This window comes from Qipengyuania sp. SS22 (genome assembly GCF_025736935.1).
Taxonomy (GTDB): Bacteria; Pseudomonadota; Alphaproteobacteria; order Sphingomonadales; family Sphingomonadaceae; genus Qipengyuania.
On record NZ_CP107048.1, the window covers coordinates 1,800,025 to 1,855,534 of the forward strand.

At 64.7% G+C, this 55,510-nt stretch carries 56 protein-coding genes and 2 tRNA genes (2 of these 58 running past the window's edge); 27 read left to right on the plus strand and 31 right to left on the minus strand.

Annotation, left to right across the window (positions count from 1 at the left end; all coding sequences use genetic code 11):
* A protein-coding gene (locus N6L26_RS08880; RefSeq protein ID WP_263605236.1) for a fatty acid desaturase family protein crosses the window boundary here: on the minus strand, positions 1-358 show its beginning. It extends 740 nt beyond the left edge of the window; only the first 358 of its 1,098 coding nucleotides appear in the window; it begins with the start codon at positions 356-358; its stop codon lies off the left edge, out of view.
* A 147-nt stretch (positions 359-505) separates the two neighbouring features.
* Between N6L26_RS08880 and N6L26_RS08885 the strand changes: the two genes are divergently transcribed.
* Together N6L26_RS08885 and N6L26_RS08890 are read left to right on the plus strand one after the other, a co-directional pair.
* Entirely contained in the window at positions 506-1,669 is a 1,164-nt protein-coding gene (locus N6L26_RS08885; RefSeq protein ID WP_263605237.1) for an N-acetyltransferase, read from the plus strand.
* Positions 1,670-1,795: 126 nt separating this feature from the next.
* Entirely contained in the window at positions 1,796-2,227 is a 432-nt protein-coding gene (locus N6L26_RS08890) for a response regulator (protein ID WP_263605238.1), read from the plus strand.
* A gap of 231 nt (positions 2,228-2,458) precedes the next feature.
* On the opposite strand, the gene N6L26_RS08895 is transcribed toward N6L26_RS08890, so the two are convergent.
* Positions 2,459-3,205, minus strand: coding sequence for a Crp/Fnr family transcriptional regulator (locus N6L26_RS08895; protein ID WP_263605239.1), 747 nt, complete (start codon positions 3,203-3,205; stop codon positions 2,459-2,461).
* Positions 3,206-3,349: 144 nt separating this feature from the next.
* On the opposite strand from N6L26_RS08895, the gene N6L26_RS08900 reads away from it, so the two are divergent.
* A complete protein-coding gene (locus tag N6L26_RS08900; RefSeq protein WP_253522164.1) occupies positions 3,350-4,141 on the plus strand; it encodes a response regulator in 792 nt (263 codons plus the stop codon).
* 87 nt (positions 4,142-4,228) lie between these two features.
* Here the strand turns inward: N6L26_RS08900 and N6L26_RS08905 are convergent, their stop codons facing one another.
* Positions 4,229-5,833: a CHASE domain-containing protein gene (locus tag N6L26_RS08905; protein ID WP_263605240.1), complete on the minus strand. Its 1,605-nt coding sequence runs from the start codon at positions 5,831-5,833 to the stop codon at positions 4,229-4,231.
* Positions 5,834-6,088: 255 nt separating this feature from the next.
* Between N6L26_RS08905 and N6L26_RS08910 the strand changes: the two genes are divergently transcribed.
* From N6L26_RS08910 to N6L26_RS08920, 3 genes are read left to right on the plus strand one after another with little or no spacing between them, the layout of a single operon-like run.
* Entirely contained in the window at positions 6,089-6,280 is a 192-nt protein-coding gene (locus tag N6L26_RS08910; RefSeq protein WP_263605241.1) for a NepR family anti-sigma factor, read from the plus strand.
* Positions 6,280-6,885, plus strand: a complete 606-nt coding sequence (locus tag N6L26_RS08915) for a sigma-70 family RNA polymerase sigma factor (protein ID WP_263605242.1) — start codon at positions 6,280-6,282, stop codon at positions 6,883-6,885. The genes N6L26_RS08910 and N6L26_RS08915 overlap by 1 nt, the downstream gene beginning before the upstream one ends.
* 58 nt (positions 6,886-6,943) lie before the next feature.
* Positions 6,944-8,122, plus strand: a complete 1,179-nt coding sequence (locus N6L26_RS08920; RefSeq protein ID WP_263605243.1) for an AI-2E family transporter — start codon at positions 6,944-6,946, stop codon at positions 8,120-8,122.
* Positions 8,123-8,179: 57 nt separating this feature from the next.
* Here the strand turns inward: N6L26_RS08920 and N6L26_RS08925 are convergent, their stop codons facing one another.
* The gene (locus N6L26_RS08925; protein ID WP_263605244.1) at positions 8,180-8,791 is read right to left on the minus strand and encodes a superoxide dismutase; all 612 of its coding nucleotides are present in this window, start codon (positions 8,789-8,791) and stop codon (positions 8,180-8,182) included.
* 175 nt (positions 8,792-8,966) lie between these two features.
* On the opposite strand from N6L26_RS08925, the gene glmM reads away from it, so the two are divergent.
* The 3 genes from glmM to thiD are packed head-to-tail and all read left to right on the plus strand — an operon-like array spanning position 8,967 to position 11,355.
* On the plus strand, positions 8,967-10,304 hold the full coding sequence (gene glmM / locus N6L26_RS08930; RefSeq protein ID WP_263605245.1) for a phosphoglucosamine mutase: 1,338 nt from the start codon (positions 8,967-8,969) through the stop codon (positions 10,302-10,304).
* Complete coding sequence (locus N6L26_RS08935) at positions 10,304-10,528, plus strand: DUF1272 domain-containing protein (RefSeq protein ID WP_263605246.1); 225 nt, start codon at positions 10,304-10,306, stop codon at positions 10,526-10,528. The genes glmM and N6L26_RS08935 overlap by 1 nt, the downstream gene beginning before the upstream one ends.
* A gap of 8 nt (positions 10,529-10,536) precedes the next feature.
* Complete coding sequence (gene thiD / locus N6L26_RS08940; RefSeq protein WP_263607281.1) at positions 10,537-11,355, plus strand: bifunctional hydroxymethylpyrimidine kinase/phosphomethylpyrimidine kinase; 819 nt, start codon at positions 10,537-10,539, stop codon at positions 11,353-11,355.
* Here the strand turns inward: thiD and N6L26_RS08945 are convergent.
* Both N6L26_RS08945 and N6L26_RS08950 read right to left on the minus strand, forming a co-directional pair.
* Positions 11,337-12,227: an LOG family protein gene (locus N6L26_RS08945; RefSeq protein ID WP_263605247.1), complete on the minus strand. Its 891-nt coding sequence runs from the start codon at positions 12,225-12,227 to the stop codon at positions 11,337-11,339. The genes thiD and N6L26_RS08945 overlap by 19 nt on opposite strands.
* A gap of 52 nt (positions 12,228-12,279) precedes the next feature.
* Positions 12,280-12,355: transfer RNA gene (locus N6L26_RS08950), tRNA-Trp, on the minus strand.
* A gap of 85 nt (positions 12,356-12,440) precedes the next feature.
* Between N6L26_RS08950 and aat the strand changes: the two genes are divergently transcribed.
* Positions 12,441-13,124 carry a leucyl/phenylalanyl-tRNA--protein transferase gene (gene aat / locus N6L26_RS08955; protein WP_263605248.1) on the plus strand — a complete coding sequence of 228 codons (684 nt, stop codon included), beginning with the start codon at positions 12,441-12,443 and terminating at the stop codon, positions 13,122-13,124.
* On the opposite strand, the gene N6L26_RS08960 is transcribed toward aat, so the two are convergent.
* From N6L26_RS08960 to N6L26_RS08975, 4 genes are all read right to left on the minus strand, one after another.
* Positions 13,028-13,561, minus strand: a complete 534-nt coding sequence (locus N6L26_RS08960) for a DUF2155 domain-containing protein (protein WP_263605249.1) — start codon at positions 13,559-13,561, stop codon at positions 13,028-13,030. The two genes, aat and N6L26_RS08960, sit on opposite strands and share 97 nt — an antisense overlap.
* A gap of 2 nt (positions 13,562-13,563) precedes the next feature.
* The gene (locus tag N6L26_RS08965) at positions 13,564-13,962 is read right to left on the minus strand and encodes an NADH:ubiquinone oxidoreductase subunit NDUFA12 (protein ID WP_263605250.1); all 399 of its coding nucleotides are present in this window, start codon (positions 13,960-13,962) and stop codon (positions 13,564-13,566) included.
* 85 nt (positions 13,963-14,047) lie between these two features.
* Entirely contained in the window at positions 14,048-14,545 is a 498-nt protein-coding gene (locus N6L26_RS08970) for a DUF192 domain-containing protein (RefSeq protein WP_263605251.1), read from the minus strand.
* Positions 14,542-15,126, minus strand: coding sequence for a regulatory protein RecX (locus N6L26_RS08975; RefSeq protein WP_263605252.1), 585 nt, complete (start codon positions 15,124-15,126; stop codon positions 14,542-14,544). Before N6L26_RS08975 ends, N6L26_RS08970 begins: the two co-directional genes overlap by 4 nt.
* A 132-nt stretch (positions 15,127-15,258) precedes the next feature.
* Between N6L26_RS08975 and N6L26_RS08980 the strand changes: the two genes are divergently transcribed.
* The 6 genes from N6L26_RS08980 (at position 15,259) to N6L26_RS09005 (ending at position 22,696) form a co-directional block, all read left to right on the plus strand.
* Positions 15,259-17,007, plus strand: a complete 1,749-nt coding sequence (locus tag N6L26_RS08980) for a fatty acyl-AMP ligase (RefSeq protein WP_263605253.1) — start codon at positions 15,259-15,261, stop codon at positions 17,005-17,007.
* Between the two features lie 164 nt (positions 17,008-17,171).
* The gene (locus N6L26_RS08985; RefSeq protein ID WP_263605254.1) at positions 17,172-18,380 is read left to right on the plus strand and encodes a toxic anion resistance protein; all 1,209 of its coding nucleotides are present in this window, start codon (positions 17,172-17,174) and stop codon (positions 18,378-18,380) included.
* A 10-nt stretch (positions 18,381-18,390) separates the two neighbouring features.
* Entirely contained in the window at positions 18,391-19,149 is a 759-nt protein-coding gene (locus N6L26_RS08990) for a hypothetical protein (protein WP_263605255.1), read from the plus strand.
* Positions 19,149-19,451 (plus strand): polyhydroxyalkanoic acid system family protein, encoded by a 303-nt coding sequence (locus N6L26_RS08995; RefSeq protein WP_263605256.1) that lies wholly within the window; start codon positions 19,149-19,151, stop codon positions 19,449-19,451. The genes N6L26_RS08990 and N6L26_RS08995 overlap by 1 nt, the downstream gene beginning before the upstream one ends.
* A gap of 143 nt (positions 19,452-19,594) precedes the next feature.
* Complete coding sequence (locus N6L26_RS09000; RefSeq protein WP_263605257.1) at positions 19,595-20,149, plus strand: biliverdin-producing heme oxygenase; 555 nt, start codon at positions 19,595-19,597, stop codon at positions 20,147-20,149.
* Positions 20,150-22,696, plus strand: a complete 2,547-nt coding sequence (locus N6L26_RS09005) for an HWE histidine kinase domain-containing protein (RefSeq protein WP_263605258.1) — start codon at positions 20,150-20,152, stop codon at positions 22,694-22,696.
* A gap of 17 nt (positions 22,697-22,713) precedes the next feature.
* Here N6L26_RS09005 and N6L26_RS09010 read toward each other — a convergent pair whose 3' ends face one another.
* The 4 genes from N6L26_RS09010 to N6L26_RS09025 all read right to left on the minus strand — a co-directional run bounded on the left by N6L26_RS09010 (position 22,714) and on the right by N6L26_RS09025 (position 28,655).
* Positions 22,714-23,436: an energy transducer TonB gene (locus N6L26_RS09010; protein ID WP_263605259.1), complete on the minus strand. Its 723-nt coding sequence runs from the start codon at positions 23,434-23,436 to the stop codon at positions 22,714-22,716.
* Positions 23,437-23,552: 116 nt separating this feature from the next.
* Complete coding sequence (locus tag N6L26_RS09015; protein WP_263605260.1) at positions 23,553-26,099, minus strand: TonB-dependent receptor; 2,547 nt, start codon at positions 26,097-26,099, stop codon at positions 23,553-23,555.
* A 253-nt stretch (positions 26,100-26,352) separates the two neighbouring features.
* On the minus strand, positions 26,353-27,294 hold the full coding sequence (locus N6L26_RS09020) for an isopenicillin N synthase family dioxygenase (protein WP_263605261.1): 942 nt from the start codon (positions 27,292-27,294) through the stop codon (positions 26,353-26,355).
* A 14-nt stretch (positions 27,295-27,308) separates the two neighbouring features.
* Positions 27,309-28,655, minus strand: a complete 1,347-nt coding sequence (locus N6L26_RS09025) for a NupC/NupG family nucleoside CNT transporter (protein WP_263605262.1) — start codon at positions 28,653-28,655, stop codon at positions 27,309-27,311.
* Between the two features lie 127 nt (positions 28,656-28,782).
* Between N6L26_RS09025 and N6L26_RS09030 the strand changes: the two genes are divergently transcribed.
* Positions 28,783-29,466, plus strand: coding sequence for a queuosine precursor transporter (locus N6L26_RS09030; protein ID WP_263605263.1), 684 nt, complete (start codon positions 28,783-28,785; stop codon positions 29,464-29,466).
* Here the strand turns inward: N6L26_RS09030 and N6L26_RS09035 are convergent.
* The 7 genes from N6L26_RS09035 to folK all read right to left on the minus strand — a co-directional run bounded on the left by N6L26_RS09035 (position 29,463) and on the right by folK (position 34,056).
* The gene (locus N6L26_RS09035; protein WP_263605264.1) at positions 29,463-29,978 is read right to left on the minus strand and encodes a DUF421 domain-containing protein; all 516 of its coding nucleotides are present in this window, start codon (positions 29,976-29,978) and stop codon (positions 29,463-29,465) included. The two genes, N6L26_RS09030 and N6L26_RS09035, sit on opposite strands and share 4 nt — an antisense overlap.
* 44 nt (positions 29,979-30,022) lie before the next feature.
* Positions 30,023-30,868 carry an S-formylglutathione hydrolase gene (gene fghA, locus N6L26_RS09040; RefSeq protein WP_263605265.1) on the minus strand — a complete coding sequence of 282 codons (846 nt, stop codon included), beginning with the start codon at positions 30,866-30,868 and terminating at the stop codon, positions 30,023-30,025.
* Positions 30,869-30,870: 2 nt separating this feature from the next.
* On the minus strand, positions 30,871-31,527 hold the full coding sequence (locus tag N6L26_RS09045) for a CoA transferase subunit B (protein WP_263605266.1): 657 nt from the start codon (positions 31,525-31,527) through the stop codon (positions 30,871-30,873).
* Positions 31,527-32,252: a CoA transferase subunit A gene (locus N6L26_RS09050; RefSeq protein ID WP_263605267.1), complete on the minus strand. Its 726-nt coding sequence runs from the start codon at positions 32,250-32,252 to the stop codon at positions 31,527-31,529. The genes N6L26_RS09045 and N6L26_RS09050 overlap by 1 nt, the downstream gene beginning before the upstream one ends.
* Complete coding sequence (locus N6L26_RS09055; RefSeq protein WP_263605268.1) at positions 32,252-33,364, minus strand: S-(hydroxymethyl)glutathione dehydrogenase/class III alcohol dehydrogenase; 1,113 nt, start codon at positions 33,362-33,364, stop codon at positions 32,252-32,254. Before N6L26_RS09055 ends, N6L26_RS09050 begins: the two co-directional genes overlap by 1 nt.
* Before the next feature lie 57 nt (positions 33,365-33,421).
* Positions 33,422-33,497: transfer RNA gene (locus tag N6L26_RS09060), tRNA-Lys, on the minus strand.
* 73 nt (positions 33,498-33,570) lie between these two features.
* A complete protein-coding gene (folK, locus tag N6L26_RS09065) occupies positions 33,571-34,056 on the minus strand; it encodes a 2-amino-4-hydroxy-6-hydroxymethyldihydropteridine diphosphokinase (RefSeq protein ID WP_263605269.1) in 486 nt (161 codons plus the stop codon).
* Positions 34,057-34,108: 52 nt separating this feature from the next.
* On the opposite strand from folK, the gene N6L26_RS09070 reads away from it, so the two are divergent.
* Positions 34,109-35,530 carry a M20/M25/M40 family metallo-hydrolase gene (locus N6L26_RS09070; RefSeq protein ID WP_263605270.1) on the plus strand — a complete coding sequence of 474 codons (1,422 nt, stop codon included), beginning with the start codon at positions 34,109-34,111 and terminating at the stop codon, positions 35,528-35,530.
* Here N6L26_RS09070 and N6L26_RS09075 read toward each other — a convergent pair.
* The 3 genes from N6L26_RS09075 to N6L26_RS09085 are packed head-to-tail and all read right to left on the minus strand — an operon-like array spanning position 35,527 to position 37,675.
* On the minus strand, positions 35,527-35,946 hold the full coding sequence (locus N6L26_RS09075) for a hypothetical protein (protein ID WP_263605271.1): 420 nt from the start codon (positions 35,944-35,946) through the stop codon (positions 35,527-35,529). The genes N6L26_RS09070 and N6L26_RS09075 overlap by 4 nt on opposite strands.
* Positions 35,947-35,948: 2 nt before the next feature.
* On the minus strand, positions 35,949-36,812 hold the full coding sequence (gene aguB / locus N6L26_RS09080; RefSeq protein ID WP_263605272.1) for an N-carbamoylputrescine amidase: 864 nt from the start codon (positions 36,810-36,812) through the stop codon (positions 35,949-35,951).
* Positions 36,813-36,850: 38 nt separating this feature from the next.
* Positions 36,851-37,675: a class I SAM-dependent methyltransferase gene (locus tag N6L26_RS09085; RefSeq protein ID WP_263605273.1), complete on the minus strand. Its 825-nt coding sequence runs from the start codon at positions 37,673-37,675 to the stop codon at positions 36,851-36,853.
* Between the two features lie 106 nt (positions 37,676-37,781).
* Between N6L26_RS09085 and msrA the strand changes: the two genes are divergently transcribed.
* The 3 genes from msrA to N6L26_RS09100 all read left to right on the plus strand — a co-directional run bounded on the left by msrA (position 37,782) and on the right by N6L26_RS09100 (position 40,758).
* Entirely contained in the window at positions 37,782-38,318 is a 537-nt protein-coding gene (gene msrA / locus N6L26_RS09090) for a peptide-methionine (S)-S-oxide reductase MsrA (RefSeq protein WP_263605274.1), read from the plus strand.
* Positions 38,319-38,454: 136 nt separating this feature from the next.
* Entirely contained in the window at positions 38,455-39,273 is an 819-nt protein-coding gene (locus tag N6L26_RS09095) for a hypothetical protein (RefSeq protein WP_263605275.1), read from the plus strand.
* A gap of 99 nt (positions 39,274-39,372) precedes the next feature.
* Entirely contained in the window at positions 39,373-40,758 is a 1,386-nt protein-coding gene (locus tag N6L26_RS09100) for an alpha/beta hydrolase (RefSeq protein ID WP_263605276.1), read from the plus strand.
* Here N6L26_RS09100 and N6L26_RS09105 read toward each other — a convergent pair whose 3' ends face one another.
* The gene (locus N6L26_RS09105; protein ID WP_263605277.1) at positions 40,759-42,009 is read right to left on the minus strand and encodes an RsmB/NOP family class I SAM-dependent RNA methyltransferase; all 1,251 of its coding nucleotides are present in this window, start codon (positions 42,007-42,009) and stop codon (positions 40,759-40,761) included.
* Between N6L26_RS09105 and N6L26_RS09110 the strand changes: the two genes are divergently transcribed.
* On the plus strand, positions 42,008-42,223 hold the full coding sequence (locus N6L26_RS09110; protein ID WP_412071323.1) for a DUF1674 domain-containing protein: 216 nt from the start codon (positions 42,008-42,010) through the stop codon (positions 42,221-42,223). The two genes, N6L26_RS09105 and N6L26_RS09110, sit on opposite strands and share 2 nt — an antisense overlap.
* 238 nt (positions 42,224-42,461) lie before the next feature.
* Here the strand turns inward: N6L26_RS09110 and N6L26_RS09115 are convergent, their stop codons facing one another.
* From N6L26_RS09115 to N6L26_RS09130, 4 genes are read right to left on the minus strand one after another with little or no spacing between them, the layout of a single operon-like run.
* A complete protein-coding gene (locus N6L26_RS09115) occupies positions 42,462-43,874 on the minus strand; it encodes a cytochrome P450 (protein WP_263605278.1) in 1,413 nt (470 codons plus the stop codon).
* Positions 43,875-43,913: 39 nt separating this feature from the next.
* Positions 43,914-44,942 (minus strand): ferrochelatase, encoded by a 1,029-nt coding sequence (gene hemH, locus N6L26_RS09120; protein ID WP_263605279.1) that lies wholly within the window; start codon positions 44,940-44,942, stop codon positions 43,914-43,916.
* The gene (locus N6L26_RS09125) at positions 44,939-47,236 is read right to left on the minus strand and encodes a xanthine dehydrogenase family protein molybdopterin-binding subunit (protein WP_263605280.1); all 2,298 of its coding nucleotides are present in this window, start codon (positions 47,234-47,236) and stop codon (positions 44,939-44,941) included. The genes hemH and N6L26_RS09125 overlap by 4 nt, the downstream gene beginning before the upstream one ends.
* Entirely contained in the window at positions 47,215-48,177 is a 963-nt protein-coding gene (locus N6L26_RS09130) for an Mrp/NBP35 family ATP-binding protein (protein ID WP_412071324.1), read from the minus strand. Before N6L26_RS09130 ends, N6L26_RS09125 begins: the two co-directional genes overlap by 22 nt.
* 118 nt (positions 48,178-48,295) lie before the next feature.
* Here N6L26_RS09130 and hflK point away from each other — a divergent pair, with 118 nt between their 5' ends.
* The 4 genes from hflK to N6L26_RS09150 all read left to right on the plus strand — a co-directional run bounded on the left by hflK (position 48,296) and on the right by N6L26_RS09150 (position 52,411).
* Positions 48,296-49,402 (plus strand): protease modulator HflK, encoded by a 1,107-nt coding sequence (hflK, locus tag N6L26_RS09135; protein WP_263605281.1) that lies wholly within the window; start codon positions 48,296-48,298, stop codon positions 49,400-49,402.
* Position 49,403: 1 nt separating this feature from the next.
* Positions 49,404-50,237: a protease modulator HflC gene (gene hflC, locus N6L26_RS09140; protein WP_263605282.1), complete on the plus strand. Its 834-nt coding sequence runs from the start codon at positions 49,404-49,406 to the stop codon at positions 50,235-50,237.
* 170 nt (positions 50,238-50,407) lie between these two features.
* Positions 50,408-51,958, plus strand: coding sequence for a Do family serine endopeptidase (locus N6L26_RS09145; RefSeq protein WP_263605283.1), 1,551 nt, complete (start codon positions 50,408-50,410; stop codon positions 51,956-51,958).
* A gap of 180 nt (positions 51,959-52,138) precedes the next feature.
* Positions 52,139-52,411 (plus strand): hypothetical protein, encoded by a 273-nt coding sequence (locus N6L26_RS09150; RefSeq protein WP_263605284.1) that lies wholly within the window; start codon positions 52,139-52,141, stop codon positions 52,409-52,411.
* A gap of 149 nt (positions 52,412-52,560) precedes the next feature.
* Here N6L26_RS09150 and N6L26_RS09155 read toward each other — a convergent pair whose 3' ends face one another.
* A complete protein-coding gene (locus N6L26_RS09155) occupies positions 52,561-54,732 on the minus strand; it encodes a transglycosylase domain-containing protein (RefSeq protein ID WP_263605285.1) in 2,172 nt (723 codons plus the stop codon).
* A gap of 102 nt (positions 54,733-54,834) precedes the next feature.
* Positions 54,835-55,236 (minus strand): peptide-methionine (R)-S-oxide reductase MsrB, encoded by a 402-nt coding sequence (gene msrB / locus N6L26_RS09160; RefSeq protein ID WP_263605286.1) that lies wholly within the window; start codon positions 55,234-55,236, stop codon positions 54,835-54,837.
* Positions 55,237-55,435: 199 nt separating this feature from the next.
* On the opposite strand from msrB, the gene rpsT reads away from it, so the two are divergent.
* Positions 55,436-55,510, plus strand: the start of a protein-coding gene (gene rpsT, locus N6L26_RS09165) for a 30S ribosomal protein S20 (RefSeq protein ID WP_263605287.1). The gene runs 186 nt beyond the window's last position; 75 of the gene's 261 nt are visible here — the first part of the coding sequence; it begins with the start codon at positions 55,436-55,438; the stop codon falls past the right edge of the window.

The following is a 55,510-nucleotide window of genomic DNA, read 5'->3' on the forward strand; positions in this document are numbered from 1 at the left end:
CGACCAGCGCGTTCCACGCGGTCCGGAAGCCCGGCAGCGCTCCGTTACGGAAATGCGAGATTTCGTGGATGAACAGCAAGGCGCGATACAGCGCGAGCACCGACACCACGCCCAGCACGATTGCCAGCGGCAGGCTGCCGGTCAGGATCGCGCCCGCCAGCGCACCATATCCGACCAGCGCCGAGCCGACCATGTCGGTCCAATAGATGTCGGCGCGATGCGCGGCGATATCCTTGGTCAGGTCGCGCGCGGCGCGCAGCATCGTCTTGTCGTCGGGAATCTGGGCATGCCAGCCCGATCCCGCGTCGCGACGCGAAAGCAGGTCGGCACCCGGAATGCTGGTTTGTTGCACGGTCATAATCGAATTTCCTGGGAGGCCCCTAGCCGAAAACACGCGCGCAATACAGCGCGCGCTGTCGATCATAGTGATCGCTACCTTGGCTTCCTTGACAAAGAACAGCTAGCGCACACAGGGCTAATCCAAGCTGAACGAGAGTGTGCGTGAATGTCTGACGGGAATGTGGTGGTCGAACCGGTCGAGGGCAAGACGGGACGAGCCGAATTCGTCGATATCGGCCGCGCCTTTGCCGCGCGCGAGCCGCATTCCGTCCCGCAATTGCGGTCCGAACAGCTCGAACTGGTCGACCCTGCCAAGAACCCGTTCTTCGGCCACGCCTCGCATCAGCTGTTCGTCGCGCGCCGCGGTGGCACGGCGGTGGGGCGGATCTCGGCGCATATCGACCATCTTGCGCTCGAACTGCCGCGCGAACAGGGATTCGGGCCCGGTGCGGGCATGTTCGGCTATTTCGATGCCGCGGACGAGGCGGTTGCGCATGCGCTGCTGCGCACGGCCGAGGAATGGCTGCGCGGACAGGGTATGGACCGCGCGATCGGCCCGATCTCGATGTCGATCTGGGAAGAACCGGGCCTGCTGGTGAAGGGGCAGGATCACGATCCGATGATCATGATGGGCCATCATCCGGCGGTCTATCAGCATTGGATCGAAAGCGCCGGCTATGTCCGCGAGAAGACGCTGCTGACCTACCACCTCGACGTGACGCATGGTTTCCCGCCGCTGATCCAGCGGATCGTGCAGTCGGGCCAGCGCAACGACCGCATCACCGTGCGCCCGGTCGACATTTCGCGCTGGGACGAGGAAGTCGAAACAATCCTGACTATCCTCAACGACGCATGGTCGAACAATTGGGGGTTCGTGCCCTTCACTAATGCCGAGATCGCCTATGCCGGCAAGAAGCTGAAACCGATCATCCATCCCGAACTCAACATGATCGCCGAACTCGATGGCAAGCCGGTGGCTTTCATGCTGACCTTCCCCGATGTGAACGGCGTGCTGCGCCGAGTGAAGGGTCGGCTGCTGCCGTTCGGCTGGTTCCATCTGCTGCGCTGGATGCGCAAGCCGATGAACGCGGGCATGCGCGTGCCGTTGATGGGAGTGCGCCGGGAACTGCACAATTCGCGGTTGGCGAGCCAGCTGGCTTTCATGATGATCAGCCAGATCCGCGAAACCGCGACCGCGAAATACGCCACCACGCGCGCGGAGATCGGCTGGATCCTCGACGACAACCAGGGAATGAAGGCGATCGCCGATGCGATCCAGAGCAGCGTCAACCGCGAATATGCGATCTACCGCAAGGCGCTGGCGACCTGAATCCGGGCGGCTGTCGCAATTGCGCCACGGTCCACGCCTGAACGCCATACGCCGGGAACTGTGCAAGGCCTTGTCCCGTTGGCAGAATAGACGCGGCATCCTTGTCGCGAAGCCTTGCGAGAACCGATGACGCAGCATTCCCAGACAGTCTCAGCCGAGACACTGCCGGACCACGTGCTCGTGGTGGAGGATGACGCTGTCCTCGGCATGGTTCTGGAACAGGCGCTGCTCGATGCGGGCGTGGCGCAGGTCGCGTTATCATCCTCGACCGAACAGGCGATGCAGCACTTGCGGCAGGAGCGCCCCGGGGCGATCGTGCTCGACGTCCATCTCGCGGATCGCGACGATGGCTGGGCGATTGCCGAGCTGGTCCGCACGCTTGGACCCAACAGCCCGCGGATCATTTTCTCGACCGGCGCGCCGCAGGACATCCCCGAGGATATCGCGGCGCTCGGCTGCACGCTGGAAAAGCCCTATGATGCCGCAGTGCTCATCGACGTGCTGCGGGAGCCGAAGCGGCGCGGGATCATCTCCCGCCTGCGCGGCGCACTGCGCTAAACCCTACCCGTTTCCCGATACTTTTCCGCACGCGGATTGCCGTGTTGGCGCCGAATAATGTCGCCAGACAGAAAAAAGGCCTCCGTTGCCGTGCAACGGAGGCCTTTCGGGATCGTATCACCAGCCGCTTGGACGGGAGGGGGGGTCTCGGCGGTGACATAGAGAATACGCGCCGCCAAAAAGAGGGTTCCCACACCGGTCCATTTTTTTTGGGACCCGCGAAAAAACGCTTTAAATGAAGGGCCTGCACGTCTCGCTATCGCGGTCGAACTGGGCGAAGTCGGCGGCCCTGGCGAGGTCGGGCACACGGATTGCGCGCGATTTCCAGTCGACCAGCCCCTCGCGGTGGAGTTGGCGGACCGTGCGATTGGTATGCACCAGCGACAGCCCGAGCATGTCGGCGATCTGGGCCTGCGTGATCGGGAGCGCGACGATATTCTCGTCGCCGGCGAGGCAGGTCGCCTGCGCGCGGTCGAGCAACCATACTGCCAGATAGGTTACCCGCTCGCGGGCGCTGCGCTGGCCGAGGGAGACGATATGGCCCTCGAGCGCCGCCTCCTCTTGCGCGGCGAGCCAGGTGATATCGTAGCCCAGCCGCGGGTGCGCCGAGATCAGGTCCACGAAATCGCCGCGCTTGAACCGGCACAGCCGCGCATCGATTAGCGCTTCGATCGCATGGCTCGACGGCGCATCGAACGCGCCCTGCAAGCCGACGAGGTCGCCGGGGAACATGAAGTTGAGGATCTGCCGCCGCCCATCGGCAAGCGTGCGCGAGCGGATCAGCACACCGTCGAGCACGGTATAGAGCCGGTCGTGCGCAATACCTTCCTCGATCAGCGTATCGCCCCGCAGGAGGCCAACTTCGCCATCCTTGAACCGCTGCATATAGGCAAGCTGGTGTTCTTCGAGCGTTCTGAGGCCCGGACAGGACTGGAGCGGGCAATCGCGACAGGCGATCGGATCGGCAATCTCGTGCAACGCACTGATCTCCTTGGGACAGCGAATTGCGCGCGGGATGCGCTCGGAAAGCCGGGTTTGTCAAACCGCAGCTTGCGGGCCGCCGACTTGGAACCTACTGCCATACGGGACGTTAGAAGCGCGCACCTTAAGGAAGGGGTCTAAATGTCACTTGGTGATCAGATTGCTCGTAACTTGCCGTACCTCCGCCGCTATGCGCGCGCGCTGACGGGTTCGCAGGCTACGGGAGACGCATTTGTCCGTGCCACGCTCGAAGCCGCTCTGGCCGATAGCGAACTCAAACAATCGCTCGAAGGCGGCCGTGTGCCGCTTTACCGGGCCTTCAACAAAGTCTGGTCGAGCGCCTATCTGGATGTTCCGGAAAACGTCGGCGACGACCGCCATGAAGGCGCTGCGCAGGACCGGCTCAAATCGGTTACGCCGCTCAACCGCCAGGCGCTGCTGCTGACCACGCTGGAGGACTTCTCGTCCGACCAGGCGGGTGAAATCATGGATATGGCAGCCGACGACATCGAACGTCTGGCGCAGGAAGCCATTTCCGAGATCGACCGTGAATCGTCGACCAGCGTGCTCATCATCGAAGACGAGCCGCTGATCTCGATGCAGCTCGAAGACCTCGTGTCCTCGCTTGGCCACGAAGTCTGCGGGACGGCTGCCACGCGTACGCAGGCGCAGGAAGTGGTCGCGGAGAAAACTCCCGGTCTCGTGCTTGCCGATATCCAGCTGGCCGATGGTTCGTCGGGCCTCGATGCGGTGGACGATATTCTCGCCATCAGCAGCGTCCCGGTGATCTTCATTACCGCCTACCCCGAACGCCTGCTGACCGGTGACCGGCCCGAGCCGACCTACCTCGTAACCAAGCCGTTCCAGGAGCAGACGGTCCGCGCCGCGATCAGCCAGGCGCTGTTCTTCGGATCGAGCCGTCCGCTGGGCTGAGCGCCAGCCGACAATCGAACAGGGGAAAGCCCGGGCCGCAAGGTCCGGGTTTTTCGTTTGGGGGTCTGTCGTTGGAGACGGCGGCAGTCAGTTCCTGCGGCCACCGGGGCCTTTGCGGCGCAGTTCGAACTCGCTCGGTTCGCGAACGGGCACCATCAGCGTGCAACGCACACCCTCGGGATGGAATTTGAGCTCGACCGGGTGGCGCAATTCATGCGCGACGATCTTCTCGATCAAATCGGTGCCGAACCCGCGTCGCTGCGGCTTCGTTACCGGCGGCCCGCCGCTTTCGATCCATTCGATCTTCGCCAGCGTATCGTTGAGCTGGCTCCAGCAGACCGACACGCTGCCCCCGGCAATGCTGAGCGAACCGTATTTGGCGGCATTGGTCGCCAGTTCGTGGATCGCCAGCCCCAGCGACAGCGCATCATTGGGCGCGAGTTCGGTGTGCGGGCCGATCAGCTCGAGCTTGTGATCCTCGTCGCGCGCATAGGGCGCCAGTTCGACCTCGATCACCGAGCGGATTGGCGTGGTCCCCCATTCCGACTGCGTCAGCAAATCATGCGTGGCCGATAGCGCGCGGATGCGCCCGTCGAGCCCTTCGGCAAATTCGTCGAGATCGTCCGACCGGCGCCGGGTCAGCGAGACGATCGACAGCACATTGGCGAGCGTGTTCTTGACCCGGTGGTTGAGCTCGCGGGTCAGCGAATTGCGGATCGAGTTCTGCTCCTCGAACCAGCTGATCGCGCGCCGGTCTTCTAGCGTCTGCTGGGTGAGCAGGCGCGACACGAGCATCAGCAGGCTGGCAACGGCCAGACCGAACAGCAAGGTGATCATCGACATCGAGGAAAGACCCTCGGCGCGTGCCGACTGCACTTCGAGCACCATCGCGCGGTTGGCCAGACTGACCTCGCGGGTTTCGGTCGAGCGGCCCTCGACCCACCCTTCACTCTGCGCCATCGACATGCGCGCGGGCGTCTCGCCATCGAGCAACCGTGCACCGACCGCGTCGTAACTCACCAGTTCGCCTGCCGAATCGAGAAACTGGGTGGCGTTGAACGGGCTGTAGATGAAGCCCTTGAGCCCGCGCGTACTGCTGAGCCCGTCGTAGACCGGCATGTATATGAGGAAGCCTGCCTCCCTGCCGCCGCCTTCCTGCACCAGCACGATCGGCCCGCTTGCGGTCGGCCGGTCGTTGGCCGCCGCCAGATCCATCGCCGCGCGGCGGATCGGATCGGCATACATGTCGAAGCCCAGCGCCCGGCGATTGCGGACGGTGTCGGGCTGGAGATAGAGGATCGGCGTGAGCATATCGCGCGGCTGGTCCTCGATCGTCGGCGAAACGCGCTTTTCCTCGACCCGGCTGACGCCGAGCCGGTTCTCGAACGCCTCGACCTCGCCCGCTTCGATCACCGGGGCCCAGCCGATGCCCTCGGCACCGCGATAATTCGCATCGAGCCGCAATTCGGAAACGAACCGCCGGAACAGTTCGGGGGTCACCTCGTCCTGCGTCGACAGCAACGCTGCACCCGCGCGCAGATAGGCGGAGCTGGTATAAGCACGGCGTTCGATCGCCGAGGTCATGGCCTGCGCCTTGCGCGCCACATCGGCGGCATCGCGCTGCTTTTCGCCGCGCTCGATCGCGAACACGCTGAGCACGGTGATGCCGGTCACAAGGACGAAAATCAGCACGGGAATTCCGCGCGGATAATCGATCAGCCAACGCCGGCGGCGTCCCTTGCGTTGGAGTTCTTCGCTGACCAGCTTCTTGTCCCTGTCGATTTACCCGGCCTTCTAGTATGCCGCGTGGCGGGTTTGGTTCCACTTTGCAACTTGCGGGAACCCGCGTTTGATCCGCGCGTTGTGCGAAGCACATCCGGGATCGTCGCTCTCGCCAACGGGAACACCCCCTAGCGAGAACCAGAAGAGGGTACTACCTTTCACGTCATGAACTCCGACACACCAAAAAAACCGCAGCGGTCGCCCGCCGGCGGACCGCCCCCGAGTTCCCGCGCAGGCGGCCGCGGCAAGGACCCCGATTGGGCCAACGGCCTCAGGCAGCTGTATGATTCGGTAGTCGAGGAACCGCTGCCCGACAGCTTCCAGAACCTGCTCGACCAGCTGGACGCCAAGAACTGATGGCCGCCGAGGAACGGACGGCCGCCGATGCAGCCGATTTCAAGCGCGAGCTGACCGAGGTGGTGCCCCACTTGCGCGCGTTTGCGCGCGGGTTGTGCGGACGCGCCGACATGGCCGACGACCTGGTGCAGGAAACGCTGCTCAAGGCGTGGGCGGCGCAGGAGCGGTTCCAGCCGGGCACCAGCATGCGCGCCTGGACCTTCGTGATCCTGCGCAACGCTTATCTTACCGACATGCGTCGCAACCGCTTTCGCGGCGAATATGACGAGACGGTCGCCGAACGCGTACTGACCGCGCCGGCGGGCCAGGAAGAACCGATCCACCTGTCCGACATGCACCGCGCGCTGCTGACGCTACCGCCCGAGCGGCGCGAAGCGCTGTTGCTGGTCGGCGCGGGCGGTTTTTCCTACGAGGAAGCCGCGACGATCTGCGATTGTGCCGTGGGTACGATCAAGAGCCGCGTCGGACGCGCCCGTGCGGCGCTCAATTCGATGCTCGCCGAAGGCAACATCCCCAAGCGCTCGATCGATGACCACGCCGCGCACCGCGCGATCCTCGAGGAGCTCGACGATGTCGCCGCAGGCCAGGGTGGCAGCCGCAGATAGAATAACTTCGTCGCTGCGCCGCTTGTCACGATTTGCCGCGCAAGGCAGATAGATAGCGATGAGCGACACCCAGCCTCCCGAGCAGAGCGCCCCGCCCGCCCCCGCCCGCCGGTCGCGCAGGCTCGCCTTTGCCGAACAGGAACTGCGGCTGATTTCGTCGCTGGTCCTGCTGATCGGCCTGGGCCTGTTTCTGGCGCTGCCCTTCGTGCTGTCGATCGGTTCGGTGGTGTTCCTGCCGGTGGTCACCGCACTGGTGCTGACGGTGATCCTGTCGCCGCTGGCCGACAAGCTTAACGGCTGGGGCCTGCCCAATGCCCTTGCCTCGCTCACCGCGCTGCTGTTCTTCTTCGCGATCCTGTTGCTCGCGCTGGCGCTGATCCTGCAGCCAGCGGTCGCCCTGTTCGACGATGTTCCCGCGATGGCGCAGGGCGTGATGGCGCGCTTCGGCGAATTGCGCGAGCGCTTCGCCTGGGTCGCCGCGCTCAACGAACAGCTCGGTGCGCTGATGAATACCGACGGCACGCGCGAAGTGGTGCTGGCAGCGCCGAGCCTGCTCGAACAGGTCGCTTTCGCCACGCCTAGCCTGATTATCGAAACCATCCTGACGCTGCTGATGGCCTATTTCATGATCGAGGCGCGCGTCCGCCTGCGCCAGCGGCTGCTGTTCGGCCGCGCCAGCTTCGGCACCAGCATCAAGGCCGCGCGCGTGATCCGCGAAGTGCAGGACCGGGTTGCCGCCTATATTCTCACGGTGGGCTGGATCAATGCGATGGTCGGCCTGGTGGTCGCACTGGGCGCCTGGGCGCTGGGGGTCGATGCGCCGATCATGTGGGGCGGGCTGGCCGCGCTGCTCAATTTCCTGCCCTATGTCGGCCCGATCGTGATGGTCGGACTGCTCAGCCTGTTCGGGATCGGAACAACCGAAACGATCGTGCTCGGCCTGGTTCCGGCGGCCGCCTATCTTGCGCTGCATACGGTCGAGGCGAATTTCATCACCCCGTCGATCCTCGGCGCGCGGTTCACGATGAACCCGGTGCTGATCCTGATCGCGCTGTCCTATTTCACCTGGATCTGGGGCGTGTTCGGTGCGTTGCTGTCGGTCCCGATCCTGCTGATGCTGACCGCGCTGTTCGACCATATAGGCCGCCCCAACCTCGTCGGTTTCATCTTCGGCGAACCCCTGTTCGCGACCAGCCTGCTCGACGAAGCGGACAAGGCCGACGCGCCCGCCCCATAGCAAAAGCCCGCCGCCATTGCTGGCGACGGGCTCGGTATTCGTCAGATGCCGTGCGGCTTAGCCGGGATACTTCCAGGTCGTACCGCGCGCGAGGTTTTCGCTCGCGAAGCTCCAGTTGAGCTTGCCGTTGACCGCATCGAGATAGGCGGGGCGGGCATTCTGGTGATCGAGGTAGTAGGCGTGTTCCCACACATCGATCACGAGCAGCGGGTTCACCCCGTCGAGGTCGGCCAGCGTGTCGCCGTCATGCGTTTCCTCGATGGTCAGCTTGCCGTCCTTGACCGCAAGCCAGACCCAACCGCTGGCGAAGTGGCCGGCGCCGCGTTCGGCGAGCTTTTCCTTCACGCCGTCGACCGAGCCGAAGACTTCGTCGATCATGCTCTTGAGCTCGTCCGACGGGCTGGTTTCGTCAGGCGCCATCGAGTGCCAGTAGAAGCCGTGGTTCCAGCTCTGCGCCGAATTGTTGAACAGGCCCTGGTCGCTGTCGCGCGCCGAGGCAATCACCGCTTCGAGGTCCTTGCCTTCGAGGTCGGTGCCCTCGATCGCCTTGTTGGTCTTGTCGAGATAGGCCTTGTGGTGCTTGCCGTGGTGAAACGACAGCGTCTTGGCCGAAACCGCCGGTTCCAGCGCGGTGTCGTCGTAAGGCAGGTCGATCAGCTCAAAAGCCATGGATTGTCCCCTCTTGGGTTGGTGTGAACAAATTTCGTACTTGCGTCCCTAACGCCCCTACAAGCGCGTGGTTGCACATAACCGCGATATTGCGCGCGAAAAGGGGGGCGAACGGTCTTTTATTGTGCGCACATTCGCGCCATTGGGGCCGCGACACAAGGGAGTTCATCGATCTATGGCGCGCAAGTTCTTCGGGACGGACGGAATTCGCGGACGCACCAACAGTGGTGTGATGACCGCGGCCACCGCGATGCGGGTCGGCCAGGCGGCGGGGACGCATTTCCTGCGCGGCGAGCACCGCCACCGCGTGGTGATCGGCAAGGACACGCGCCTGTCGGGTTATATGATGGAAAGCGCCCTGGTGGCGGGCTTCACCAGTGTCGGCATGGACGTGATCATGACCGGGCCGCTGCCCACCCCGGCCATCGCGCTGCTGACACGCGAGATGCGCGCCGACTTGGGCGTGATGATTTCCGCCAGCCACAACCCGTTCGAGGATAATGGCATCAAGCTGTTTGGCCCCGACGGGTTCAAGCTGTCGGACGAGACCGAAGCCTCGATCGAACGCCTGCTCGAACAGGAACCGCTGCTGGTCGAGCCCGACCGGATCGGGCGCGCGCGCCGGATCGAGGATGCGCGTGGCCGCTATATCCACGCGGTGAAACAGTCGGTCGCAAGCGACATCCGCTTCGACGGGCTGAAGGTGGTGGTCGATTGCGCGCATGGCGCGGCCTATCAGGTCGCCCCAAGCGCAATCTGGGAATTGGGTGCGGAGGTCATCGCCATGGGCGTCGCGCCCGATGGCATCAATATCAACGACGGCGTCGGGTCGACCGCGCTCGATGCGATCAAGGCCCGCGTGGTCGAAGAAGGCGCCGACATCGGCATCGCGCTCGATGGCGATGCCGACCGGCTGATCGTGATCGACGAGCAGGGCGAGGCGGTCGATGGCGACCAGCTGATGGGCCTGATCGCCAGCCGCCTGCACGCACGCGGCGACCTGACCGGCGGCGGCGTGGTTGCCACGGTGATGTCGAACCTGGGGCTCGAACGCTACCTGGCTAGCCTCGGCCTGACGCTCGAGCGAACGAAAGTCGGCGATCGTTACGTTCTCGAGCGGATGCGCGAAGGCGGCTTCAATGTCGGCGGCGAGCAATCGGGTCATATGATCCTGACCGATCACGGCACCACCGGCGATGGCACGGTTGCCGCGCTGCGCGTGCTCGCGAGCCTGGTCCGGTCGGGCAAGCCCGCCAGCGAATTGCTGCATGTCTTCGACCCGGTCCCGCAAGTGCTCAAGAATGTGCGCTATGCCGGCGGCACCCCGCTCGAGAGCGACACGGTCAAGCAGGTCATTGCCGAGGCCGAGCAGGAGCTTGCGGGCAAGGGCCGCCTCGTTATTCGCCCCTCGGGGACCGAGCCGGTCATCCGGGTCATGGCCGAGGGTGACGATGCAGGCCAGGTCGAGGCCGTGGTTGACCGGATTTGTGCCGCTGTGAAAGACGCCGCCTGATGCTCGAAATGCGCCCCGATTGCGAACGCTGCGGGACCGACCTTCCGGCCGAAAACGCCGGTGCGTTCATCTGCAGCTTCGAATGCACCTTCTGCACCGAATGCGCCGAAGCGCTCGACGATGTCTGCCCCAATTGCGGCGGCGAGTTGATGGACCGCCCGACCCGCGCGAAGCAATTGCACGAGAAATTCCCGCCGGGCACGAAACGGAAGTTCGCCGGGTGAGCGACGCCATGACCCCGCGTATCCTCTCGATCGCCGGCTCCGACAGTTCGGGCGGCGCGGGCATCCAGGCGGATATCAAGACGATCACCATGCTGGGCGGGTATGCGATGACCGCGATCACCGCGGTGACGGCGCAGAACACCCTCGGCGTACAAGGGGTGGAGGCGCTGTCGCCGCAATTCGTGCTTGAGCAGGTCGAAAGCTGCCTGTCCGATATCGGTGCCGACGCGATCAAGATCGGCATGCTGGGATCGCCCGAGACCGCGCGGCTGCTGGCCCAGCGGCTCGACACATTTGCCGGCCCCATCGTCTTCGATCCGGTCATGGTCGCAACCAGCGGCTCGGTGCTGGCGGACGAGGCGACGATCGCCGGTTTCGCCGCGCTGATGGAAATCGCGACCATCGTCACTCCCAACCTGCCCGAGCTCGAGGTCCTGACCGGCCGCACGGCCATCGCGGACGAGGACATGTTCGAGGCGGCGAAGGAGCTTGCCGACCGGCACGGGATCCAGGTGCTGGCCAAGGGCGGGCATGCAGGCGACGAAACGCAGGTGGTCGACCGGATCGCCTCACCCAGCGGCAAATACGCCAGCTTCGCGCATTCGCGGATCGAAACGCGGCACACGCATGGCACGGGGTGTACGTTGTCCGCCGCGCTGGCGACCATGCTCGGCTATCGCCAGCCGCTCACCCATGCAATCCGTATCGCGCGCGCCTTTACCCATGCCGCGATCGAGCAGGCGCCGGGCTTTGGCGAGGGCTCAGGCCCGCTGGGCCATCACGCGGTGCGCAACCGCAGCGAGCGCGATCAGCAGCCCAAATCGTAGAAGTCGCACAGATATTCCCATGCGTCTTCGGCGGTTTCGCACCAGCGGAACAGATCGAGGTCCTTCTTCGAGATCGTGCCTTCTTCGGCGATCGCTTCGAAATTGACCACGCGCGACCAGAATTCCTTGCCGAACAGCAGGATCGGGATGGGTTTCATCTTGCCGGTCTGAATCAGGGTCAACAGTTCGAAGAATTCGTCGAACGTGCCGAAGCCGCCGGGGAACACTGCGACCGCACGGGCGCGCAGCAGGAAGTGCATTTTGCGCAGCGCGAAATAATGGAAGTTGAGCGACAGGTACGGCGTCACATACTGGTTGGGCGCCTGTTCGTGCGGCAGGATGATGTTGAGGCCGATCGACTCGCCCCCCGCCTCGCTGGCCCCGCGATTGGCGGCTTCCATGATCGACGGGCCCCCACCCGAGCAGACGACGAACTGGCGCTTGCCGTTTTCGATGATCGATTTCTCGGTCGCCATCTTGGCCAGCTTGCGCGCTTCGCCGTAATATTTCGACTTGGCCACCAGCCGCTCGACGATTGCGCGTTCTTCATCGGGCAGGTCCTTCGCGCCTTCGAGCGCCGTATCGGCAGCTTCGGGAGGCGGGATCCGCGCACTGCCATACATCACCAGCGTCGAGCCGACGCCGGCCTCGTCGAGGACCATTTCGGGCTTGAGCAGTTCGAGCTGGAAGCGCACCGGGCGCAATTCCTCGCGCAGCAGGAAATCCTTGTCCTGGAACGCGAGCTTGTAGCTGGGGTGCTCGGTCTGCGGGGTCTGCGATTCGAGGCCCTGCTTTTCGAACCGGGCTTCCTGTTTGGCGGCATAGAACTTGCGATCTTCGATACCGCGCCGGCGCTTTTCGTCTTCTGTCATCTGCCGCGCGATAGGCCGCGCTTGCGGCAACGACAAGTCATCGAAGAAGAAATGGCAGGGGTGACAGGATTCGAACCCGTGGCCCTCGGTTTTGGAGACCGATGCTCTACCAGCTGAGCTACACCCCTGCAGGAAGGGGGCGCATTAGTAGGGCCGACCGCACTTGGCAAGGTGCATATCGCCCGACGCGCGGAAGTGATAACAGGGACCGCAATGCATGCCCCCGCCACATCCCGGATCCCGGTCGAATTGCTGCTGCGTGCCTATCGCGGCGGAATCTTCCCGATGGCCGACCATCGCAGCGATCCCGAAGTCTATTGGGTCGAGCCGCGCGAACGCGCGATTATCCCGCTCGATGGCTTCCGCGTGTCGAAGAGCCTGAAGAAGACGCTGCGGCAGGATCGCTTCCGCGTGACCTGCAATGCCGATTTTGCCGGTGTCATCGCCGAATGCGCGGCTCCGCGCGAAGAGCACGCCGAAAGCTGGATCAGCCACCGGATAGAAGCCAGCTACAACGCGCTGAATGTGGCGGGCCATGCGCATTCGATCGAATGCTGGCAGGGCGGCGCGCTGGTCGGCGGGCTATATGGCGTCGGTTTCGACCGGGTGTTCTGCGGCGAAAGCATGTTCAGCCGCACGCCCGATGCCAGCAAGGTGGCGCTGGCGTGGCTGGTCGCGGCGATGCGCGAGGCGGGCTATGCGCTGCTCGACTGCCAGTTCATGACCGACCACCTGGCCACGATGGGCGCAGTGGCGGTCAGCCAAGCGCAATATATGCAGATGATGGCCCGGCTGGACGGTTATCCGGCGGACGAACTGCCCGATGTCGTCGCGCGATTCGGCGCGTCTTCCTCACCCGGAAAATCCATCACGCAGTCCTTGATCCACACATCGTAGATCGGGTGTTCGACCACGTTGAGGCTGGGCGAGTTCTTGAACAGCCAGCCCGAAAAGACCTTGCGGAAATTGTCCTCTGTCCCGCGTTCCTTGACCAGCACCTGCACGAAACCGCCCGTTTCCTTGGGCATTTCCCACGGCGCGGTGCGCTCGCAGGCCTGCAGGCGGACGATCACATCGCCGACCCGCTGCTGCTCGCCGGGGCGCAGTTCGAGGTCCTGGCTGACATTGTTGCGCTTGTTGAGCAGGCCGAGTGTGGCGACCCGTTCTGCCATCGGCGTGCCCAGCCCCGCTTCGGCGGCGGGGCGAGCGGGCAGCTCGCCTTGCTGCAAGTCCTCGGGAATCGCGGTCGCGGTCGCATCGGCGGGCGCGTCCGCTTGCTGGTCACAGGCCGCGACCAGCACCGCCGTGGCTAGGAGGGCAAGCGCCCCGCGCATCGTCACGCCTCGGGCGACCAGGCTTCGTAATCGCCCGTCGCGCGGGCGCGTTGTCCACCCCGCTCGAGCGCGCCCGCGGGGCGATAGGCAGTCGCGGTGCCTGTAGCATTGGGCGTGTAATCGGTTTCCCAGATCCGCGCCGCGGGCAGATTGCTCTCGGGTACGTCGTCGAAAGAGCCGTGCAGCCAGCCGTGCCATTCGCTCGGCACGCGGCTGGCATCATTGGCACCCTGATAGATCACCCAGCGTCGTTCGCGGCCGTCACCGGTCTTTTTCTTCGAGCGGTAATAGCTGTTGCCCTGCGCGTCGGTGCCAACCTGCTCGCCATTGCGCGACGACCACAGGAGCGTGCCGATCGTGGCGCCGTCCCACCAGGTAAAAATCTTGCCGAGGATGTTCATGGCCGCGCGATTAGCCGTTTATTTGCCGGGCCTCAAGCGCCGCCGTGCGCATCGGCGCACTTGGGCGTCCTGCGGCGGACGATCGCTACCATTCGACCAGATCGCCCGGGGCGATGCCCAGTTCTGCCGCCCGGCCACCGCGCAGTTCGAGCACGCCGAGCACGGGCCCGACCGAATAGACCGGTTCGAGCGAATAAGGCTGGGTCATCGCGGCGATATTGCTGATGCGCCCATCCGGGCCGATGTAGATGATATCGAGCGGGAGCGGGGTGTTCTTCATCCAGAAGCTTTGCGCCGTGCTCCCGTCATAGGGGAAGATCATCCCTTCCTGATCGCCAAGCTCGGTGCGGAACATCAGCCCGCGCGTCTGTGCTTCGGGCGTATCGGCCAGTTCCGCCGCAATCGCGATCTGGCCATTTTTTTCGGTCGTCACGGTCAGCGGGATCACCTTGAGCCCCGAGATCGGGTGCGTCGTCGCCGTCGCGGCGCTCGCACCAGCGGACTCTGCGGACGATTCGGCCTGCGTCTGGGGTGAACAGGCCAGCAGCGCGGCCAGCCCCGCCATCGCGGCCAGGCGCTTCACTGCTCCTCGTCCCGTGCTTCTGCGACCCATCCCTCAAGCTCCTCGACCGTGCGCGCCTCGACGATGCGCCGTGCTATGTCGAAATCATGGCCCGCGCGCACCAATGCGGCAAGCCGCTTTTCCCGTAGCTTGCGCGCTTCTTCGGGCCCCAAGTCTGACTGCTGCCCGAATGGCCCGAAGCCCCGCTTGCGTGCCAGTACCACCGCCGCCTGGCGCTTTTGCGCCTCTTCGGGTTCGAGCGCATGGCGCAGGTCTTCGTCGATCCCGGCGGTCCGCAGCGCCTGGTCCACCCGCCGCGCGCCATAACCGCGCGCCACCAGGTCGCTCGCCTTGGCGCGGCCATAGGCTTCGTCGTCGACATAGCCCCGGTCGACGAATTTCGCGATCAGCCTATCGAGATCGGGCTCTTCGTCTTCGGTGAAGCCGCGTTCGCGCAGCTTGCGCTGCAAATAGGCGCGCAGCTTGCCCGCGCTGGTCGCAAATCGCGCGACATAGGAGACCGCGAGCTCCTCCAGCCGCGTGCGATCAAGCGGTTTTGCCCGGCGGCGAGCGCGGCCCGATGTTGCGCGTTCATCATCCATCGGCCATATTCCTGCCACACTCCTTTAAGATTGGGAAACATGGGAGAGCGCGCGATCTTCCAGATCGTGTGAGACATCAAGCAATGAGGGAAGCCGCAAGGCCCCAGCTATTCACGGGTATCGCCGATAATTATGACCGACGCCGTACTGACGCCGACGCCGAACGATTGCGACCTGCCGCGTCGCCGTTCCGATTTCGCGACCTTCAACGAGGCTATCGAATACGCTGCGCGCAGCGATAAGGGCCTCAATTTCCACGACATGCGCGGAACGCTCGAACGCGTCTATCCCTATGCGCAGATGCGCGAGGACGCGCTCGAAGCGGCCCACCGGCTCGTGGCGATGGGGATCGAAAAGGAAGACCGCGTCGCGCTGGTGGCCGAGACCAGTCCGCAGTTCGCCGCGCTGTTCTGCGCCTGCACGCTGATGGGCGCCTGGCCCGTGCCGCTGCCGCTGCCGACGACTTTCGGCGGCAAGGAAAGCTATATCGAGCAGCTTTCGGTCCAGTTGAAGAGCGCCGACCCGACAATTCTCATCTATCCCGGCGAAATCGCCGAAATGGCGAAAGCTGCGGCCGACCGGCAAGGTTGCGGCGGCGAAAGCTGGGACGATTTCGCGCAGCGCCCGGCCCCGCCCGTCGATCTGCCCGAAGCGCAGCCCGCAGACATTTGCTACCTGCAGTATTCCTCGGGCTCGACCCGCTTCCCGACCGGGGTCGCGGTCACGCATGAGGCGCTGCTGCACAATCTGCGCGGTCATGCCGAATCGATGGAAATCGGCATGAACGACCGCGTGGTCAGCTGGCTGCCGTGGTATCACGACATGGGGCTGGTCGGCTGCTTCCTGTCGCTGGTCGCCAACCAGGTCTCGGTCGATTACCTGCGCACCGAACATTTCGCGCGCCGCCCGCTGGCCTGGCTCGATTTGATCAGCCGCAACCAGGGCACCACGCTCAGCTATTCGCCGACTTTCGGTTACGATATCTGCGCCCGCCGTATCTCCAGCCAGAGCCAGGTCGCCGACCGCTTCGACCTGTCGCGCTGGCGCGTGGCGGGCAACGGGGCCGACATGATCCGGCCCGACGTCATGCAGAATTTCGTCAACGCCTTTGCCGACGCCGGTTTCCAGGCCAACAGCTTCAATCCCAGCTACGGGCTTGCCGAAGCCACGCTGGCAGTGACCGTCATGCCACCGGGCGAAGGCATCCGCGTCGAACTGGTCGAGGAAGAACGCCTGTCGGGGCGCCCGCGCGACCTGTCGAAACCGGCGCGGTACCGCGCCATCGTCAATTGCGGCAAACCGATCCCGGGCATGGAGGTCGAAATCCGCGGTGAGAACGATGCGGTCAAGGGCGACCACCAGATCGGCAAGGTCTGGTGCCGCGGCAAGAGCGTGATGCATTCCTATTTCCGCAACGAGGAGGCGACCACCGACTGCCTCGTCGCCAAGGGCAATGGGGACGTCTGGCTCGACACGGGCGACATGGGCTACATGGCCGATGGCTATCTGTTCATCGTCGGCCGCGCCAAGGACATGATCATCATCAACGGCAAGAACCTGTGGCCGCAGGACATCGAATGGGCGGTGGAGCAATTGCCGGGCTTCAACCACGGCGACATCGCCGCCTTCTCGGTCGATACCGACAATGGCGAGGAAACGCCTGCGGTGCTGGTCCATTGCCGCGTCTCCGATCCCGAGGAACGCATCAAGCTGCGCGACCAGATCGCCGACAAGGTCCGCGGCGTGACCGGGATGAGCTGCGTGGTCGAACTCGTCCCGCCGCGCACCCTGCCGCGCACGAGTTCGGGCAAGCTCAGCCGCGCCAAGGCGAAAAAGCAGTATCTTGCGGGCGAAATCGTCCCGCTCGACCTCGCCGCCTGACACCTGCGAGAACGCGGTCTTCTGCGGGCCCTATAACCGACAGAATTGCCTTGCGCTTGCCGCCATCGGCGCGGCACTATCGCCGCGCCGCGCGACTGCGCGCTTGAAGATCGTGTATTGCCACCCTAATACAGGATCATAGACGCTTGGAGAGACCCGCGCCCATGAGCGAAACGAAAACGCAGACCGCCACCGACACCGCGTTCGACCTGACGCCGCCCGATCCGGTGCCCGAGGTTGCGCCCGAAAAGGCCGCCGGTCTCGTACCCGTCTCGGAAGAGGTGAAAAGCAAGCTGCAGACCAAGGTCGACGGCTTCGTCGCCGACCTGATCGCGGAAGACGCCAATTCGCCCGAATTCGGCAAGAAGGTCGACCAGCTGACCAATATGGGCCGCAAGGAAATCATGGCCGCGGCGGGCATGTCGAACCGCTTTCTCGACCGCCCGGTGCGCGCGATGGACAAGGATGAAGGCGTCGGCGCCAATCTTTCCGAATTGCGCCGCGTGGTCGAGGATCTCGATCCCGGCAAGCGCGGCAAGCTGTCGGGCCCGCGCAAGATCCTCGGGATCATTCCCTTCGGCAACAAGCTGACCAATTACTTCCGCAGCTACCAGAGCGCGCAGACGCATATCCAGTCGATCCTCAACAATCTGTCGAGCGGCAAGGACGAGCTGATCATGGACAATGCCGCGATCGACGTCGAACGGCAGAAGCTGTGGGAGGCGATGGGCAATCTGGAACAGATGATCCACATCTCCAACTCGCTCGATGCGAAGCTGGAGGAAAAGGCCGCCGAACTCGACGCGACTGATCCGGCCAAGGCCAAGGCGGTGCGCGAAACCGCGCTGTTCTATGTCCGCCAGCGCACGCAGGATTTGCTCACCCAGATGGCGGTGAGCGTGCAGGGCTATCTCGCGCTCGACCTGGTGAAGAAGAACAATGTCGAGCTGGTGAAGGGCGTCGACCGCGCCAGCACCACGACTGTCGGCGCGCTGCGCACCGCAGTGACCGTGGCCGAGGCGATGACCAACCAGCGCCTCGTGCTGGGCCAGATCACCGCGCTCAATGAAACCACTGCGGGCATCATCGACAGCACCAGCACGCTGCTGCGCGACCAGACCGGCAAGATCCACGAGCAGGCCGCCGCCAGCACGATCCCGCTGGAAACGCTGCAACGCGCCTTCCAGAATATCTACGACACGATGGACGAGGTCGACAGCTTCAAGCTGCGCGCGCTCGACAGCATGAAGCAGACCGTGACGCTGCTGACCGACGAGGTCGAGAAGTCGAAGGGCTATATCGCCCGCGCCGAAGGCCAGTCGCAGGCACAGAAGCAGGTTGCCGAAAGCAGCCTGTTGAGCATCGAGGGCTGAGGGCGGCACCGTGAACGACCTCACCCGCGACAGCGACCGTATATTGTCCGAGAGCAAGGCGCTCGTGCGCGACAACCGCGAAGGTGGCCGCCACCGCCGCGCGCCCTCGATCGGTCAGGGTTCGGCCAGTGCCAAGCGCACCCATTTCACCAAGAAAATCCGCAATATCGCGCTGGCGCTGTTTGCCGTGTGGGTGGGCATGGGCGCGCTGGGGCTGGTCCTCGACGGGATCGGCTTTGTCGGCGTGATGGGACTGGTCCTCGCCAGCGTGGTCGCGATCGCGGTCTTTGCCAATTACCCCAAGATGAAAACGCCCAAACGGGCGGACATCAACAAGGGCAATGTCCAGCAGATGGTGGGTCGCACCGAATTGTGGCTCGAGGCGCAGCGCCCCGCCCTGCCCCCGCCCGCCGCGCAGATCGTCGGCGACATGGGTGTCCAGCTCGATGCGCTGGGGTTGCAGCTCGACGGGCTCGACCAGAACCATCCCAAGGCGCGCGAAGTACGCAGCCTGGTGGGCGAGCAATTGCCGCAGATGATCGATAGCTATCAGCGGATTCCGGCGCATCTGCGCCAGGAAGAACGCGCGGGCGCGACGCCCGACCAGCAGCTGACCGACAGTCTCGGCAAGATCAGCGGCGAGATCGATTCGATCACTCGCCAGCTGGCCGAAGGATCGCTCGACGATCTCGCGATCAAACACCGCTATCTCGACTACAAATTCGGCGAAGGGGCGCAGACCAGCCCCCAACTGGAGCATAAGAACTGATGCGCGTTCCCATTTCCCACAGTCTCGGCAAGGAAGAGGTACGCCGCCGCCTCCAGTCGCACAGCCACGAGATCGGCCAGTATATCCCCGGCGGCATGGCGGATGTCACCACCAGCTGGCCCAGCGAGGACCGGATGGATCTGGCGGTCAAGGCCATGGGCCAAGGCGTCGACGGCTGCGTGATCATCGAAGAGGATCAGGTGGTGTTCGAGGTCAACCTGCCCCCCGCACTGTCCTTCGTCGAGCCGATGGTCGCCAGCGCGATCCGCCAGCAGGGCCAGAAATTGATCGCTCCAAAGTAATCTCGAGCGCAGTCCCGAGAAATTTCCCGAACTGCGGAACGATCTGCGTTCCGGAGCGCTTTGCGGTGGGGCGGATTAGGAATCCGATTGCGGAAGCCATGGGATTTCCGCACAGGGGCAAGACGGGAAGCGAGGCCGAGCGAATGCCGGTAGCAAATGGGGCGCGTGGCTCCACCAGGAATTATCTCAAGACCGGAACTGCAGCGAGCCACGACCGGCTCGATACGCGTCTGGGCGCGCTGGTGGCAGGCGACGTGCGCGACTATGCGGCGTTTCTCGATATCCAGTATCGCGCCCGCGTTGGCGTCGAGTGCTGGCTGGCCGGGACCGGCACCCCGCCGCCGCGGCAGAGCACGCTGCTGGCGCAGGATATCGCCGCATTGGGCCGTATAGCTCCCGAAGACATCCCGACCTTCGCCCCTCCCGCAGGCAGCGACGCGCTGGGCGTGTGCTGGGTGCTGGCGGGCTCGTCACTGGGCAATCGCGCAATCCTCGCGCGGCTCGTCAAGAACAAGGTGGACTGGCCGGTCGACTTCCTGTCCGACAGCGGCATGACGACTTATTGGCGAAGCCTGCTGCCCGCGCTCGAACGACCGCATTCCATCGACACGGACGACGCCGCATTGCGCGCGGCGCAAGCCACCTTTTCCCACTTCAACGCGACGGTGGCCGACAGCCTCGCACGCGAGGCCGCTTAAATGAATCCGCAGGACGTCAATCTTTCCAATTGCGATCGCGAACCGATCCACCAGCTCGGCCGGATCCAGGGTTTCGGCGCGCTCATCGCCGTCAATTCCGACTGGTTCGTCGCGCATCGTTCGACCAATCTCGAAGCCCTGTTCGGCACCGGCCGCACGGTCGAGATCGGTGACCGTCTCTCGCGGCTGTTGTCGCGCGAGGCGTTGCAGCAGCTGCGCAGTTCGGCCGCCGCGCTGTCGATGCCCGACCAGGTCGAACGGCTGTTCGGTCTCGCGCTGTTCGACAGCGACGAGCTGTTCGATTGCGCGCTGCACAGTTCGGGCGGGAATACGGTGATCGAGATCGAACCGCATGCGGCGGGCGATCTCAACCGCCAGCTGAGCATTCTGCGGCCGATCATGACCCGGCTCGAAAAGCATACCGAAGTGGAGTCGCTGGTGGACGAAGCGGCCCGCCAGTTGCGGCTGGCGCTGCAGATCGACCGCGTGATGGTCTATCGCTTCCGCGAGGACCTCTCGGGCGAAGTCATCGCCGAAGCCGCGCGCGACGATCTCGAGAAATTCCACGGCCTGCGCTACCCCCGATCGGACATCCCCGACCAAGCGCGCGCGCTCTATGTCCGCAACCGCTTCCGCATCATCGCCGATGTCGAAGCCGAGCCCGTCCCGGTCGAACCCGGCGTCTCCTTCGATGGCGAACCGCTCGACCTCAGCATGAGCACGCTGCGCGCGGTTTCCCCGATCCATATCGAATATCTCAAGAATATGGGCGTGGGTGCCTCGCTGTCGATCTCGATCATTATCGGCGGAAAGCTGTGGGGGCTGTTCGCCTGCCACCATTACGGGCCCAAGCTGCTCCCCTATTCGCAGCGCACCGCAGCCGAACTGTTCTCCGAGTTCTTCTCGCTGACGCTCGACCGTACGCTGGCGCGCCAGAGCGCCGATCGGCGCGAGATGGGTCGCGAGGTTCACACCCGGCTGATGCGCGATGTCGCCGCGGGGACGCCGCTATCTTCCAGCCTGCCGATGATCGAGCCGGTCATCCAGCAGGTCATCCCGCATGACGGGGTGAGCATTTTCGTCGAGGACATTTACGACGCGCGCGGGTCTGCCCCCAATGAAGAAGAATTCCGCGCGATCGTTTCTAGCCTCAACGGCACTGCGACAAGCAAGCTGCTCGCTACCGAGGCGATTGCCCAACGCCTGCCGCCCGCTGCCCGGTTTGCCGACCGGGCAACGGGCGCGCTGGTCATCCCGGTATCGCGCACCCCGCGCGATTATCTGATCCTGTGGCGCAAGCCGCTCACCCAGACCGTGACCTGGGCGGGCAACCCCGAAAAACCGGTCGAGACCGGCCCCAATGGCGACCGGCTGACCCCGCGCAAGAGCTTCGAGGCCTGGCGCGAAACCGTCGAGGGCCGTGCCGAGAAATGGTCGCGTGCCGAGATCGAGATTGCCGAGAGCCTGCGCGTCACGCTGCTCGAAATCATCCTGCGGCTGACCGACGAGGCGGTGACCGAACGCGCCCGCGCGCAGCAGCAGCAGGAATTGCTGATCGCGGAGCTCAACCACCGCGTGCGCAATATCCTCAACCTCATCCGCGGGCTGATCAACCAGTCCAAGGGCGATGCGCGCGATATCGAGAGCTTCGTCGAAATCGTCGCGGGCCGGGTGGCCTCGCTCGCCTCGGCGCATGATAACATTACCAAGGGCAATTGGTCGCACGCGCCGTTTTCGGAGCTGATCGAGACCGAGGCCAATGCGTATGTCGCGAGCAGCCGCGACCGGCTCGACCTGCACGGCCCCGAAGCGATGATCGCGCCCGAGGCCTATACGGTCATGGCGCTCGTGATCCACGAGATGATCACCAATTCGGCGAAATATGGCTCGCTGAGCGATTCATCGGGCAGGCTCGAGGTGGAAGTGAGCCGCGATGACGAGGATAATTTTTGCGCGCAGTGGCGCGAACGCGGGGGGCCGCCGGTCAAGCCGCCCAGCCGTCGCGGCTTCGGCAGCACGATTACCGAACGCTCGATACCCTACGAACTCGATGGCACCGCCGAGATCAATTACCGGCTGGAAGGTGTCGAAGCCCGGTTCTGCATCCCCGCGCGCTACGTCGAATGGCGCTCGCGCGATGGCGAACGCAGTACGCCGGCCAAGCAGAAAAAGGACGCCCGGTTGGATAAGCTGCCCGAAAGTGTGCTGCTGGTCGAAGACAGCATGATCATCGCGCTCGATGCCGAGGATTGCCTCAAGGAAATCGGGATCGGGACGGTGCAGATCGAAAGCTCGGTCGCAGCGGCGCTCGACGCGCTGGCAAAGAGCCGGCCCGAACTGGCCATCCTCGACTACAATCTGGGCAAGGAAAACAGCGAACCGGTAGCCGCCAAGCTCAGAGAGATGGGCGTGCCGTTCTGGCTGGCGACGGGTTACGGGGAAATGCAAGACCGGGTGGAGGAACTGGGCGCATCGGGCCTGCTGACCAAGCCCTATGGCAAGGACGAGCTGGTCGAGATCATCGGCAGCTACGACAGGGACAACTAGCCACCTGCGCAGCGCGGCTAATTGAAGAAGCGCTGCTGGTAGTGGAAGGTCGCCGCGACCGGATTGCCGCTGGCATCGCGCGCCGGTTCGAAGCGTAGCTGGTCGAGCGCCAAGCGGCAGACCGCCGCATCGGTTTCGGGAAACGGGCTGGGCCGATAGATGCTGCAGCGCGTCGCGCGGCCCTGCGGCGACACCGACAATCTGACAATCACCGACTGGCCGATCCGCGCCTGGCGTCCGCCGGGCGGTACCGGGAAGGCGCTCGCATCGGTGATCGCGCGCGTCAGCACCGGCTTGGTCGCCGCGCCGCCGCCCTGGCCGCCGCCGCCTTCGCCGCTGCCCGTACCCTCGCCCGATCCCGACCGGCCGGTGCCCTGCCCCTGATCGGTCGCGCCAGCCGTGTCGGCGGTGCCGGTCGAGGATGCGCGCGGCGCCGGCGGATCTTCGCGCATCCGGCGCTCGGGCTCGGGGGCGGTAACCGCATCGGGCACTGCCTCGCGCCCCGGATCGCCTTGCGCGCCTTCGGGCTCGGGTTCGGTCGGTTCGGGTTCTTCCTCGGGCGCGGAGACCGTGACGGTGAAGGCCGACACCACCGAGCGTTCGACCCCGGCGACTGCGGTCGGCGCCAGCGCGCGTACCAGCAGGTAGAACAGGCCGAGGTGGATCAGCGCGATCAGCGCGATCACCCAGGGATTGAGACGCTTCCTGGTTTGCGCATAGCGGGTCGCGGGTTCAGCCATCGTGCGATCATGGCAAAGCCGCCCGACCGGGTCCAGCGGCATGGAAAAAGGGCGGCCCTCCCGAAGGAGGACCGCCCCGTAGTCTGCACACGGGGCGGAGCCCCATGCCAATTATCTTAGTAGCCGAAGATCAGCGACAGGCTGGCGGCACGCGGCGCGCCAATCTGTGCGAAACCGAAGTCGTCGAGCGTGCCACCGAAATAGCCGATGTAGTACTCGTCGAACAGGTTGGTCACGTTCAGCTGCAGAGCGACGTCCTTGCCGAACGGGTTTTCCGTGATCGTCCAGCGAACGTCGAGATCCACCAGCGTGTAAGACGGCGTCTTGGCATCGAAGGTGAACGGCGTGCCGTCAGGCAGTTCGCCGTCGATCGGCTGGTTGGTGTCGTTCAGGTAACGCGGACCGGTGTGCTTGACCTGCGCACCGAATTCGAGATCGCCAAACGAAACCTGACCGCGGGCACCGAAGGAGTACTTCGAGGAACCCGATTCGGACTTGCCACCCGTCGGGAGGAAGACCGGGTTACCGCCGACATCGAAGCCGTCCTGCACGTCGTCCTTGATTTCGGAGTCGTTATACGAGCCGAAAACGTAGAGCAGCGAGTTGTAGGTCGGACGCCAGGAGATCGATCCGTCGATCCCGTACTTGTCGACCCGGCCCAGGTTGCGGAACACGTTTTCACCTTCGCCGTCATTGGCTTCCGGGTCGAACGCTACGGCGAGACGGTTCTGGTAACGGGTGTAGTAGGCCCCGATCTGTGCCTCGATATTGCCGCTCTGGAAACGCAGGCCGAGGTCGAAGCTGTCGGTGGTTTCGGGAACCGGCCGCGCGATATCGGCGTCGGCGAAATACAGCGAGTCGTAGAGCGGGTCGGTGCCGGGTACCGAAAGACCCTTGGCGTAGTTGCCGAACATCGAAACGGTCGGGGTGAATTCGTAAGTCAGACCCACGTTCGGCAGCAGCTTGTCGTAATTGTAGGTACGCGACTGCGGCGCGGCATGATCGTCGTTATTCGCCTCGTTCACATAGTTCGAGAGGTCCTGACCCGCTGCCGGGCAATCCACGAAACCGCCTGCCGAAGTGGTGAAGCAGTTCTGGTTCAACTCGCGCTTGAAGAACGGTGCACGCAGGCCGAGCACGGTGGTAAGGTCGCCGAACTGGCCACGATATTCACCCGAGACCTGATGCAGGATCGCATAGGACAGGCGATCACGCTTGTTGACCTCGTTACCGTTCACATCGAGCAGCGGGGCATCGATCGGGAACACGTCGATCGGTTCGCCATTGGCAAGCATCGCGCTGATCTGGCCGGTCTGACGGTGACGTGCGCGGTCCCAAGTGTAGGCGACGCGAACGCGGTGATCGTCGTTGATGTCGTAGATCAAATTGGCGACCACGCCATAGCGGTCGGTACGCGTGTGGCTCGGGTCGTTACCGGCGATTTCATCGTCGAGATCGCCGTCACCGTTGAGGTCACGACCGAAGTAGTACCCGCCGTTGAAGGCACCGGTGTAGGACCCACCGTTGACCGTGAAGAAGGATTCACGAAGATCGTCGGGTCCGCCGCCATTGGCTTTGACGTACTGGTAGCTCGGATCGAAGGTGAAGGTCAGCGCGTCGGTGATGCTGAACCGCGAAGCACCGCGGATGTTGCCCGTATCGGACGGATTGTAGCGCCGATAGAACGCAGCGCCGCAACCATTGCGGTCGTCATAGTCGACGGAATCACCCGGGCTTCCCGGACCGCCAGCGACGACGCGCGGATCGACGGTGCAGGGGTACTCGCCACCGTCTTCGTAGATCGAGAAGCGGCGATCGTCCGCACCCGGGGCGAGCAGCGCCTCGAGGCTTTCCGAACCGGCGAAGTTGTTGCGGTTGACGTTCCAGTGACCCGACACGGCGATGAAGTCGCCGTTCGAACCCAGGTCCTGCCAGATGCGGCCGTTGAGCTGGGTCTTGTTGATCCGGCCGTACGGATTGTAGGGCACGCCATAGGTGGTGTAGCTGGCCGAAACGAAAGCCTTGGTCCCGAGGCCGGTGATGTCGCCAGTGTCGACCATGCCGAATGCGCGGCTGTAAAGCGTGTCGGTGGCACCCGAGGTAAGGACATCGCCCACCGTGATGGTGCCGACGAGACCGAAGTCATCGCCCGGCTCGCGGGTACGGATGTTGATCGTGCCGCCGGTGGCCGAAGCGGTCGGGCTGTCGACGTCGGTCGTGCCGAGGTTGACGCTGACCGATTCGAGGATTTCGGGGTCGACCTGCTGGTTGGTGTAGAGCGCGTAATTGCCCGAATCGTTCAGCGGCAGACCGTCGAGCGTCTGCGACACGCGGTCAGCGCCGAAGCCGCGGATGGTGAAGCCACCACCCGACGAACCCCAGGGATCGTTGTTCTGGAAGCTGACACCCGGAACCAGGTTGACGATGTCGTTGACCGTCTGGCCGGGGCGCTGGCGGCGGATGATTTCTTCGCCGAGGACCTGCTTGGCCTTCGTGGTGTTGGGGTTTTCGATACCGCCAACGCCCGTTTCGCGTGCGCCGGAAACGATAATGACCGTGTCGTCGAAATCGACCGAACCGGTCGACTGAGCGGCGGCCGGGGCGGCAACCATTACACTGGCGGTGCTGACCACCGATGCGGCCAGGAGATATTTGAACTTCATCGAGAGGATCCCTTCGTCTCGTTAAAAGTAGGCTGGTACGTCAAAGCCAGCTCCCTTTGCGGGGAGGACGTTGCGCCAAAGCGATCTTTTTATGACATGATCAAGACATGTATTGCACCTGCGAGACGCTCTGCTGCAGCGCAATAAAAATTGCTTGGATTTCCGCCACTTAACCTAGTTGCAAAAATGCAACAAAACCAATTCTCTCGGGAACTGGTACATAAATGCAACTACTTTTGAGGTCGGCAGCGTCTCAGGCGAGGTTGATCTCGCGGAGGCGCTGAAGCAGGAATTCGTGACTCGAAATCGGCTCGGGCCGCTTCCCGGGATGCTCGGGGTCGATGCACGAGGGCAGCGTCTCGATCACGTAGTCGGGGCGGAAGTGCAGGAAGAACGGCATCGAGTAGCGCGCACGATAGGCCGCTTCCCCGCGCGGATTGACCACCCGATGCGTGGTCGAGCGCAGCTTGCCGTTGGTCAGCCGGTCGAGCATGTCGCCGACATTGATCACCAGCGCGCCTTCGGGCGGGGCCACCGCCTTCCATTCGCCCTGCCTGGTAAGCAGTTCGAGTCCGGCTTCCTCGGCACCGAGGAGCAGGGTGATGGTATTGATGTCGCCATGCGCGGCAGCGCGAATCGCGCCTTCGGCTTCTTCGCCCTCGAGCGGCGGATAGCGCAGCAGGCGCATCACCGAATTGCCATCCTCGACTGTGGGCGCGAAAAAGTCGCGATCGAGGCCGAGATGGAGCGCGATGCCTTCGAGCGCGCGGCCACCGGCGGTCTCGAATGCCGCATAGAGTTCGGAAAAGGTGTCGCGGAAGCCCTCGATCTCTTCGGGCCAGACATTGTCGGCCATGAATTCGGCGAGCGGATGGCCTTCGGGCAGTTCGCGGCCGACGTGCCAGAATTCCTTGAGGTCGTGGACCTTGGCGTCCTTGGCCTTCTCGGTCCCGAACGGCGTATAGCCGCGCGCGCCGCCGCCGCCGGGGACGTGATAGGCGCGCTTCACCGTGTCGGGGAGCGCGAAGAACTGTTTCGCCAGCGTTTCCGCGCGGTCGATCAACGCCTGCGGAATGCCATGGTCGCGAACCACGGCGAAGCCGTATTCCTCGAAGCTGCGGCCCAGTTCGGCGGCAATGGAGTCGAGCGGCTGTGCCAGCGACACGACCGCGATATCGGTATTCGAATCGGTCATAATGGCTGCGCCCCTTAATACGGCAGGAAGAGTCCCGCCAGCGCCGCGCTCATCAGATTGGCGAGGCTGCCCGCCGCCAGCGCACGCAGCCCGAGCTTGGCGATTACCGGGCGCTGGTTGGGTGCCAGCCCGCCGGTCACTGCCATCTGGATCGCGATCGAGCTGAAATTGGCGAAGCCGCAGAGCGCGAAGGTGACGATCGCCCGGCTGCGATCGGTCAGCACGCTGGCGTCCATCGCGCCCAGTTCGATGAAGGCGACGAATTCGTTGAGGACGATCTTGGTCCCGAACAGCCCGCCCGCGGCACCGGCCTGCTCCCACGGAATGCCGATCAGATACATCACCGGCGCGAACACCAGCCCGAGCAATTGCTGGAAGCTGACATCGGGAAAGCCGAACCAGCCGCCGATACCGCCGAGGATGCCATTAGCGAGCGCGACCAGCGCGACGAAGACCATCACCATCGCGCCGACGGCCACGGCCAGCTTGACGCCGGTCTGCGTGCCCTGCGCGGCGGCTTCGATGATATTGGCGGGCCGGTGGCCTTCCTCGAAGGTCTCGGCGACTTCGACTTCATGCGGCTTGCCGCTTTCGGTGAGCGCGGCGGGACCTTCGGCGCTGATGCGCGAGGCGGGCAGGACGATTTCGCCCTCGGGGTCGACGCCCGACATTTGCGCGGCATCGCGGGCCAAGTCGCTCTCGTCGTCGGGCATGATGATCTTGGCCATCAGGATGCCGCCGGGCGCGGACATGAAGGCGGCGGCGAGCAAGAAGGGCACCGCTTCGGCGCCAATGAAGCTCGCATAGGCGGCAAGGATGGTCCCCGCCACGCCCGCCATGCCCACGCTCATCAGCGTGAACAGCCGGCTGGGCGTCAGCGCGGCAAGATAGGGGCGCACCACCAGCGGGCTTTCCGACTGGCCGACGAAGATATTGGCCGCGCTCCCCAGTGCCTCGACCTTGCTGATGCCGGTGATCCAGCCGATCACCCCGCCGACCCAGCGCACCAGCCGCTGCATGATGCCCCAGTGGTACAGGATCGATACGATCGCGGCGAAGAACACGATCACCGGCAGCGCCGCGATCACGAAGGTGTTGGTGAAGGGATTGGCTCCCATCGGCCCGAACACCGCCTCGATCCCGACCTTGGAATAGTCGAGCAGGGCGATCACCCCGTTGGACAGCGACTGGATCAATTGCACGCCAAACGGCGTCCGCAGCACCAGCAGTGCCATCAGCGTCTGCAGCGCGAAGGCCGCGCCGACCACGCGCAGGCTGATACGGCGTTTGCCCGTCGACAGCAGAAAGGCGAGCAGCAGGATCGCCACGATACCGACGAGATTGATCAGGATGGGCGACATCGGGTTCCCTTCGGGGAGGACTAATTGCGGATGAAATCAGCCGCTGTCTTGCGCGCGCTGCCGCAATAGTCAATTTTCGGGAACCGCCGACGGCCTCGCCGTCCACCAAACTTGTCGAGGCCGAGTGATGACCGAACCCGCCAACGAGACCCGTCTCGCCGCTGCTGCCATGCCGCTGGGGCAGTTCGTCTACACGCTGCTCTATGGCGGGATGACGGTGCTGGCGGGCGTGCTCGCCTTCAAGCAGGTGCAGCTGTGGCCGACCGACCTGGCGGTGGAATCGGGCATTTTCGCCTTCCTCCTGCTGGTGGTGATCTCGAGCACGATGGCGCAGCTCTATGGCGAGAAGCTGGCCAACCGGATCGTGTGGTGGGGGTTCATCCCGCTGCTGGTGGCCTCGCTGCTCATGCAACTGGTCCTTTCGCTCCCCGCCTCGACCGAGATGTCGCAGTTCCGCGGGGACGACCTCGCCGCGTTCGAGCGCGTCCATGCGACGCTATGGCGCGTGTGGCTGGCGGGACCGGCCGCCTATATCGTCTCGCTGCTGCTCAATGTCTGGATCTTCTCGCGCCTGCGCGGTTCGTCCGAGGGCGCATCGACGCTGTCGCTGATGGCGCGCGGAGCGATCGCATCGGCGCTCAGCCAGGCGATCGATTCGGTGATCTTCATCACGCTCGCCTTCTATGGCCAGTTCGCGATCACCAACCTGTTGATCGGGCAGATCATCGCCAAGGTCGTACTGAGCCTGGTGCTGGTGCCGTTTCTGATTACCGGCGGGGTCGCCTTCGCCCGCTGGCTCGACCGCCGCTAGACGCGCTTTACGTTCTCGACGATCGTCTCCTCGAGATGGTCGCCGTGCAGCACCGACACGTCGCCGGTGGTCTCGAGCACCACTGCGCGCACCTGTCCTAGATCGAGCACATTGGCTTCGCGCAGCTTGGCGACCAGATCGCTCTTGGCAACGCGCGTGTGCGTCAGCGCATCGTCGCAGAACTTGCCGTTGCGCATCAGGAAGACCGGATCGTTCTGCATCAGGTCCTCGACATGATCCGAGGTCTTGCGCAGCCGCGCCGAGGTCGCCTGGACGAGGAACAGGCCCGCCATTGCGACCATGGCCTGGGCGAAGGCTTTCCAGTCGCTCGCCTGCGCCGCGCCCGCAATGAGACTGCCGAGCGCGATCGTCATCACGAAGTCGAAATTGGTCATCTTGGAGAGCGAGCGCAGCCCGTTGAGGCGGATCAGCACCACCACCCAGATGATGGCGGCAATTGCCAGCAATACGCCGCGGGCGATTGTATCTGGCCAGGGAGTGTCGAGTATCATGCTGCCCCAACGCATGGCGGGCGCGAATCTATCCCGCCCAGCGTTCAGCCCTGCAAATGCCGCGCGTGCCAGCCGACATGTTCGGCCATGAAGCTCGAGATGAAGTAATAGGAGTGGTCGTAGCCTTCCTGCATGCGGATGTCCGCCGGCATGTCGGCGGATTTGCAGGCATCGACCAGCAGATCGGTCTTGAGCTGTTCCTCGAGGAAATTGTCCGCCGTCCCCTGGTCGACCAGCAAGTTCGCATGGCGCGCTCCGTCGTCGATCAGCGCGCAGGCATCGTATTCGCGCCAGTCGCTGCGGTCTTCGCCGAGATAGCCGCCCAGCGCCTTGTCGCCCCACGGGCAGTTCAGCGGGCTGACGATCGGCGAGAAGGCGCTGATCGAACGGAAGCGGTCGGGATTGCGCAGGCCGATGGTCAGCGCGCCGTGGCCGCCCATCGAATGGCCGGTGATCGCCTGCCGCTGCATGTCCGCGGGGAAATGCTCGGCCAGCAGCGCGGGCAGTTCCTGTTCGATATAGCTGCGCATCTGGAAATGCTGCGCCCAGGGCGCCTGCGTCGCATCGACATAGAAGCCCGCGCCCTGCCCGAAATCATAGGCTTCGTCATCGGGCACCCCTTCGCCGCGCGGCGAGGTGTCGGGCGCGACGAAGATGATCCCGTGCTCGGCGCAGGCAGCGCGGTATTCGCCCTTCTCGGTGACGTTGGCGTGCGTGCAGGTCAGCCCCGAGAGGAACCACAGCACGGGCAATTTCTCGCCTGCTTCATGCGGCGGGACGAAGACCGAGAAAGTCATCTCGGTCCCGGTGCTGGTGGAGGCATGGCGGTAAACGCCCTGTACGCCAGCGTGGCTGCGGTTTTCCGCGACCGTCTCGAGACCCCCCACCACGTTTAGAGTGCCACCTCGTACTTCGCGGTGGTCTTCTCGGCGATTTCCTCGACCGTCACGCCCGGCGCCAGTTCGACCAGGCGGAATGCGCTGCCGTGGTCGGGCCGTTTGAACACCGCGAGATTGGTCACGATCATGTCGACCACGTTCTGTCCGGTCAGCGGCAGCGTACATTCGGGGATGAACTTGGGGCTGCCGTCCTTCGCGGTGTGATCCATCACCACGATGATCTGCTTGACCCCGGCGACGAGATCCATCGCGCCGCCCATGCCCTTGATCATCTTGCCCGGGATCATCCAGTTGGCGATGTCGCCGTTCTGGGCCACTTCCATCGCGCCCAGCACGGTCAGGTCGATATGTCCGCCGCGGATCATGGCGAAGCTGGCCGCGCTGTCGAAATAGGCGCTGTGCGGCAGTTCGCTGATGGTCTGCTTGCCCGCATTGATCAGATCGGCATCGACCTCGTCGGGGTAAGGAAACGGCCCGATGCCGAGCATTCCGTTCTCGCTCTGCAGCGTGACATGCATGCCTTGCGGAATGTGATTGGCGACCAGCGTGGGAATGCCGATGCCGAGATTGACGTAATAGCCATCGCGCAATTCCTGCGCGGCGCGCGCGGCCATCTGGTTGCGGTCCCAGCCTGCTGCTTCCTGGGGCATCAGGCGCTCTCCCTTTCGCGAGTGGTCTCGAATTCGATCTTCTTGTCGTACGGCGCGCCCACGATCATGCGCTGGACATAGACGCCCGGCAGGTGGATGCAGTCGGGATCGAGGCTGCCCGTGGGCACGATCTCTTCGACCTCGACCACGCAGACCTTGCCGCAGGTCGCCGCGGGCTGGTTGAAATTGCGTGCGGTCTTGCGGAACATGAGGTTGCCGGTTTCATCCGCCTTCCACGCCTTGACGATAGCGAGGTCGGCAAAGATGCCGCGTTCGAGGATATAGTCCTCCATCTGTCCGTCGCGATTGGCAAAGCTCTTCACTTCCTTGCCCTCGGCGACCTGCGTGCCGGCACCGGTCTTGGTGTAGAAGCCGGGAATGCCCGCGCCGCCGGCGCGCATGCGTTCGGCCAGCGTGCCTTGCGGGCAGAATTCGACCTCAAGCTCGCCCGACAGAAACTGGCGCTCGAACTCCTTGTTCTCGCCGACATAGGAAGAGATCATCTTCTTCACCTGCTGCGTGCGCAGCAGCATGCCGATGCCTTCATTGTCGATGCCTGCATTGTTGCTGGCGAAGGTCAGCCCCTTCACTCCGCTGTCGCGGATCGCGGTCAGCAGGCGCTCGGGAATGCCGCACAGGCCGAAACCGCCACTGGCAATGAGCATATCGTCGCGCAGCACGCCGTCGAGCGCCGCTGCGGCATCGGAATAAATCTTGTCTGCCATCAGTATACCACCACGCTGCGGATGCTTTCCCCTGCATGCATCAGGTCGAAGCCCTTGTTGATTTCCTCGAGCGACAGGACATGGGTAATCATCGGGTCGATCTCGATCTTGCCGTCCATATACCAATCGACGATCTTGGGTACGTCGGTACGCCCGCGCGCTCCCCCGAACGCGGTGCCGCGCCAGTTGCGCCCGGTCACCAGCTGGAACGGCCGCGTGGCGATTTCCTTGCCCGCTTCAGCCACGCCGATGACAATGCTGGTGCCCCACCCGCGATGGCAGGCCTCGAGCGCGGTCCGCATGACTTCGGTATTGCCCGTGCAGTCGAAGGTGTAATCGGCGCCGCCGTCGGTCATTTCGACCAACTTGGCGACGACCTCGTCGCGGCTCATACCCTTGGTGTTGAGGAAATGGGTCATGCCGAACTTGCGGCCCCATTCCTCGCGGTCGGAATTGATGTCGATGCCGATGATCATGCCCGCACCCGAAAGCCGGGCGCCCTGGATCACGTTGAGCCCGATCCCGCCGAGGCCGAACACGACGACATTGTCGCCCACCTGCACCTTGGCGGTGTTGGTTACCGCGCCGACGCCGGTGGTTACGCCGCAGCCGATATAGCAGCTGGTCTTGAACGGTGCGTCTTCGCGGATCTTGGCGACCGCAATTTCGGGCAGCACGGTGAAATTGGAGAAGGTCGAGCAGCCCATGTAGTGGAAGACCGGCTCGCCCTTGTAGGAAAAGCGGGTGGTCCCATCGGGCATCAGCCCCTGGCCCTGGGTGGCCCTGATGGCCGTGCACAGGTTGGTCTTGCCGCTGAGACACGATTTACACTGGCGGCATTCGGGCGTGTACAGCGGGATCACGTGATCGCCGGGCTGCACGCTGGTGACGCCCGCGCCCACTTCGCGCACGATGCCCGCGCCTTCATGGCCCAATACGCTGGGAAAGATGCCTTCGGAATCGAGCCCGTCGAGCGTGTAGGCATCGGTGTGGCAGATGCCGGTGGCCATGATCTCGACCAGCACCTCGCCTGCCTTGGGCCCTTCCAGATCCAGCTCGACAATTTCGAGCGGCTGCTTGGGGGCAAAGGCGACTGCGGCGCGGGTTTTCATGGATGACGGCTCCGGACTATGGGTGCCGGCGCACCGGCCTCGGGGCGGAATTCAATGTGGTGAGCCGTGCTGGGTTCGAACCAGCGACCTACTGATTAAAAGTCAGTTGCTCTACCGACTGAGCTAACGGCCCGACCACGGCGTGCCACCTAGGGGCGCTGTCGCAGGTGGTCAAGCCGGTGATGCGGCCGATACCGCGCCTGCGCTCAGGAAAGCTGCGCGGCCAGCTGGCGCACCGTCAGATGCGTCACCGGATCGTGCCAGTGCGGCGCGATCTCGGCGGCGGGGCGCAGAACGAAGGCGCGCTGCCGGAATAGCGGATGCGGGATGGCCAAGTCGCTGGCGTGCCAGGCCCCGCCGCTCCACAGCACGATGTCGAGATCAAGCGTGCGCGACCGCCAGCGCTCTCCGCGCCGGTTGCGACCGAAGGCGCGCTCGATGTCCTGCAAATTCTCCAGCGCGTCGGGCGGGGCGAGATCGCCCGTGATGATCGCCGCGCCATTGGCGTAGCGCCGCAGCGACGGGCCGACCGGCGCGCTTTCGATCACGCGCGCAACCGCCTCGACCTCCCAGCCGCTTTCGGCCAGCGCCGCTACCGCTGCCGCCAGCACCGCGCGCGGCGCGCCCAGCCCCGGCACCCGGCGGTTGGAGCCCAGCGCCACCAGATATCGATGCTCGCTTGCCTCGCCCATGCCCCCGCCCTAGCGTCCCCGCCGACAAGTACCAAACGGGAGCGGCAGGCGAATGAATATCAAGGCGATTCTGGCAGCAGGTGCGCTGGCCATGGCAGGGCAGGCAGTGGCGGACGATCATGCCCCGCGCGACCTGACCGCGCATGAGCAGCCCGTGCACGACATCTATCGCGATATCATCGCCTTCCGCACGGCGGCAGGTCACGGGCAGATGGACGACATGGTCGCCTATCTTACCACTCGCCTGACGGCGGCGGGATTTGCCAGGGACGATTTGCTGGTCACCGATTACGACAGCGAAGGCGATCCGACGCAGGGGCTGGTCGTGCGCTACCGCGGCGATGGCTCTGCGAATGCGAAGCCGATCGTCATGCTCGCGCATATGGATGTGGTCGACGCGCTGCCCGAAGACTGGGAGCGCGATCCCTTCACGCTGGTCGAAGACGAAGGCTATTTCTTCGGCCGGGGGACGCAGGACAACAAATACGGTATCGCCAATCTCACCGGCACCTTCATTCGGCTGAAGGAAGAGGGCTGGACACCAAACCGCGATCTCTATCTGGTTTTCTCGGGTGACGAGGAAACCGGCATGGTTTCCACCCGCGCGCAAGCCCGCTGGGTGGCGGACAATGTCGACCCCGCCTATATCCTCAATTCCGATGCCGGCGGGATCGGGCTGGCGGACGATTTTTCCCCGCTCGCACAGCAGGTTCAGCTGGCGGAAAAGACCTATGTCACCTTCGATGTCACCGCGACCAATCCGGGTGGCCATTCCTCGCGCCCGCGCGGTGACAATGCGATCTACGACCTCGCGGGCGCGCTCACGCGGATCTCGCAGCTTCAATTTCCCGTGCGCGAGAGCGCATTGACCCGCAGCTATTTCGGCGCGCTCGGGCAGAGCATTCCGGGCGAACTTGGCGCGGCCATGCGGACCTTTGCCGCCGACCCCGCCGATGAGGATGCAATCGCGCTGATCAGCGCCGATCCGGGCTATGTCGGCACGCTGCGCACGACCTGCGTGGCGACCATGCTCGACGCCGGCCATGCCGAGAACGCGCTGCCGCAATCGGCCAGTGCCGCGGTGAATTGCCGGGTCTTCCCCGGCGAAGGGGTGGCTTCGGTCAAGACCGCGCTTGCGCGGGCGATCGGCAATGAAGCGATCACTGTCACGCAGCGCGCCGAGGCGACCGAAAGCCCGATGAGCGCCTTTCCTGACGAGGTCCGCGATGCGCTCGCCAAATCGCTCACCGCACGCTTCGGGCAGGCGATCCCGATGATCCCGACGATGTCCTCGGGCGGGACCGACGGGATGCATTACCGCGCGCTGGGTTACGACACAGTGGCCATCGGCGCAGGCGCGAGCCGGCCGCAGGACATCTATGCGCATGGCCTCAACGAACGGATGCGGGTCGATGCCTTTTACGCCGGGCTCGACCATTGGAGCATCGTGCTGAAGGAGCTGGCGGGCGGCTAGAACAGCTCGTTCGCAGCTTCGCGGGAAGTGAATTCGCCCAGGATCAGTTTGCGCCTGCGCCGGAACACGCCGGTGGTCGCAAGCGTGAAAGGCGCTGCCACGTCGCGCGAATAATTCGCCGCCCGCAGCCGCACCTCGATCGCCGGCTCGGCGCTGCGGTACAGCACGATGGCGGCTGCCTGGATGGTTTGATCGGTAGCGCGGGGCCGGAGCACCTGGACCAGCCGGTCGAGCACCCCCTGCGCGCCTTCGATGGCGCCGGTCTCGAGGACTGCGACATTCTGGATGACGCCATTGGCGCGCAGTTCGAACACCAGCGGGAAAAACGTCCCGTCTTTTTCGATCCGGGCGATCGCGGCTTCGAGCGCGGCGGTGAAGAGAGCGTCGAGCCGTGCCTGGTCGATGCCCGCAGCCAAGCTCAGATATCCTCGCTGATCCGCCCGTAGAGCTGCGGGCGGCGGTCTCGGAAGAAGCCCATCCCCGCACGGTGCTTGCGCGCCCGGTCGAGATCGAGCGTGGCGGTCAGCACCCCTTCGCCCGAGCCGCCGAATTCCTCGACCAGATCGCCCCATTCGTCGCTGATGAAGCTGTGGCCGTAGAAGCTTTGCTGGCGGTCGGCGGGGCCTTCGTGCCCGATCCGGTTCGCAGCGCATACGGGCATGCAGTTCGACACCGCATGGCCGATCATCGCGCGGCGCCACATGCGGCTGGTGTCGAGATCGGCGTCATAGGGTTCGGAGCCGATCGCGGTGGGATAGAACAGCACTTCGGCGCCCTTGAGCGCCATCACCCGCGCGCATTCGGGATACCATTGGTCCCAGCAGATCCCCACGCCGATGCGCGTGCCGAACACATCCCACACCTTGAACCCGTCATTGCCCGGGCGAAAATAGTACTTCTCTTCGTAACCGGGCCCGTCGGGGATATGGCTCTTGCGATAGGTACCCATGATGGCGCCATCGGGGCCGATCATGGCCAGCGTGTTGTAATAGTGCTGCCCGTCGCGTTCGAAGAAGCTGGTCGGGATTGCCACGCCGAGCTTAGCCGCCAACGTCTGCATCGCCTGCACGCTCGGGCTTTCGAGCGTGGGATGCGCGAGGTCGAACAGCTCTTCCTCTTCCGTCCGGCAGAAATACTCGCCCGCGAACAGTTCGGGCGGCAGGATGACCTGCGCGCCCTTGCCCGCGGCTTCTTCCACCAGCGCAGACACGGCAGCGATGTTGTCGGCCGGCTCGGGGCGGGCGAGCGGCAATTGCAGGACGGCGACGGACAGCTTTCTCATGCGCGCGAGATAGGCAGCCGCCGCCGTCCAGACAATGGCTACTGCGCCTTGCGGAACAGCAGCGTCATGCGGTCGCTTTCGCCGATCGCTTCGTATTTCGCGCGGTCCTGGTCGCCGTAGCGCAGCACCGGCGGGAGCGTCCAAACGCCGCCTTCCCAGTTGGCCGGATCGTTCGGATTGGCGTTAATCTCGCTTTCGCCGGCCAGTTCGAAGCCGTTGGCAGCGAAGATCGCCACCACATCCTGCTTGCGCATATAGCCACGCTGGCGCGCGCCATAATCGTCGTAGCTCGCGCCTTCGGGCGCGCGGTGCTGGACCACGCCAACCATGCCATCGTCCTTGAGCATCATGCGCGCTGCCTTGAGCACATCATCCGCCGCATTGCCGATATTGAGACCGTGCATCGAGCGGAAGATCAGCACCCGGTCGACCGTACCGGCGAGGTTTTCGGGCATTTCATCGATCTCGAACGCAGTCACTGCATCCGCCTCGACACCGGTCATTTCGGCGACCTCGGCCTTGAACCGTTCGGTCCAGCCCTTGGCGCGCGCTTCCTGCGCCCGGCTGTTGTAGGTGCCGCCGTCGCTATCCTGATCGAAGGCGATATAGCGGCCCGTGCCGTGCAAATAGGGCGCCAATACGCGCGTGTACCAGCCGCCCCCCGGGCCGTATTCGGCAACCGTCATATCAGGCGCAACCTGGAAGAATTCGAGCGTTTCGGCAGGGTTCCGGTACTGGTCGCGCGCGCTGTCGTCGCTGCGCGTATCTGCCGCGAGCACGGTTTCGAGATCGGCGGCGTGGTTGTCGGCGGCAAGCGGTGCCGCGACCAGGGTGGCAACGGCGGCGGTCAGCATAAGACGCATGGAAAATCCTCTCCTCAATTCATCCGGCAGCGTTCTGGACCTGCCGCGGGTGGATGACAAGGCGAAGACGGCTTCCTATCTGCTGAGCACAAGGAGATTGACGAGTATGGCACAACAACAGGCGATCGTTGCCGGCGGATGCTTCTGGTGCACCGAAGCGGTGATGAAGGACGTCATCGGCGTCGATAAGGTGGAAAGCGGCTATATCGGCGGGCACCAGCCCGATCCGACCTATAAGGAAGTCTGCACCGGCAACACCGGCCACGCCGAGGGCGTGCGCGTCACTTTCGACGACGAACAGATCACGCTGGCGCAATTGTTCGACGTGTTCCTGGGAACGCATGACCCGACCCAGCTCAACCGGCAAGGCAACGATGTCGGCACGCAGTACCGCAGCGCGATCTTCCCGCTCGAGGGGCAGGAAGACGAAGCCCGCGCTGCAATCGCACGCTGGAACGACGAACACCCCGGCCAGCAGGCGGTCACCACGATCGAGGGCGGCGAATGGTATCCAGGCGAGGATTACCACCAGGAATACTGGGAAGGCGAAGGCCAGCGGAACCCTTATTGCCAGGCGGTCATTCCGCCCAAGCTGATGAAGCTGCGCAGGAGCTTCCAGAAGTATCTCAAGCAAGACGCCTGAGAAAAAATCCCGCGGGTCCCACGGAGCGACCGCGCCGGGGCTGATTTCGCGATCGGGAAGGAGCCGCGCGGCATCCGGCACAGCCGCCACGCGCGGGACATTGTAGGAAAGCGCGCAAGCTGCAATTGTCGGCGCCATGCCGGGAACACCTACCAAGGCCTTCACCCACGGCCATGCCATTCAGGAGGACGGCAGCGTCGTCTTCGCCTGTTCGCAGGACGATGCGCTGTGGCCGTGGACGCTGATCGGCCCGCATCACCCGGGCGCGATCCAGGCGGCGAGTTACTGGCTCGGCGTCGAGAATGCCATGGCGCTGGGCGGATGGGACCCGGACAAATGGTCGGCGCTGACCTGGACCCGTTGGAGCTGCGGTGAACCCGGCGCTGGGCGGATGGCCCGCGGCCGCTATGAACGGACGCAGATCGAAGGCAAGGAAAGCTTCTCGATCCAGCTTTACGATGCGCAGGATGCGCCGATCTGCCACCTCGATGGTCGCGGCGTGGTATTCCGCACGCGCGATTTCGCGAAATGGCGCAAGGAGGCCAAGGACCGCGGGGAGGAGCTCGGATCGGACCGCTTCGCCTATGCCGCGCGCGAGGCGCTCGGGATCGCACCGGGCGAATTCCCCTTCCTCGGCCCGTTCGACGGCACCGCCGCCACCGGCCTGCTCGACCACGCCAACGCCATGCCGCCCGCCCATCCCTGGCTCGACGGCTCGGGCGATCATGTGAACTCGGCGCATCTGGCCGAAGTCGCCCGGCAATTCGTCAGCCTGCTGCGCGCGGGCCGGTCGTTCCGCGTCACCGATGCCGAGATGCGCTTCGACCGCTATGTAGAACTGGGCGTACCCTTCACGGTCGAGCGGGCCGTGGGCGATGCGGATTGGGTAAGGATGCAGCTGCGCCAAGCGGGACGCGATTGCACATGGATCGACTATCGCATTGCCGAGGTCTAGCCGCCGGTCGGGGTGACTGGGGTGGTCGTCGAACATGGCTTTGCTTTTGAAGCCATGACCTCCCGGGTGGCATTGATCCCTTTCCTGCAGGAACTTACCTTGCCTACAGCCTCTCGTTTCCTCGCCGTCCTGACCGCTTTGCTCCTTCCCCATGCAGCGCAGGCGCAGGTGGGCGGCGATGGGACGGAAGCGGCATTTGCGGCGTGCGCGGACGCGGGGTCGCATCTTGCGCTCGCCGACACGCAATGCGCGCTGGTATCGGCCCCGCTCGACCATGCGGCGCCCGAGCAGGACGCGATCGACCTGTTCGTGCGCAAGATTCCCGCGCGCGGACCCGCGCAAGGCGAGCTCTGGCTGATCGCCGGGGGGCCGGGCGAATCGGGGGCCTCCTTCTACCCCTTCATCGACACGCTGCGCGCGGCAGCGCCGGGCTTCGACCTGATCGTGCCCGATCACCGCGGCACGGGCTATTCGGCGCGGCTGTGCCCGGCCGAGGAAAGCGCGCAAAGCGACGGCGGGATGGCTTTGGAGGGGGCGGAATGGGAGAGCTGTATCGGCGCGATGCATGCCGACCCGCAGCGCACGCAATCCTTCACCATCACCAATGCCGCGCATGACATCACGCTGTTGATGAGCGAGCTGGGCAGCGGAGACCGGCGCTATCTCTATGGTGTTTCCTATGGCACGCAGCTGGTCCTGCGCACGCTGGCGGTCACCCCGCCCGCATCGCTCGACGGGGTGATCCTCGATTCGCTCGTTCCCGCGGATGACGATATGCGCCACGACCTCAGCCGCCGCTCGCAAGTCACCGATACGATCGGGCGGCAGGTGCTGCGGCAATGCGATGCAAGCGCCGAGTGCAGCCGGTATTTCGACCGCCCGCTGGAACAGGCGGTGGCCGACCTCCTCGCCGATCCGGCCCTGTCGGAGCCGCTCGGGGCGAACCCGAAATATCTGCTCGCAGCGCTGATCGACTTTCCCGAGACGCGCGCGATCCTGCCCTATGTGATTGCCGGTCTGCGCCGGGGCGAGACCGCGTGGCTGGATCATGCCAAAGCGCAGCTGGGCGGCGTACAGGCGCGGTTCGCGGCGTTTCCGCAATTCGGGTCCTCGATCCCGCTGGTCAGCCTGATCAGCCGGTCGGAGAACAATCGCCGCCCCGATCTGACCGCCGAGATGATCGCCGAAGAGGAGGCCGGACTGCTGTTCGCCAGCCCGCTGCCCCGCCATTTGCTGCCGGGCGGCTTCCCGACATACGATGCGGGCGAGGCGCTGGGACGGATACCCGCAAGCCTCCCGCCCACGCTGGTGCTGCAGGGCAAGCTCGATCCCAAGACCGCCTATGACGGCGCGGCTGCCTATGTCGACCGGCTTGGCGCGGCGGGCAAAATCGAATTGTCCGCCAGCGCGACCGCGCCGCATTATCTGCTGATGACCGATCCGGACTTCTTCATCACCGAAGTCGGGGACTTTATCGGCGAATGATCAGGCTTCGCGTCGCCAGCGGGCGATGAAGAACCCGTCGAGGCCGCCCGCTTCAAAGAGCATGCCGGGGTCGGTGCGGATCCAGCCCTCAGCAGTAGCCGCCAGCCCTGCCGGCAATTCGTCCGGCTGGACCGGAGCCAAGGGCATAGCGAAGGCGTCCGTCTGGTCCTCGCCCTCCTCGCGTTCGAGCGAGCAGGTCGCATAGACCAGCGTGCCGCCCGGCTTGAGCCAGCCCTGCGCCTGTTGCAGCAATGCGGTCTGGAGTTCGGCCATCTCCTCGATCTGCCGCGTACCGATCCGGTGCAGCACATCGGGATGGCGGCGGGCGGTGCCCGTGGCGGTGCAGGGCGCGTCGAGCAGGATGGCGTCGAACTGATGCCTGGGCTCCCATTTCAGCGCATCGGCGCGGACGGTATTGGCCTTCAGCCCGGTGCGCTTGAGGTTCGCCTTGAGCAGGTCGAGCCGGCGCTTGGAAATATCGAGCGCGGTGACCTGCCAGCCCTGCGCCGCCAGTTGCAGCGTCTTGCCACCCGGCGCGGCGCACAGGTCGAGCACATGGCGCCCCCCTGACCCGTCGGTGCCCTGCCCCAGCAGTCGCGCAGGCAGCGAAGCGGCGAGGTCCTGCACCCACCACGCACCCTCGGCAAAGCCGGGCAGCGTCTCGACATTGGCGCCGCGCGGCAGGCGCAGGTGGCCGGGCATCAGGGTGTCGGCGGAAAGCTGGACTTGCCAGTGCGCGGTTTCGGTTGGATCGCGCAACGTCAGGTCGAGCGGGGGTGGTTCGGCAAGACCGGCGGCCATCGCCTCGGCCCGCTCACCCCAGCGCGCCGCGACTTCGGCGGGCAGCGTCGGCGCGGCAGGCAGCACCGCTTCGCGCTTGGTCAGCGTCGAGAACACGCCATGCGCCAGCCGCCGCGGACCGCCCGCGAGCAGGTCGAGCCCCGTCGCCACCACCGCATGCGGCGGCGTGCCCAGCCGCAGCCACTGCGCAAGCATCATCCGCAGCACCATGCGCGCCTTGGCGTCGTGCGGCAGCGGCTTCTTGGTGGCGTTGTCGATCAGCGCGTCGAGATCGACCAGCCAGCGCAATACTTCGCTGGCGATGGCGCGCGCGAGCGCCTTGTCCTCGAACTTGCGCAAATCCTTGGTCGCGGTGTTGAAGGCGATGTCGAGCGTCTCGCCGCGGCGGAACACGGCGTCGAGCAGGCGCAGCGCGGCGCGGCGTGCGTGGATACCTTGGGGTTGGGCCATGGCCGCGCCCCTACCCGCACTTGCACAAAGCCGCCAGCGGCATCATCTTGGCACCATGCCCAAACGCGCCACCACCCGCCCCGCAGGGTTCGAAAAGCCCGCCCATTGGACCAACGACGCCCCGCCCGCGCCCAGGAAGGGCAGCGATGACGAGGAGCTCAGCCCGACGCGCTATGGCGACTGGGTGAAGGACGGCATCGCGATCGATTTCTGAAATGATGTTCCGGTTGCGCACCGACATCCGTCGGTGCGTCCTCGGGGCTGTTCCTCCGCTTCGCTACGGACCCCTGCGGGCGGGCAGTCGCCCTTGCCGGCCCTCATTCCGGGCCGGGGCTAGCACTACTCGATCGCTCGGCGAGATTCCCCGCGCCGCAGGCGAGGCAAGGCCGACTGGCCGCCCGCAGCGACGCGACCGTCAGGTCGCGTGAGCGAGGATGCCCGATAAAACCGAGTCAGATCGCCGTAAGCTTGATCTTGAGCCCGTCCTTGGGCTTGGGGATCGGCCACGCCTGCCATTCGGGATCGCCCGCCGCAAGTTCGATACGGTAGCGCGGCAGCATTTGCGCCAGCAGGATCTTCACCTGCATATAAGCGAAGTGCAGCCCGAGGCACATATGCGCGCCGCCGCCGAAGGGGACCCAGGCGTATTTGTGGCGGGTCTTCACCTGGTCGGGCGTAAAGCGCATCGGATCGAAGGTGTAGGGATTGTCCCAATGCTCTTCGTCGTGATGCGTATAGTGGATGTTGATCCCGACATGCGTGCCCGCGGGGATGTGATAGCCGCCATATTCGAAGGATTTGAGCGCACGGCGCGGCATCGACGGCACCGGCGGGACGAAGCGCAGCGCTTCCTTGAACGCCATTTCGGTCAGGTCGAGCTTGCCCAGATCGTCATATTCGAGATCGCGCGGGCGGCCATTGGCATCGCTGCCCCCGGTGACCGCGGCGATTTCGTCGCGCAGCCGGTCCTGCCATTCGGGATGCTTGGCGAGCAGCCACAGCAGCGAAGTGGCGCTGGAGGTGATAGTGTCGTGCGCGGCCATCATCAGGAAGTTCATGTGGTCGACCACCTCGTCGACCGGCATCAGGCTGCCGTCTTCGTATTCGGCAGTGGCAAACTGGCTGAACATGTCCTGCCCGCCGCCCTCGGCGCGGCGGCGATGCGTTTCGCGCGTAAAATAATCGACCAGGAAGGCGCGGCCATCGACGCCGCGCTTCATTTGGGTGAACGGCAGCGGCTTGCGCACCGGTGCGACGCTGGCCTGGACCATGTCGACGAAGGCGGTGTTGATGCGGTCAGCCTCGGGGCCCCACGGAATGCCGATGAAACTGTCGGCAGCCAAATCCAGCGTCAGTTCCTTGATCGAGGGATAGAAGAGCATTTCGGCGTTCGGGCCATTGCCGCCCCATTCCTCGACCCGCTTGGCGATGCCGCGGTTCAGCGCGTCCGCATAATGCCGCATCGGGCCGGGCTTGAACGCGATCGACAGCGCCCGGCGATCGGCACGGTGATGGTCGAAATCGATCAGCATCAGACCGCGCGGGAACAGCTTGTCGAGGATCGGCCCCCAGCCCTGTTCGGAGCTGAAGATCTTGTCGCGGTTCATCAGCAGCATCTCGTTGGCCTCGGCCCCGATCAGCGCGACGTTCCAGCCACCAAAGGCCTTGTTCTTGTAAACGCGGCCGTATTTTTCGACCATCCGCTGTGTCTGGCCATGCGGGTCGGCGAGCATCTTGAAAGTGTTGCCGACGATCGGCCAGCCTCCCTCACCGGGAATATGCGCAAGCGCATCATCGCCAGGATTGCCTTCCTGCCAATGCGATGGCGCGGTCTCGGCAGGATGGTGCGGGGCAAGCGTGGCCATTAGGTAGCTCCTTACAACTTACTTTGTTGTAAGTAGGTTTTACGCGGGAATCCACCCCGCCAATTCGCGGCGCAGCAAAGTTTCGAGCATGCCCAGGCCGGCAGCGGACGTATTGAGGCAGGAAAGCGCGGCAAACTGCGCTCCGCCCGCGTCGGTGAACTGTTCGCGTCCCTGGATTGCCAGCTCTTCCAGCGTCTCGAGGCAATCCGCCGAAAAGCCCGGCGCAGCGACTGCCAGCCGCTTGGTGCCCGCCTGTGCTTCCTCGGCGAAGGTGTCGTCGGTCGCGGGGCCAAGCCATTTGGCCGGCCCGAAGCGCGACTGGAAGGTCGTGCGGAACCGCAGGCCCGGCCGGACCAGCCGCTCCTGCAGCAGCCGCGAGGTCTTCTGACAGTGGCAATGATAGGGATCGCCCAGTTCCAGCGTGCGCCGCGGCATGCCGTGGAAGCTTAACAGCAGCACTTCGGGAGCGAAATCGAGCGCATCGAGCTGGCGCGACAGATCCTGTGCCAGCGCATCGATATAGGCCGGATCGTCGTGATAGGGCGGCAGCGTGCGCAGCGAGGGCTGCCACCGCATTTCCCGCAGCTTGTCCGCAGCCTTGTCCACAACCGTCGCGGTCGTGGCGGCGGAGTATTGCGGGTAGAGCGGAGCGAGCAGGATCCGTTCGCACCCGGCGTCCATCAGCGCCTGGATGCGTTCGGGAATCGCCGGAGTGCCATAGCGCATCGCCCAGTCGACCATGACCCCGTCGCCCAGCCGGGCCTGCATTGCCGCGGCCTGGTCGCGCGTGATGACTGCCAGCGGCGAACCTTCCTTGGTCCACACCTGCTGATAGGCATGCGCACTTTTCTTCGGACGCGTATTGAGGATAATTCCGCGCAAGATCGGCTGCCAGGCGATCGGCGGGATTTCGACCACGCGGCGATCGGACAGGAATTCACCGAGATAGCGTTTCACCGGTCCCTTTTCGGGGGCATCGGGCGTCCCGAGGTTGACGATCAGCACGCCGACCTTGCCCGATTTCACCGGCGGATGGTCGGCGGGTAATTTCTGTTCTTGCCAGGTCATAGACCCTCCGAAAGCAATGGCAGGCGGCGAAAGCGCACTCCGGTCGCCGAGTAAAGCGCATTCGCGATAGCGGGGGGCGCCACCGCCACGCCAAGTTCGCCCGGATCGAAGGGCGGGGCGTCGCTGGCGAGAAAATCGACCACGATTTCGGGACAATCCGTCAGCGTCGGCAGCCCCAGACCGGCAAGGCGGGCCGGGACCGGTCTGCCTTCCTCATAGGCAACGCTCGACCCGGTCGCGAGCGACAGACCGAAGATCAGCCCGCCCTCGACCTGCTGGCGCGCGATATCGGCATTGACCACGCGCCCGATATCGACCGCGACATGCAGCTTGGTCACGCGCACCCCGCCTTCGCCCAGCGCGGCCTGCGCGACACAGGCGATCCGGCCGCCGGTATCGGGCGTGCCCATCCGCACCATCGCCAGCCCCTGACCGGTGCCGCGGCGGCCGCCGTCCCATCCCGCGAGCCGCGTCGCGCGGCGCAGCGTGTCGGCCATGCGCGGCATCCGGCCGAGCATTTCCATGCGGTAGAGCATCGGATCGCGCCCGGCGCGTTCGGCCAGTTCGTCGATGAAGCTCTCGATGAAGAAGGCGTTGTAGGCGATTGCATTGCCGCGCAGCCGCCCGGTCGGGAAAGGCAAGGTCACCGGCAGGTGGTCGATGGCGACATGCTCGATTCCATAGGGCGGCAGCGCGCCGTCGCACGCCAGCGCATCGGCCTTGCCCGCCGCCTGCTCCAACGCGGCCTGCGGGGTCTTGTTGTCGAACAGGCGATAGCCGAATTCGCGCGCGGTGGCCGGCATCGCCAGTCGGGCCCGCCAGGCGGCAATCCGCCCGCCGCTGGCCGCCTCGAAACCCGCTTCGAGCCGCGCGCTGACCGGAGTGCGTACGGGAAGCGACTGCAATTCCTGCGCGCGCGGCCAGGTCAGCTGGACCGGGCGCCCGATCTCCTTGGCGATCTGCGCGACCTCGATCGCGTGACGCCGTTCGAGTCGCGCGTCGAAACTGCCGCCTGCCGCAGTCGGATAGAGCACGACATTATGCGGCGCGATACCGATCGCCTTGGCTGCCGCACGCCGGGTGAGTTCGGGGGCCTGCGCGGCGATCCACAGTTCCAGCTTGCCGCCATCGTAGCGCGCGGTGGCACTGGCGGTTTCGATCGTCGCATGGACCGCGGGGCCGACCGCATAGGTCTGTGTGTAGTCGGGGCGCGCGAGCAATTCGTCGGCATCGCCCAGGGCCAGCGTGCGCCTGGGCTCGACCGTGCCATGCGCTTCGCCGAGTGCATCGAGCGCCGCCGCGCTTTCGACCGCGGGCGGTCCGGCAAACACCGGGCGCATCGCCTTGAGCGCCTGCTCGGCAACCCACCAGCTTTCGGCCACTGCGGCGAGATAGCGCCTGGATTTCACCACCCCGACCAGGCCGTTGAGCCCCTCGACCCCCGCCGCTTCGAACCCCGACAGGTCGGGCTTGCCCAGCGGCCCGTGGCGGATCGAGGCGAAGACCATTCCCGGCAGGCGGATGTCACCGGCAAACAGGAAGCTGCCATCGACCTTGGCGGGCAGGTCGAGCCGAGGGAAATCGGGCGCCAGTTCGGCCTCGGCGGGCACGGGATCCTCGCCCGCAGGCGCTACGCGAAGGGGCGGCGGATCGGGGGGATCAAGTTCGGCGGCCTCCGCCACCAGCGCGCCGAAGCCCAGTTGCTGTTCGGCGTGGCGGACGAAGCCGCGTTCGACCAGGCATTCTTCCCAGTCCACGTCCCAGCGTTCGGCCGCCGCCATCGCCAGCAGCGCGCGCGCGGTCGCCGCGGCTTCGCGCAGCGGCAATTCATACGCAGCGAGCGAGGTCCCGTCCGCGGTCGCGGCAAACGCATTGCTGCGCGCGTAAGTCTCCGCCAGCTGGCTCGCGGGATCGCTGGCGAGGCTGGGCAGGTTGGACCACAGCGGCGCCCATTTCGCGGCCAGCGGAATATTGGCGTAAAGCCCCGCGGGCGGGGTCGGTTCGACCGCGACCTGGCGCCAGTCAGCTCCCAGTTCGACCGCCACCACCTGTGCCAGCACGGTCGTGACGCCCTGCCCCATTTCGAGCTGCGGCACCGCCGCGGTGACCACTCCGTCGCGGCCGATGGTAATCCAGCCGCCGAAGTCGCGTTCATTGGGTCCGGGGGTCAGCGGGCTGGTATAATGGCGCGGCCACAACCACCAGGCTACGCCCAGCCCCCCGCCGACCGCTGCGCCCGCAATCAGCTGGCGCCGCGTTACGGGAAGTGCGCCTAGCTTTGCGCGCCAATCCATGCGTCGACCTTGGCGGCGATGTCGTGGAACGGCGCAGCAAGCGCATCCGTGCCGCAGGCGGGCGGCTGGCCGCGATCGCTGCCCTCGCGAATGGCAAGGTCGAGCGGGATCCGGCCGAGGAACGGCAATTCAAGCCGCTCGGCGGCAGTTTCGACCCCGCCCCTGCCAAAGGGATCGGACAATTCGCCGCAATGCGGGCAAACATAGCCGGCCATATTCTCGACCAGTCCGATCACTGGCACCTTGGCCTGGTCGAACAGCTGGCCTGCGCGCGCCGCATCGATCAGCGCGAGGTCCTGCGGCGTGGAAACCAGCACCGCGCCCAGCGGCTTGAAGCGCTGCAGCATGGTCAGCTGCACATCTCCCGTGCCCGGCGGCAGATCGACCAGCAGCGTGTCGACATCGCCCCAATGGGCATCGATCAATTGCGTGAGGGCATTGCCCGCCATCGGCCCGCGCCATGCCAGCGCACGGCCGGGTTCGACCAGATGGCCCATCGACAGCACCGGAATGCCGAACTCGCTCTCTACCGGGACCAGCTTCTCATCGCGCGCGATCGGCTTCTTGCCCTGGTTGCCCAGGATGACCGGCTGCGAGGGGCCGTAGATATCGGCATCGACCAGCCCGACCTTGTGGCCCAGCCGCGCCAGCGCGATCGCCAGATTGGCGGTCAGCGTCGATTTGCCCACCCCGCCCTTGCCGCTGCCGACGGCGATCAGCCGCCGCTGGCGGCGCTCGGCGGTCATCACTACGCGGGTTTCGGAAACATCGTCGCGCTCACTGAGGATATCGGTGATCGCGCGTTCGATATCGGTGCGCTCCTGCTCGCCCAGACCGGCGGCATCGACCACGGCAATCGCCCGGCCCTGTTTGATGGTCAGCGCGGAAACGCGGTCGGCGAGGCTGGCGGGAAGCAGCGATTTCGGATCGGTCGAACTCATGTGCGCGGCTGCTGTAGCATCGAAAAGCGCGCGGCAACCCCTGTTTTTCCGTGGCGGTGCACCTATAAGGAAAGACATGAGAATTTTTGACGGGTTCGGACAGAGGATTTCCCTGGCAATGGCGGGCAACAAAAGCCCCTGGGGCGGCGGCTCCGGGGATGACGGAGAGGGCGACAAGCCGGAGGGCACGAAGGGCGGCGACAAACCTCGCGGTCCGCGCAACCCCTGGCTCCCGCCGGGTGGCGGGGAAGATGGCCGCCGCGCGCCCAATATCGAGGATATCTTCAAGAGCCGCGGCCCCGAAGGCCCGCGCCGCAGCGGCGGCGGCCCCGGCGGTCCCAATTTCCGCTTTCCCCAGCGTCCCGGCGGCAAGAGCTGGTTCCCGATCGCGGTCATCGGGATCATTGTCTTCGGCCTGCTCGCGACCAGCTTCCACCTTGTCGGTCCGCAGCAGCAGGCCGTGGTGAAGACGCTGGGCGAGTACACCCGCACGCTGCGCCCGGGCCTGCAGATCACCGCCCCCTTCCCGATCGAAACGGTCGATGTCGAGGATGTCGAAGGCGTCCGTTCGGTGCGCATTCCGGGCGGTGACAGCCAGGTCAAACTGATCTTGACCGGCGACCAGAACCTTGTCGATCTCAGCTATATCGTCCGCTGGAACATCAAGGACCTCGAGGGCTACAAGTTCCGCGTCGTCGACCCGATCGAGACGATAAACGAAGCCGCCGAAGCCGCGATGCGCGCCTCGGTCGCCGAAACCGAGCTCGACGAGACCTTCTCGGGCCAGGGCCGTGCGGCGATCGAACTCGACGTGCGCGAACGCATGCAGGCAACGCTCGACAGCTATGGCGCGGGCGTCCGCGTGCTGGGCGTCGAAATCGAAAAGGCGGATCCGCCCGCGCAGGTCGTCGATGCCTTCCGCGATGTGCAGGTCGCCGAACAGAATGCCGATGCGGCGCGTAACCAGGCGCGCGGCTATGCCCAGCAGGTGCTGGCGCAGGCCGAAGGTGAGGCGGAAGCCTTCAACAAGGTTTATGAGCAATACCGCCTCGCCCCGCAGGTGACGCGCCAGCGGCTTTATTACGAAACCATGGAGCGTGTGCTGAGCCAGACCGACAAGACGATCGTCGAAACCGACAATGTGACCCCGTATCTGCCGCTGCCCGAGATTCGCCGACGGGCGCAGCAGCCCGCGACCACTGTCACGGCACCGGGGGGCCAGTAAGATGAGCACTTTCCTGCAGAACCACCGCAACTGGGTCATTGCGCTCGCCGTGGCGGTGATCGCCTTCATGATGAGCGCCTATGTCGTTCCCGAAGAGGAACAGGTCGTCATCATCCGCACCGGCCAGCCGGTCGGCACGGTCAATACGCCCAATGGCACGACCGGCGCGGGCCTCTATTTCCGCATGCCGATTATCGAAAGCGTCAACCGCGTCGAGAAGCGCCTGCTCGATCTCGAGATGACCGATGAAGAGGTTCTCTCGGCCGACCAGCAGCGCTTGCTGGTCAATGCCTATGCGCGGTTCCGTATCACCGATCCGGTCCGCATGGTCGAACGCGCAGGTTCGACCGATGGCGTGCGCAATGCGCTCGAGCCGATCCTCAACTCGGTGCTGCGCCAGGAACTGGGCCGCCGGACCTTCCAGGCCATGCTGACCGCCGAACGCGGCAGCGCGCTGGCCAATGTCCGCACCAATCTCGACCGCCAGGCGCGGCAGTACGGGGCCGAGGTGGTTGATGTGAAGATCATGCGCACCGACCTGCCCGAAGCGCCGCTGCAATCGGCCTTTCGCCGGATGGAATCGGATCGCGAACGCGAAGCCCGCACGATCCGGGCCGGGGGCAGCCGCGACGCGCGGATCATCCGCGCCGAAGCCGATGCCGAAGGCGCGCGGATCTACGCCGAAGCCTTTGGCAAGGACGCCGAGTTCTACGATTTCTACCGCGCGATGCAGAGCTATGACGCGACCTTCTCCAATGGCGATAACCCGTCGGAAAGCAGCATCATCCTGTCGCCGGACAATGAGTATCTGCGGCAGTTCCGCGGGCGTCGTTGACGGTTCGTCGAGCGGCGTCCGCGCCGTTCAAATGGCATTCACCGGCGGGGGCGAAAATCGCCCGCCGGAACGCCAGGTCGCCACGGCGGTAGCTTCGCTGCCGACCGCGGCACCTGCAATTTAGAGAAGAGGACGAAAAGGACGTGAAGCCCGTGCGATATGCATATTCCGTGACGAGCGCGCTGCTGGTAGGCGGCGCCGCGATCTCGCTCGCGACCGGCTACCCGGCCGGCGCCCAGGTCGCCCAGAACGACGACAGCCACATGGCCCGCGTCGTACCGCGTGCCGGCGCTCCCGAAAGCTTTGCCGACCTGACCGCGCAATTGCAGCCCGCAGTGGTCAATATCTCGACCCGCCAGCGGATCGAGGTATCGGGCAGTAGCGGCAATCCCTTCGCCGGTACCCCGTTCGAAGGCCTGTTCAACCGCCGCGGCGGTAGCCAGCAACAGGAACCGCAATATCGCGAAGGCCAGTCGCTGGGCTCGGGCTTCATCATTTCGGCCGATGGCTATGTCGTGACCAACAATCATGTCGTCGCCCCGCCTACGAGCAGGCGGGGCACGCGTGGGACGGTTGAGGAAATCACCGTTACCCTCGCTGACGGCACCGAGTACGATGCCGAACTGATTGGAACCGACCCGCAATCGGACCTCGCCGTGCTGAAGGTAAACCGTCGCGAACCCTTTCCCTTTGTTGAGTTCGGCGATTCCCGGAATGCGCGGGCCGGCGACTGGGTGATTGCGATCGGCAATCCATTCAATCTAGGCGGCACGGTGACCAGCGGGATCATCTCGGCGGTGTTGCGTCCCTATGGAGGCGGTGCCTACGAGCGCTACATTCAAACCGACGCGAGCATAAATCGTGGAAACTCGGGCGGCCCGCTGTTCGACATGCAGGGCAATGTGATCGGGATCAACAATGCGATCATTTCTCCGACCGGAGGCAGCGTGGGGATCGGTTTCGCAATCCCAGCGGAGGCTGCCAAGCCGATCATCGACTCGCTCGTGTCTGGCGAGGAAATCATGCGCGGCTATCTCGGCGTTGAAATGAACGCCGTGGATGAAGACATCGCCGACGCTCTGGGCATGTCGAGTGCGCGTGGCGCATTGCTGCAACGGGTTTATGCGGATCAGCCCGGAGATAAGGCTGGATTGCGAGCAGGCGATGTCGTTCTGAGCGTGGACGGAAAACCTATTTCCGCCGACCAGTCGCTTCCCTATGTAATTGCCAATATCTCGCCCAACAAAACCGTACCCATGCAGATCTTGCGCGATGGGCGCGAGCGGACCATCAATGTGACGCTTGGACGGCTGCCCGCCGCAGAAGAGCTTGCTGAGATGCGCCAGCAGGAACGCCTGTTCGAAGAGAACGGAGACGGCGCACAAGACGACATGGCACCCGAATCCTCAAACGATCTGATATCCGAGGTCCTTGGAGTGCAGGTGTTGCCGATGAACCCGCGCTTTGCCCGCGAATTGGGCGTGCGCCCCGATAGTGGCGGAGTGGTCGTGATGGCCGTGGACCCGTCGGCGGATGCCGCGCGTCGGGGCATTGGCCGGGGAACGATCATCCAGTCCGCCAATTACGCAGCCATCGACTCGGTTGAGGGCCTCGAGAAGCAGCTGAGCAAGGCTCAGAAAGAAAACCGGGAGGCGATCCTGCTGCGCATCCGCACGCGCGGTGGAGACGAAGTTTCCGTTCCGGTTCGCCTTCGCTATTGAGCGCTTCGTTAGCCAAGCATCTGCCTAAAGGATAGGTTAGCGCCCTAATCAACTCGGTGATTCGAATGCAAATAGGAGATACTGGTAGGCAGCCATTCTGAATGATGGGATGGCCCTATTACTTCGTTTCTGGCGGAATGCCTGCAACTTCGTTTTTTGTAAGCGATCAAGGAGAGCATCATGAAACGATTAATTTTTATGGCCAGCGCAGCGGTTGCACTTTCAAGCGCCTCGGCGAATGGGCAAAGCACTTGTGACGCGGCGGCATTTTCAGAGGCGGATGCAGATGGTAATGGTTGGGTTGACCAGAGTGAGTTCGCCGCGTTCGTGATGCCGAACTGCGGATTAGACTTCGGTGAAGCAAACACTCTTTTTGCAGTCAGTGACAAGGATATGAATGGCGTTCTCGATGCTGCGGAATTTTGGAGAGCGATCCAGAAGCTATTCGTTTAATTGCCTGCAAATAGTCATCTCCAATTGCTATTGCAGTAATTCTGAGCACCATAGCAGCCAGAAAATTACGCGGTGGTAAGGAAGATGCCGTTGAGGAAAGGGCGGTCCCCCAGCGCTGGGGGACCGCCCTTTCCCTTTGCCCGATCACTCTAGTTGGTAGGGCGCGGGGTCGGTTGCTGCGCGGGTTCGCGCCGCCCGCCAGTTGCCTCGTCGAGGAAATCGTCCCCGATCGCCTGCGGTGCGCCATCGGCCCCGCGTGGCGGCTGCTGCGGTGCGCGCGGCGCGGGCACGACCGGCGCGCGCGGACGCATGGGATCAAGCGTGCGGTCGAAATCGTCGGCGAAGGGATCGCCGCGCGACCCGTCGCTCGTGCCCGGTTCGATCAGATTGCCCTGCTCGTCGATGAAGTAATAGTCCTCCGGGTCGCCGAGCATATATTCATCGTCGGGTTCGAGCTGCCATTCGGGCAGCTGGAGATCGGTGTCGAATTCGACCACCGGGCGATCCTTGACCGCATAGCGCATATAGGCGGCGAAGGCGCGCGCGGGCGCGGTGCCGCCCTGCAGCCCGCCGACGCGCGAATTGTCGTCACGGCCCATCCACACGCCGGTGGTGATCCCGCTGGAAAACCCAACGAAATAGCCATCCTTGTTCGAACTGGTGGTGCCGGTCTTACCCGCCACCGGCCGCCCGATCTGCGCCGCGCGGCCGGTTCCGGTGGCAACCGCCGTCTGCAACAGATCGGTGATCCCGGCGGCGACATAATCGGGCACCAGCTGCGACGAGCGCGCGGGCTCGTGCTGGTAGAGCAGTTCGCCATCGGCGGTCTCGACCTTGAGGATGCCATGCGGTTCGATCGAGCCGCCGCCGCCCGACACGACGGCGAAGGCGCGGGTCATGTCGATCAGCCGCACTTCGTTCGAACCCAGCACCATGGCGGGATAGGTGTTGATCTCGGTCGTTATGCCGAACCGCCGGGCCATCGAGGCGACGGTGCCGAAGCCGACTTCATTGCCCAGTTGCGCGGCCACAGTGTTGATCGAATAGGCAAAGGCGGTGCGCAGGTCGATTTCGCCGACATTGCGCCCGCTCGAATTGCGCGGTCGCCACCCGTCGATCTCGACCGGCGTATCGACCACGCGGTCGTTGGGCGTGTAACCCGCCTCGAGCGCGGCGAGATAGACGAACAGTTTCCATGCCGAGCCCGGCTGGCGCAGCGCATCGGTGGCGCGGTTGTAATTGGTGGCGACGTAATCGGTGCCGCCGACCAGCGCGAGAATCGCCCCGTCGCGGTCCATGCTGACCAGCGCGCCCTGCGCCCCATCGGGGGTGTTCGACTTGATCGAGGCGGTGGCGGCGCGTTGCATGCCGACATCGAGCGTGGTCCAGACCTCGATCGGCTCGAAGGTCTCGGGCAGCAGCATGTCGAGCTGCGGCAGCGCCCAATCGGTGAAATAGCGCACCGAATTCTGGCCCGCCTCTTCCTTGAGCTTCACCGCGCTGGGATCGACCGTGACATCGGGCGCGATGCGGCCCTGTTCCTTCATCAGCCGCAGGACCACGCTGGCGCGGCCGACCGCGGCGTCGACATCGGCGGTGGGCGAATAGCGGCTGGGCGCCTTGACCAGCCCGGCGATGATTGCCGCTTCGGCGACCGACAGCTCGGTCGCGGGATGGCTGAAGAATTTCCGGCTGGCGCTGTCGATGCCATAGGCCCCGCCGCCGAAATAGACCTTGTTGAGATAGAGCTCGAGGATCTGTTCCTTCGAAAACTTCCATTCCAGCGCCATCGCGAGGATCGCCTCGCGCAGCTTGCGGTCGAGCGAGCGGTTGTTGTTGAGGAAGACGTTACGCGCGAGCTGCTGGGTGAGCGTCGAGGTCCCGCCGACGCGCTCGCGCGTGCCGGTCAGCCCTTCGATAATCGCGCCACCGGTGCGCCAGGGGTCGATCCCGAAATGCGAGTAATAACGCCGGTCCTCGACCGAGATCATCGCATCCTTCATCACCTGCGGAATCTCGTCCGAGGTCAGCCATTTGCCGAAGCTGGGGCCAAGCTCGACGATCTCGGTCCCGTCGCGCGCGCGCACCACGATGGTCTGCGCGGTCTGCGTGGCCTTGAGCTGGTAATAGGTCGGCATCGAGCGCGCGGAAAACGCCACGGCGAGCGCCAGGAACAGCGCCACGAGCAGCGCCAGCGCACCGCCCCAGACGACCAGGCGCCGGGCCCAGCGCGCGAACCAGCTTTGCGGTTTGTCCGCTGCCGCCCGGGCAGCGCGTTCCTTGCGCGCCGAGCTCTTGCGGCGGCTCCCTCGTCTATCCATTGATTATGCTGGCACCCTTGTTGCTCGCCGCCCTATAAGTGTCCCGACCTCGCATGGCGAGGTCTAACCAAGCGTGAACGGAACCCTCCGCGGTCCGGCGGCTCAATCCTCGGGCTCGAAATCGAGCGCGGCGGAGTTGATGCAATAGCGCAGACCGCCGCGATCGGGCGGGCCGTCGGGAAAGACATGACCAAGATGCCCGCCGCAATTGGAGCAGGTCACCTCGGTCCGGATCATCCCGTGCGACACGTCGCGGTGCTCGTCCACCGCTTCGCCTTCGGCAGGGGCGGTAAAGGCGGGCCAGCCGCAGCCGCTGTTGTACTTCTCGCCGCTCTCGAACAGCTTGTGCCCGCAGCCCGCGCAGTAATATTCGCCGGCATCGTAATGCTTGTCGTATTTGCCGGTAAAGGCGCGCTCGGTCCCGGCTTCGCGCAGCACGTGGAATTGCTCGGGGGTCAGCTTCTCGCGCCATTCGGCGGCGGTATGTTCGGGCTTGTCGCTCACGGCTTGTCCTTTCATCTGGGACAGACCATATAGGCGCTGCCGGAGCCGATGCACGCGGTTCCGCGAATGGTCGACGATTTGCTTGACGATTCGGAGGCGCGCCGCTAAGTGCGCCGCTTTCCGGCGGCCCATGCCGCCTTTTCGCACGCACTTACGAGATTTCCCGCCGCGCATGCCGTGCGGCCTGACGAGGACAAACATGGCCAACACGCCGCAAGCCAAGAAGCGCATCCGTCGCAACGCAAACCGCGCCGAAGTCAACGGTGCCCGCATG

Coding starts and splice junctions, on each gene's coding strand:
- N6L26_RS08885 (WP_263605237.1), top strand. CDS start 506: ATGTCTGACGGGAATGTGGTGGTCGAACCGGTCGAGGGCAAGACGGGA.
- N6L26_RS08890 (WP_263605238.1), top strand. CDS start 1,796: ATGACGCAGCATTCCCAGACAGTCTCAGCCGAGACACTGCCGGACCAC.
- N6L26_RS08900 (WP_253522164.1), top strand. CDS start 3,350: ATGTCACTTGGTGATCAGATTGCTCGTAACTTGCCGTACCTCCGCCGC.
- N6L26_RS08910 (WP_263605241.1), top strand. CDS start 6,089: ATGAACTCCGACACACCAAAAAAACCGCAGCGGTCGCCCGCCGGCGGA.
- N6L26_RS08915 (WP_263605242.1), top strand. CDS start 6,280: ATGGCCGCCGAGGAACGGACGGCCGCCGATGCAGCCGATTTCAAGCGC.
- N6L26_RS08920 (WP_263605243.1), top strand. CDS start 6,944: ATGAGCGACACCCAGCCTCCCGAGCAGAGCGCCCCGCCCGCCCCCGCC.
- N6L26_RS08925 (WP_263605244.1), bottom strand. CDS start 8,791: ATGGCTTTTGAGCTGATCGACCTGCCTTACGACGACACCGCGCTGGAA.
- glmM (WP_263605245.1), top strand. CDS start 8,967: ATGGCGCGCAAGTTCTTCGGGACGGACGGAATTCGCGGACGCACCAAC.
- N6L26_RS08935 (WP_263605246.1), top strand. CDS start 10,304: ATGCTCGAAATGCGCCCCGATTGCGAACGCTGCGGGACCGACCTTCCG.
- thiD (WP_263607281.1), top strand. CDS start 10,537: ATGACCCCGCGTATCCTCTCGATCGCCGGCTCCGACAGTTCGGGCGGC.
- N6L26_RS08945 (WP_263605247.1), bottom strand. CDS start 12,227: ATGACAGAAGACGAAAAGCGCCGGCGCGGTATCGAAGATCGCAAGTTC.
- aat (WP_263605248.1), top strand. CDS start 12,441: ATGCATGCCCCCGCCACATCCCGGATCCCGGTCGAATTGCTGCTGCGT.
- N6L26_RS08960 (WP_263605249.1), bottom strand. CDS start 13,561: ATGCGCGGGGCGCTTGCCCTCCTAGCCACGGCGGTGCTGGTCGCGGCC.
- N6L26_RS08965 (WP_263605250.1), bottom strand. CDS start 13,962: ATGAACATCCTCGGCAAGATTTTTACCTGGTGGGACGGCGCCACGATC.
- N6L26_RS08975 (WP_263605252.1), bottom strand. CDS start 15,126: ATGGATGATGAACGCGCAACATCGGGCCGCGCTCGCCGCCGGGCAAAA.
- N6L26_RS08980 (WP_263605253.1), top strand. CDS start 15,259: ATGACCGACGCCGTACTGACGCCGACGCCGAACGATTGCGACCTGCCG.
- N6L26_RS08985 (WP_263605254.1), top strand. CDS start 17,172: ATGAGCGAAACGAAAACGCAGACCGCCACCGACACCGCGTTCGACCTG.
- N6L26_RS08995 (WP_263605256.1), top strand. CDS start 19,149: ATGCGCGTTCCCATTTCCCACAGTCTCGGCAAGGAAGAGGTACGCCGC.
- N6L26_RS09000 (WP_263605257.1), top strand. CDS start 19,595: ATGCCGGTAGCAAATGGGGCGCGTGGCTCCACCAGGAATTATCTCAAG.
- N6L26_RS09005 (WP_263605258.1), top strand. CDS start 20,150: ATGAATCCGCAGGACGTCAATCTTTCCAATTGCGATCGCGAACCGATC.
- N6L26_RS09010 (WP_263605259.1), bottom strand. CDS start 23,436: ATGGCTGAACCCGCGACCCGCTATGCGCAAACCAGGAAGCGTCTCAAT.
- N6L26_RS09015 (WP_263605260.1), bottom strand. CDS start 26,099: ATGAAGTTCAAATATCTCCTGGCCGCATCGGTGGTCAGCACCGCCAGT.
- N6L26_RS09020 (WP_263605261.1), bottom strand. CDS start 27,294: ATGACCGATTCGAATACCGATATCGCGGTCGTGTCGCTGGCACAGCCG.
- N6L26_RS09025 (WP_263605262.1), bottom strand. CDS start 28,655: ATGTCGCCCATCCTGATCAATCTCGTCGGTATCGTGGCGATCCTGCTG.
- N6L26_RS09030 (WP_263605263.1), top strand. CDS start 28,783: ATGACCGAACCCGCCAACGAGACCCGTCTCGCCGCTGCTGCCATGCCG.
- N6L26_RS09035 (WP_263605264.1), bottom strand. CDS start 29,978: ATGATACTCGACACTCCCTGGCCAGATACAATCGCCCGCGGCGTATTG.
- N6L26_RS09045 (WP_263605266.1), bottom strand. CDS start 31,527: ATGCCCCAGGAAGCAGCAGGCTGGGACCGCAACCAGATGGCCGCGCGC.
- N6L26_RS09050 (WP_263605267.1), bottom strand. CDS start 32,252: ATGGCAGACAAGATTTATTCCGATGCCGCAGCGGCGCTCGACGGCGTG.
- N6L26_RS09055 (WP_263605268.1), bottom strand. CDS start 33,364: ATGAAAACCCGCGCCGCAGTCGCCTTTGCCCCCAAGCAGCCGCTCGAA.
- folK (WP_263605269.1), bottom strand. CDS start 34,056: ATGGGCGAGGCAAGCGAGCATCGATATCTGGTGGCGCTGGGCTCCAAC.
- N6L26_RS09070 (WP_263605270.1), top strand. CDS start 34,109: ATGAATATCAAGGCGATTCTGGCAGCAGGTGCGCTGGCCATGGCAGGG.
- aguB (WP_263605272.1), bottom strand. CDS start 36,812: ATGAGAAAGCTGTCCGTCGCCGTCCTGCAATTGCCGCTCGCCCGCCCC.
- N6L26_RS09085 (WP_263605273.1), bottom strand. CDS start 37,675: ATGCGTCTTATGCTGACCGCCGCCGTTGCCACCCTGGTCGCGGCACCG.
- msrA (WP_263605274.1), top strand. CDS start 37,782: ATGGCACAACAACAGGCGATCGTTGCCGGCGGATGCTTCTGGTGCACC.
- N6L26_RS09095 (WP_263605275.1), top strand. CDS start 38,455: ATGCCGGGAACACCTACCAAGGCCTTCACCCACGGCCATGCCATTCAG.
- N6L26_RS09110 (WP_412071323.1), top strand. CDS start 42,008: ATGGCCGCGCCCCTACCCGCACTTGCACAAAGCCGCCAGCGGCATCAT.
- N6L26_RS09105 (WP_263605277.1), bottom strand. CDS start 42,009: ATGGCCCAACCCCAAGGTATCCACGCACGCCGCGCCGCGCTGCGCCTG.
- N6L26_RS09115 (WP_263605278.1), bottom strand. CDS start 43,874: ATGGCCACGCTTGCCCCGCACCATCCTGCCGAGACCGCGCCATCGCAT.
- hemH (WP_263605279.1), bottom strand. CDS start 44,942: ATGACCTGGCAAGAACAGAAATTACCCGCCGACCATCCGCCGGTGAAA.
- N6L26_RS09125 (WP_263605280.1), bottom strand. CDS start 47,236: ATGGATTGGCGCGCAAAGCTAGGCGCACTTCCCGTAACGCGGCGCCAG.
- N6L26_RS09130 (WP_412071324.1), bottom strand. CDS start 48,177: ATGAGTTCGACCGATCCGAAATCGCTGCTTCCCGCCAGCCTCGCCGAC.
- hflK (WP_263605281.1), top strand. CDS start 48,296: ATGGCGGGCAACAAAAGCCCCTGGGGCGGCGGCTCCGGGGATGACGGA.
- hflC (WP_263605282.1), top strand. CDS start 49,404: ATGAGCACTTTCCTGCAGAACCACCGCAACTGGGTCATTGCGCTCGCC.
- N6L26_RS09150 (WP_263605284.1), top strand. CDS start 52,139: ATGAAACGATTAATTTTTATGGCCAGCGCAGCGGTTGCACTTTCAAGC.
- N6L26_RS09155 (WP_263605285.1), bottom strand. CDS start 54,732: ATGGATAGACGAGGGAGCCGCCGCAAGAGCTCGGCGCGCAAGGAACGC.